The sequence below is a fragment of the Kangiella sp. genome (genome assembly GCF_014762745.1).
GTDB lineage: Bacteria > Pseudomonadota > Gammaproteobacteria > Enterobacterales > Kangiellaceae > Kangiella.
The window spans coordinates 1-42,160 of the sequence record NZ_JABURJ010000140.1 but is presented as its reverse complement, the minus strand read 5'-3'; the positions used below and the strand labels follow the sequence as shown (position 1 = coordinate 42,160).

Annotated in this window: 32 protein-coding genes and 2 pseudogenes; 11 read left to right on the top strand and 23 right to left on the bottom strand. The window is 45.0% G+C overall.

Going from position 1 to position 42,160, the window contains the following annotated elements; genetic code table 11:
- Positions 1-159 precede the first annotated feature (159 nt).
- On the bottom strand, positions 160-615 hold the full coding sequence (locus HUJ19_RS12445) for a hypothetical protein (RefSeq protein ID WP_290624567.1): 456 nt from the start codon (positions 613-615) through the stop codon (positions 160-162).
- A gap of 10 nt (positions 616-625) precedes the next feature.
- Positions 626-925, bottom strand: coding sequence for a type II toxin-antitoxin system HigB family toxin (locus HUJ19_RS12440; protein WP_290624565.1), 300 nt, complete (start codon positions 923-925; stop codon positions 626-628).
- A gap of 232 nt (positions 926-1,157) precedes the next feature.
- Between HUJ19_RS12440 and HUJ19_RS12435 the strand changes: the two genes are divergently transcribed.
- Both HUJ19_RS12435 and HUJ19_RS12430 read left to right on the top strand, forming a co-directional pair.
- Positions 1,158-2,576: a nodulation protein NfeD gene (locus HUJ19_RS12435; protein WP_290624563.1), complete on the top strand. Its 1,419-nt coding sequence runs from the start codon at positions 1,158-1,160 to the stop codon at positions 2,574-2,576.
- Between the two features lie 20 nt (positions 2,577-2,596).
- Complete coding sequence (locus HUJ19_RS12430; RefSeq protein WP_290624561.1) at positions 2,597-3,346, top strand: slipin family protein; 750 nt, start codon at positions 2,597-2,599, stop codon at positions 3,344-3,346.
- Positions 3,347-3,392: 46 nt separating this feature from the next.
- Here HUJ19_RS12430 and HUJ19_RS12425 read toward each other — a convergent pair whose 3' ends face one another.
- From HUJ19_RS12425 to tssC, 12 genes are all read right to left on the bottom strand, one after another.
- The gene (locus tag HUJ19_RS12425; protein ID WP_290624560.1) at positions 3,393-4,826 is read right to left on the bottom strand and encodes a DUF2235 domain-containing protein; all 1,434 of its coding nucleotides are present in this window, start codon (positions 4,824-4,826) and stop codon (positions 3,393-3,395) included.
- 2 nt (positions 4,827-4,828) lie between these two features.
- On the bottom strand, positions 4,829-5,932 hold the full coding sequence (locus tag HUJ19_RS12420) for a hypothetical protein (RefSeq protein WP_290624558.1): 1,104 nt from the start codon (positions 5,930-5,932) through the stop codon (positions 4,829-4,831).
- A gap of 14 nt (positions 5,933-5,946) precedes the next feature.
- Complete coding sequence (locus HUJ19_RS12415; protein ID WP_290624557.1) at positions 5,947-6,333, bottom strand: hypothetical protein; 387 nt, start codon at positions 6,331-6,333, stop codon at positions 5,947-5,949.
- 10 nt (positions 6,334-6,343) lie between these two features.
- Positions 6,344-6,625 carry a PAAR domain-containing protein gene (locus HUJ19_RS12410; RefSeq protein ID WP_290624555.1) on the bottom strand — a complete coding sequence of 94 codons (282 nt, stop codon included), beginning with the start codon at positions 6,623-6,625 and terminating at the stop codon, positions 6,344-6,346.
- Positions 6,622-7,134 (bottom strand): DUF4123 domain-containing protein, encoded by a 513-nt coding sequence (locus tag HUJ19_RS12405; RefSeq protein ID WP_290624554.1) that lies wholly within the window; start codon positions 7,132-7,134, stop codon positions 6,622-6,624. The genes HUJ19_RS12410 and HUJ19_RS12405 overlap by 4 nt, the downstream gene beginning before the upstream one ends.
- A 20-nt stretch (positions 7,135-7,154) precedes the next feature.
- Entirely contained in the window at positions 7,155-9,248 is a 2,094-nt protein-coding gene (locus tag HUJ19_RS12400; protein WP_290624553.1) for a type VI secretion system Vgr family protein, read from the bottom strand.
- 73 nt (positions 9,249-9,321) lie between these two features.
- The gene (locus tag HUJ19_RS12395) at positions 9,322-9,795 is read right to left on the bottom strand and encodes a type VI secretion system tube protein Hcp (RefSeq protein ID WP_290624551.1); all 474 of its coding nucleotides are present in this window, start codon (positions 9,793-9,795) and stop codon (positions 9,322-9,324) included.
- A gap of 151 nt (positions 9,796-9,946) precedes the next feature.
- Positions 9,947-12,601 (bottom strand): type VI secretion system ATPase TssH, encoded by a 2,655-nt coding sequence (gene tssH, locus HUJ19_RS12390; protein WP_290624550.1) that lies wholly within the window; start codon positions 12,599-12,601, stop codon positions 9,947-9,949.
- Positions 12,602-12,614: 13 nt separating this feature from the next.
- Complete coding sequence (locus HUJ19_RS12385; RefSeq protein ID WP_290624548.1) at positions 12,615-13,409, bottom strand: type VI secretion system baseplate subunit TssG; 795 nt, start codon at positions 13,407-13,409, stop codon at positions 12,615-12,617.
- A gap of 11 nt (positions 13,410-13,420) precedes the next feature.
- On the bottom strand, positions 13,421-15,193 hold the full coding sequence (gene tssF / locus HUJ19_RS12380) for a type VI secretion system baseplate subunit TssF (RefSeq protein ID WP_290624547.1): 1,773 nt from the start codon (positions 15,191-15,193) through the stop codon (positions 13,421-13,423).
- On the bottom strand, positions 15,186-15,614 hold the full coding sequence (gene tssE, locus HUJ19_RS12375; RefSeq protein WP_290624545.1) for a type VI secretion system baseplate subunit TssE: 429 nt from the start codon (positions 15,612-15,614) through the stop codon (positions 15,186-15,188). The genes tssF and tssE overlap by 8 nt, the downstream gene beginning before the upstream one ends.
- 3 nt (positions 15,615-15,617) lie before the next feature.
- Positions 15,618-16,937 (bottom strand): type VI secretion system contractile sheath large subunit, encoded by a 1,320-nt coding sequence (gene tssC, locus HUJ19_RS12370; RefSeq protein WP_290624543.1) that lies wholly within the window; start codon positions 16,935-16,937, stop codon positions 15,618-15,620.
- Positions 16,938-17,199: 262 nt separating this feature from the next.
- Here tssC and HUJ19_RS12365 point away from each other — a divergent pair, with 262 nt between their 5' ends.
- A complete protein-coding gene (locus HUJ19_RS12365) occupies positions 17,200-17,592 on the top strand; it encodes a DUF3224 domain-containing protein (protein ID WP_290624542.1) in 393 nt (130 codons plus the stop codon).
- 72 nt (positions 17,593-17,664) lie between these two features.
- On the opposite strand, the gene HUJ19_RS12360 is transcribed toward HUJ19_RS12365, so the two are convergent.
- Positions 17,665-18,030, bottom strand: coding sequence for a hypothetical protein (locus tag HUJ19_RS12360; protein ID WP_290624540.1), 366 nt, complete (start codon positions 18,028-18,030; stop codon positions 17,665-17,667).
- Positions 18,031-18,248: 218 nt separating this feature from the next.
- Here HUJ19_RS12360 and HUJ19_RS12355 point away from each other — a divergent pair, with 218 nt between their 5' ends.
- The 3 genes from HUJ19_RS12355 (at position 18,249) to HUJ19_RS12345 (ending at position 23,749) form a co-directional block, all read left to right on the top strand.
- Complete coding sequence (locus tag HUJ19_RS12355) at positions 18,249-21,107, top strand: hypothetical protein (protein WP_290624539.1); 2,859 nt, start codon at positions 18,249-18,251, stop codon at positions 21,105-21,107.
- Positions 21,108-21,308: 201 nt separating this feature from the next.
- Positions 21,309-22,628: a hypothetical protein gene (locus HUJ19_RS12350; RefSeq protein ID WP_290624538.1), complete on the top strand. Its 1,320-nt coding sequence runs from the start codon at positions 21,309-21,311 to the stop codon at positions 22,626-22,628.
- Positions 22,616-23,749: a hypothetical protein gene (locus HUJ19_RS12345; protein ID WP_290624536.1), complete on the top strand. Its 1,134-nt coding sequence runs from the start codon at positions 22,616-22,618 to the stop codon at positions 23,747-23,749. The genes HUJ19_RS12350 and HUJ19_RS12345 overlap by 13 nt, the downstream gene beginning before the upstream one ends.
- Before the next feature lie 225 nt (positions 23,750-23,974).
- On the opposite strand, the gene HUJ19_RS12340 is transcribed toward HUJ19_RS12345, so the two are convergent.
- Entirely contained in the window at positions 23,975-25,630 is a 1,656-nt protein-coding gene (locus tag HUJ19_RS12340; protein ID WP_290624534.1) for a serine hydrolase, read from the bottom strand.
- Positions 25,631-26,104: 474 nt separating this feature from the next.
- Here HUJ19_RS12340 and HUJ19_RS12335 point away from each other — a divergent pair, with 474 nt between their 5' ends.
- Genes HUJ19_RS12335 through HUJ19_RS12320 form a run of 4 tightly spaced genes read left to right on the top strand, consistent with a single transcriptional unit; the run spans position 26,105 to position 29,950 of the window.
- A complete protein-coding gene (locus tag HUJ19_RS12335; RefSeq protein WP_290624532.1) occupies positions 26,105-26,695 on the top strand; it encodes a TRAP transporter small permease subunit in 591 nt (196 codons plus the stop codon).
- The gene (locus HUJ19_RS12330; protein ID WP_290624530.1) at positions 26,688-28,076 is read left to right on the top strand and encodes a TRAP transporter large permease subunit; all 1,389 of its coding nucleotides are present in this window, start codon (positions 26,688-26,690) and stop codon (positions 28,074-28,076) included. Before HUJ19_RS12335 ends, HUJ19_RS12330 begins: the two co-directional genes overlap by 8 nt.
- A 15-nt stretch (positions 28,077-28,091) precedes the next feature.
- Entirely contained in the window at positions 28,092-28,895 is an 804-nt protein-coding gene (gene murI, locus HUJ19_RS12325; RefSeq protein WP_290624528.1) for a glutamate racemase, read from the top strand.
- Complete coding sequence (locus HUJ19_RS12320; RefSeq protein WP_290624526.1) at positions 28,895-29,950, top strand: RDD family protein; 1,056 nt, start codon at positions 28,895-28,897, stop codon at positions 29,948-29,950. The genes murI and HUJ19_RS12320 overlap by 1 nt, the downstream gene beginning before the upstream one ends.
- 45 nt (positions 29,951-29,995) lie before the next feature.
- On the opposite strand, the gene HUJ19_RS12315 is transcribed toward HUJ19_RS12320, so the two are convergent.
- On the bottom strand, positions 29,996-31,102 hold the full coding sequence (locus HUJ19_RS12315; RefSeq protein WP_290624524.1) for a TRAP transporter substrate-binding protein: 1,107 nt from the start codon (positions 31,100-31,102) through the stop codon (positions 29,996-29,998).
- A gap of 129 nt (positions 31,103-31,231) precedes the next feature.
- Here HUJ19_RS12315 and HUJ19_RS12310 point away from each other — a divergent pair, with 129 nt between their 5' ends.
- Entirely contained in the window at positions 31,232-31,963 is a 732-nt protein-coding gene (locus HUJ19_RS12310; RefSeq protein ID WP_290624522.1) for a 2OG-Fe(II) oxygenase, read from the top strand.
- Positions 31,964-32,207: 244 nt separating this feature from the next.
- Here HUJ19_RS12310 and HUJ19_RS12305 read toward each other — a convergent pair whose 3' ends face one another.
- The 6 genes and pseudogenes from HUJ19_RS12305 to uvrD form a co-directional block, all read right to left on the bottom strand.
- A complete protein-coding gene (locus HUJ19_RS12305; RefSeq protein ID WP_290624520.1) occupies positions 32,208-33,344 on the bottom strand; it encodes a S8 family serine peptidase in 1,137 nt (378 codons plus the stop codon).
- A gap of 326 nt (positions 33,345-33,670) precedes the next feature.
- Positions 33,671-34,804: a S8 family serine peptidase gene (locus HUJ19_RS12300; RefSeq protein WP_290624518.1), complete on the bottom strand. Its 1,134-nt coding sequence runs from the start codon at positions 34,802-34,804 to the stop codon at positions 33,671-33,673.
- A gap of 239 nt (positions 34,805-35,043) precedes the next feature.
- Positions 35,044-36,879 carry a S8 family serine peptidase gene (locus HUJ19_RS12295; RefSeq protein ID WP_290624516.1) on the bottom strand — a complete coding sequence of 612 codons (1,836 nt, stop codon included), beginning with the start codon at positions 36,877-36,879 and terminating at the stop codon, positions 35,044-35,046.
- Between the two features lie 401 nt (positions 36,880-37,280).
- Positions 37,281-37,766, bottom strand: a pseudogene (locus tag HUJ19_RS13090) (PKD domain-containing protein); the annotation flags it as partial.
- A gap of 54 nt (positions 37,767-37,820) precedes the next feature.
- Positions 37,821-39,617 (bottom strand): annotated as a pseudogene (locus HUJ19_RS12290) (S8 family serine peptidase); the annotation flags it as partial.
- Positions 39,618-39,934: 317 nt separating this feature from the next.
- Positions 39,935-42,115, bottom strand: coding sequence for a DNA helicase II (gene uvrD / locus HUJ19_RS12285; protein WP_367274026.1), 2,181 nt, complete (start codon positions 42,113-42,115; stop codon positions 39,935-39,937).
- Positions 42,116-42,160: the final 45 nt, after the last annotated feature.

Sequence of the window (42,160 nt, the reverse complement as noted above, 5' to 3'; positions counted from 1 at the left end):
CCCCGGGCCACCATTATTCAGAAAGCCTGACTAGAAATAGTCGGGCTTTTTTGTGTTCGTAATATATTACAAATTTTCTCTGTGATTTTTCTAACAAAAAATAACAGAGCCATACGGCTCTTTTATTCAATCAACTTTCTTTGTAAGTTAGCTTATTGCTTACACATCTTTTTGCTCACACACAAAAAACCAGGCTGGGTTTAAATTAAATCGTTCTGATAATGATTGAATGTGTGACTTAGTTAAGCTTCTACTTCCGGAAAGAATTCTGGAAACTAATGAACGGTCACCAATTTCAGGAAAGTCTGCACCAGTTAAGTTGTATTGCTGCATCAATAATCTCAGTACAGCCACTTCGGAACCAACACTCATTGCTTCTTGTTCAAACTGGACGATATCAGGATCTTTACTTTCATACCTTTCAATAGCGTGGGCAATAATCTCAATTAGACCATTTATAGAATCATCTTGCCCATCCTCGGCCTCTTCAAGCAGCTCTTCAATAAACGCTAAGCTTTCTTGATAATGCTCATCATCTTTTATATTGATATAGTCCCTGGCCACCTCTGAAAACTGCTGGTAGCTGGACTTAATAACTTCGGCTATCTGTGACATATCAATCACCTTACCTATACTTTTGGCAAAGTTTATCGTACTCGGCATGAGTTACGATGTGCTTTACATAAAACCTGTTATTGAGGAATTGGATGAAGGCTAACAACCTTAAATTGTTGCCGCCAATATCAATAACCCACCACTTATCCTTGTATTTAAAGTTATCCAATGAAGGAAATAACTGACGTAGCTGATCAGGCGTTTCGAACGTATTCGCTCTTAAAACTCTATACGCATCCATAATCGCGACCCTGTCATTCGGATACTTAACACAGGCCTCCATAAAGGGCCTTTTCGTTATAATGTGCATCAAATTACTTTGTTTCCATTTTGTCAACGATTATACTTCGCGTTTCCATTTTGTCAACCTTGAGCCTTTGCATTTTCTCCACTCTTTGCCCCTACTTTTCTTTTTCACAAAAACCTCACTCTTGACATAGCACCTTTGTATTCCGCATGCATTCGCGCTACATTATTCCTATGGCATGAAGCCATGAATTCCTGCTTCCCGATCTTGGGGGCTTTAGCTAGAAGGATTTGGTATGAAACAGGCTTTTTATATTGCGCTGTCTTTTCTACTTCTGTGCTTTTCTGCGCAGCAGCTTCATTCTGCTGAAACAAACTCGCCTAAACGCGCCATGCAACTGACGCTTGATGGTTCGGTCAACCCGGCAATAGCCCATTTTCTGGTGCAGAATATTGAGGAAGCAGCTGAGCAGGATTATCACTTGATAATTATCAAGGTGAACACCCCTGGCGGGCTGGATCTGGCTATGCGTGACATTATTCGCGCCATTTTGTCGTCGCCGGTTCCGGTTGCGACTTACGTTTATCCGCCTGGATCGCGCGCAGCCAGTGCTGGCACTTATATTCTGTATGCAAGCCATGTATCAGCAATGGCCCCGGCCACTAACCTTGGCGCGGCAACGCCTGTATCTATCGGCGGCATGCCCTCTCCCGATCAGCCAAACCAGCCAGAACAAGACAAAAAACCAACACAAGACGGGGAAAACTCAGAAAAGTCTAACGATCAACCCACTCAGTCCGCGCCATCTAATAAAACCGCCATGGAAAAGAAGGTCATCAATGATGCCGAAGCCTATCTAAGAAGTCTTGCCGATTACCATGGTCGCAATATTGACTGGGTTCGTAATGCTGTGCGTGAGGGAGAGAGTTTATCTTCGAATGAGGCGTTGGAAATTGGCGTAATTGACCTCATCGCAGAAAATCCGCAACAGCTTCTGGCTATGATAGATGGGAAATCGGTTCGTCTGCCTAGCGGACAAGTCAAAATAGATACTGAAGGCATGACCATAGAAGACGTTGAGATTGACTGGAAGACACAACTTCTCAGCATTATCAGCGATCCCAATATCGCCTACATTCTACTGATCGTTGGTATCTATGGACTGATCTTTGAAGGTTACAACCCCGGAACCTTTATTCCTGGCGTCATAGGCGCAATCTGCCTGCTGCTTGCTTTCTATGCGCTGCAAATCATGCCAGTAAACTATGTCGCGGCAGGCCTGCTAGTGTTAGGCATTGCCCTGCTGGTGGTCGAGGCATTTGCGCCCAGCTTTGGCATACTCGGCGTAGGTGGCATCATCGCCTTTATTCTGGGTTCCTTCCTGCTCTTTAACGAGCCGGAAACAGGTATGGCTATCGCCATGCCAATCCTCATCTTCGTCACAATCGTCAGTGTTATCTTGCTGAGCTTTGTGCTTAGCCTTGCCATTCGAGCAAGACATCGTCCCGTGGTCACAGGCACAGATGAAATGCTGTCAGAAATTGGCATAGTCGAGCATGACTTTGAGGGCAAAGGATGGATTAAGATTCATGGAGAAATCTGGAAAGCCCGTAGCTCACAACCCTTAAAAGCAGGACAGCGAGTCAAAGTAGTAGCCGTTAATGATTTAGATTTAGACGTCATCCCCATCACGGATGACAAACCCAAACTTTAAGCTCAATAGAAGGATTTATTATGAACATTTTCTATCCGATTATTCTTGCGCTGATCATACTGACAGTCGCCAGCATGTTTAAGATTCTTCGTGAATATGAACGCGGCGTAATCTTCATGCTGGGCCGCTTCTGGAAAGTCAAAGGCCCAGGCCTCATCATCCTGATCCCTTTCGTGCAACAAATCGTGCGTGTCGATTTACGGATTATTGTCATGGACGTTCCCACACAGGATGTGATTTCGCGTGATAACGTTTCAGTGAAAGTTAACGCAGTAGTTTACTTCCGTGTGATCGATCCGCAGAAAGCGATTATCAATGTCGAACACTATTTTGATGCCACCAGCCAGCTCGCGCAAACTACCTTACGCTCCGTCTTAGGCCAACATGAACTGGACGAAATGCTCGCCTCGCGCGAAAAGCTCAACGAAGACATTCAGGAAATCCTCGACAGCCAGACTGATGCCTGGGGCATTAAAGTTTCCAATGTGGAAATTAAACACGTTGATCTCGACGAAAGCATGATTCGAGCCATCGCCCAACAGGCCGAAGCAGAACGCCGCCGTCGCGCCAAAGTGATTCACGCACAAGGTGAGATGGAAGCCTCGCAAAAACTATTTGAAGCTGCTCAGGTTCTAGGGCAAAAAGAAGAAGCACTGCAACTTAGGTACTTACAAACCCTGACAGAGATTGCAGGCGAAAACAGCAACACCATCGTCTTCCCATTGCCGATTGATCTGATGAAAAAGTTCATGAGCAATAAAGACTCTTAGCCAATACTCAAACAGGCAAATAGCTTCTAACTATTTGCCTGCTTTTTCATACAGCAAGATTTTCCGTATTAATTTCAGCGCCATAAGCATCCTGTCTGTCATTAGCTTCTGGATCCACAGCCTTATGAGGCTCGTTGTCGAAAACTGTTCTAATGTGCCCTTCAGATGGCTCATTTGCCAGGTCACCAAAAAATGACTTTATTTTGAAGATAGGCGCCCTGTCTTCTGGGTCCACATCCGACTGATGAACATAGTTGGCGTATATATAAACCTCATCGACTTGTGGCGTGGCTTCACCCTTTAATAGTCCCTCTGCATAGTCTTTTAGGTCTTCCGGTATTTTATGTTCTGCATCATCAAGTAAAGGCTCAAAGGGTACCTCAGCTTCCACAGCTCGTTTGTGCATAAGACGTAAATATACATTTGCGAGCTGCTTTTTTACCTCTTTTTTTCCAACCAACCAGATTGCGTTACCTCGCCTTTCCTCTGTAACTGTGTACCCGACCCTTTCAGCTTCCTGGCGTATAGTTTCAATCTCATCATCACTATATAAATATTTCACTCTATACACATCTTGATTAACTCTTCCAACACGGTCAAAGGCACTTGCTCGTTGGCCATGTCTCAATTCTAGACGAGCTATACGGGCCAACTTATTTTCGAACTCCCCTTCATCTTCAGCATAGCCACCACCTATGTCCGAATGAACACCGATAAACTCTTGCTGTTTCAAACCACCGCCATCAAAGGGAGTCAGGCTACTTAATGGGAAGTTCTTACGAACTTCGTCTCTGGCCGTGAAATGCTCAACGTAATCAGCCGAAGCCGCATTTAGATGAAAGTTAAACGGTTGAATCACATTTTGATAGTATGGGACTTCAACCTCTCGACTTCTACGACGAACAGTTCGCACTCCCGCTTCAACTTCCCACTCAGCATTATTAATGTTGTCGCCAGCTCGGTCTTTCTTAAACCCTAGAGCACCAGCCCAACCATCAGCAAACGATGCGACTGTATCGTAGATACCCACAAACCCAACTTTTACATTCGGCCCAGCCGCTCGGTCATGGATCTCATTTACAAAATGTCGCGCTTGTGCCGCGCCACGACTAAAGCCAAAAACATCGACAATAAACTCTTTGGCACAAGGCCTTTCATCAAAGAACTCCGCCGTTTTCCTTATTGCTCTATGAACACGCTGAATTGCCCCATCGCCTAAAGCAAGACCGGATAACTCATAGTCAACTTCATCCACTCCATCAATTGTACCCACCCCATTTTCGTAGAAGTATCGATAATGATGTAATTTCTCTTTATCCTCGAACCTGTAGTAGCGCTCAGATAATTTTGCAATATTTGTCGCTTTTCCTCTAGGTGTATCATTTTCTTTATTATTGCCCGTACCATCGAAAAAAACACCTATCCTCATTACCCAAGGACACTGTTGTGGATACTCGTTTGGACTATTTCTACTACTCATTATTATTCCTTGTTCTGAGGAGCTCCCGGATACCAGTCATCAAATAGTTCCACTGGCCCCGTATAGGTTCCATTTTCCATCGCTTTTTTTGCCTGTTCTAAACAATCAAGCCGATAGTGCTCACCCTCAATAAAAGATTTATATTTTGTTACTACTTCATCTGTCTTTTTGCCAACCCCCTCACCAAGTATCATGATGTCATCTTGTGCTTTAACATACTCGCCCTTTGCTAATTTTACCCATACTGTATTGTTTGGTCTGATATCAATAATTATTGTAGAGTCTGGCCGGCTATCTAACTCAGGGTCATACCACGGAGGGAAAAAATAAAGATTATTCATTACTTTTTCGCCTGGTAATTCTACCCTAGCTTTATAATTACTTTTATCCGCCCATGAATACCACTTTATATCAATATATTCAGTTGGTGGCACAGAGTATAGCGACTCACTACCAGAACCCCAGTTATGATTTGCACTACAACCGAGAGAGCCTGTAACTGAGCCTCCTCCACTGCCATCTAAGTACACACTTTCTATTTGCACATCACTTTCAGAACTATTATTTGCTGATATGGTTATAAATGGCTTAACTTTTCCCCGTTTTTTCTTCTTATATGTTGGTTCTTTTAGGCTAATTTTTAATATTTTCTCGATATCTACACCGTTGGGTAACCTATCCTCAACCCCTTTCTTTACCAAGTATCTAAATCCATCTCTTAGTCTTACGAAATCGCTAAACCTATCATCACGCAAAAACTTGCGTATATTTTCTTCAACATCCTCATCATCCATAAATGCAGCGCCAAGCTTTTGAGTGAAGTTGATATAGCTATACAGCTTTTCACCGTAGCCATAGCCATATTTATCTGCTGAATACAGCGCATAATCTAACCAGATTAACTTTTCGTTATCAGTAAGATTTCGCCAGAAGTCCGGTTTTTTCTTATCAATATATTCTTTTATTTTTTCTATTCTTTTGTCTTCCGTCTCTGAGTTACTAATATATTTAAACTTATAGTCTTTTTGCGTCGGATTTGTCTCTTGTGTTGCGGCACATCCACACACCAACAGTAATGACAATAGTAGTAGACTGAATAATCTCATTATTTTCCTCTGGTTTAGGCTTGAGCTGGCTTTGGGTAAGTCACTTTGGGACAGTTTTTATCAATATATCGATTAGTGTCTCTGACTCTGACGTAGGGGGAGAAATTGCTGTCGCTGATAAACCTTATCAGGTTGTCATCAACTTCGGGATCTGCAATGAAGTCTTTTCCAATCTTACAGACAATATCCAGATAGCCTTCGATTAGAAACTCATTTCCGAAATGCAGTTTTTTAGCATCGACCACTACAGAGTCTATCCACTCAAGAACTTCCTGGTCAGTTAATTCTTTCCAGAAATCAGGATAATTGGATCGGATTCTTTCTTTCTGTGCTTCGAGAAATTTCCGATAATAATTATCTACGAATAGTTTTTTGATTTTTGATAGTTTCTTTTCTTCCATGGCTAGCCAACTATTCCACTTTGACCAATGATTCACCTTTGTCGATAAATCCACCTATGGCAGTTTTATCGCCTATCCTTGCTACAGGCTTACCATTGATTTTAACAACGCTGGAGCCTGTTACTATGGTATCTATGGTGTCATCGCAGGTTATCTTGTCTCCGACCACGGCCACTGGCTTTCCATTTACTTTGACTAAGGTTTGTGCAGCCTGTATTGGGCCATTTTTATGAATGCTATTTTTTGTTCCCTTGCAGGTGTGGGTATGTCCATTTAATGCTATCGATTTCATTCTTTACTTCCGATTATCCACTTAGCGTATTGTTCATTGTTATCTTTCATGACGATAACAGTATCGGGATAGATTTCTGTGACTATGCTATCAGTTGCTGACTCTTCACTCTCCATCAGCTGTCTTAACACCACAGGATCATAATGTCTGAAAAGACTCACCTTTCCTTTTTCATCTTTCTGATATATCCATTCTGAAAGTTTGTTTACCCATTCTTGGTGACATAGTTCACTGGCGATTACAAAGCCCACATCTTCATTGATTATGTCATCGATAATCCAGCTTGTATCTTCAGCTTCTAAGTCTAGCAAGTATGGCGCTACTGCTTTTAGCTCCTGTCTCCTGTCCTTCACAAACAGACTGCTATACTTATCTTTTCTGCCTTTGATATGCGCAAACAGGGTTTCATTCTTTGCTGCATCAATAATCGCGTAGTTTCTTATACCAAGACTTGCTTTCTCAAGCTGCTCCTTTAGCTCTGCTTTGCTTAATGACTGTTTGCTCAACATTGCAAATCCTTGCTTCGTGTCTAGCTATTATTCTCGCACTCTTCGCAGAATGGTAAGCCTTCATTTGCAGCACCTTTTAGTGCTTCAATCTGGCTTGCTGAACCTGATCCGAGATTGATAGCAGAACCTTTGATATTGATCTCTTTACCTTCAATGGTAATGCCACTGCTATCAATAATAATGCTTCCACCTGGCCCTGCAATTGCTAATGTATCAGAAGCCTGCAACAGATATTTGTTAGTTCTGGTAAAGATTTTTTCCACCGCTTCCAATGTATATTTGCCAGCTACTTTGTGCTCGTAGTGCCCTCCTACTTCTTGTGAGTGATTGGCATAGACATAGTCTTTCTGATGGTTGTTGACGGTATTGATGGAATCTTTTTCAATTTCTACAGTTCGGTTCTTGCCAATCTTGAGCACACTATCATTACCAATCTGAACGGCCTGGTTATTCCCAATCTCTATTTCTTCGTCATTACCAACTTTTTCTTTGCGGTCATTTTTGACTTCTACTGTTTCATCATTATCGATGGTTTTTCGACGGTTATTACCTACCCAATGGAACTCTTCATTTTCCACTTCAATACTTTGGTTACGCTCGGCATGAATCAGCAGGTGCTCTGCTCCCTTGCGATCTTCAAAACGAATTTCGTTGGCGGTATCTTTGGTACCATCTGGTGTGCTGCGCGATATCCAGCCACTTTGAGTCTTGTTATTCGGTAGCTGGTAGGGTGGCATATTTCTTGCGTTATAGACGCGGCCTGTAATGATGGGCTTATCTGGATCACCATCTTCAAATTCAACCAGTACTTCCTGACCAATGCGAGGGATATTGATCCCTCCAAAGCCTGCGCCAGCCCATTGGTGTGAGACTCTCACCCAGCATGAGCTGTTTTCATCTTTTTTACCTTCTCGGTCCCAGTGAAACTGGATTCTGACGCGTCCGTACTGGTCGGTATAAATCTCTTCGCCTTCAGGACCCGTTACGACTGCGCTTTGCAGACCTTTGACTGATGGTTTCTGATAATTCACATCAGGCCTAAATTGTACATCCGACGGAATCAGCTGTGCTTTATTTTTAATTTCCTGCTTAGATTCGCTCGAATTCTTATAACTGTCATCTTCAGCGTAGTATTCCAGTTCGGTAACCAGATAGCTGTTCCCAATTTCATTGATATTTTCATGTTTCGCTATTGAGTAGACATGACCAACTTTGAGATCACGAATATTGCTCTCGGCATAGACTTCCAATTGATGCTTTTGAATCGCTTCAAGTCTTTTTGCTGTTTCGGTTTGTCCATCACTTTTATTCTGATAGTCACCCGGGTAGCGATAGACTTCCATATTGTCAGCAGCTAGAGCTTCATTCTCAGAGCTCTCGTTTTCCACTCTTAACGAGCTGGCAGGGTGTTTGAAATCGTAGCTATTACTGCTGTATTTGGTGGGCAGCAACTGACTGCTGGTTTGCCATTCGCTGAAATGTTCCGATTCAAGAGTGCCGTAGCTCTGACTTAGCAGACCACTACCTTCACTTTCATATTGATTCTTATCGTCGAGCAAGATGAGCTGATGCTGATTGGCCTGCTGTTTGAAATGATAGAAAATTCCGGCTTCGGCCAGTAGTCGCTGCATAAAATCCAGATCGGTTTCCTGATACTGCACGCAGTATTCATGTACCGGATAACTCGCGGTCAACTTTGACTCAAACACCACCTGATGCTCAGCCAGCAGTTGCTCCACTATCTGTGGGATGGTTTTGCGTTGGTAGATTCTGATGTTTGTCCGCTGCGACAAAAGCCACAGTTGCGGCACCAGTTTTAATTCATATTGATACAGGGTGTCGGAGACTTTCCCTCGATGTCTTATCTCACACACAATACCATTAAAGGTACGCTCTCCGCCGTCATTCAACTCAAAGCTAAAATCGATAGCCTTACCCATCAGCTTATTTGGCTCTATAGCTGATAATTGCGAAAGACAGGTCAGGGTAAACTGATATGGCCTGGATAGTGCTTCATTGCCCACTACTTTGGTCAGCAACAGCGTATCGTTGCCAAGCTCAGTGTCAATGCGGATTAAACGGTTGGTTTGTGAGAATTTTTCGAAGAGACCCATCAACGATCCTTGTATACATTAAATGGTACTGAGAAAAAAATACGACACAGCCTGAACTGTGCCGTATCTGGTTTTACATCATAGAAGCTTTAGCAACATCATAACCATTGCTAATTGGACTACTAGCTTTATGGTCATCGTCATACGGTGTGTATTTCTGTTCAATCTTAGTAAAGCTCAATGTGATTTCTTCAACTGGACGCTCGCCATCAGAATTCACACGGTATCCACTAATCATGCAGTCACTCAATACATACTCCATGTAGCTCTCTAGAGTATCGCCCGTTTTAGTCAGGTGTAACTCAACTTTCTTACCTTTACCAACGCATGCCTCTTTAAACAGGTATGGCGTTGTGTTGTCCATGTATTTCGTTACACGCAACTCGCTAACGTCCGCTGAAGTAGCTTCACGATCCTTGCTGGTACCTACTCGAGCAGTAATACCACGCTGAACACCCCAATCGATTGATAGCACATCAATCCAATCTTCGTGTCCTTTTGCAGTAGCTTCACCCTTGATGTTGTCATAATTCATGAAAATCGACATGAATATTACTCCTTTTTTGTTTTGACTATATTCCGCTTAAAAAAGCATCATTTGCGACCTGATATATCAGATACATCCGAGATACTATCGTTTACTTCAAAATTTTCAACTCTTTTTTTACTGATCGCAGTTTTTTTTGAAATAGGTCATATTATTGTGCCGTCAATTCTGGCGATTGCTGCTGACTGGTCTCCTGCGCTGGCAAATATGCTTCCGTGCTTATCTCCAGTTCGCCATCTTTCAGCAGCACGGTAACATTCTGCAGCTCATCTTCCTGCAGCAGGCGGGTCAGGAAATAATCGGAAATTTGCGGCAGGATACTCTGCTGAATGATTTTCTGGATATTACGAGCGCCAGAGTCAGTTTCTGTGCAGCGTTCGACAATATTCTCAATCAGTTCGTCAGCAAAGGTGCAGACCACCTTATAGGAATCCCTAACCCGATCGCTTACTTTAGCCAACTGAATTTTCGTGATATCCCGCAGGATCTCCTGGTCCAGCGCCTTGTAGGCCAGCAAGGTGGCGCGCCCAAGGAAGGCAGGCTTGAAATAGGGCAACAAATCCTGATGCAAAACCTGAGTCAGTTCTTCATATTCCTGCTCTGGCGTAGTCTCGACAGCTTCTTCATCATCAGCCTCTAATCGCGCATAATCCATCATGGTTTCAGTTCCGGCATTAGTGGTCATCAGGATCACACTATTTTTGAAGTCGATATCTCGGCCTTCGCCGTCTTTCATCATGCCCTTATCAAATACCTGAAAGAACACCTCCTGTACGCCCGGATGTGCCTTTTCCATCTCATCCAGTAGTATCACTGAATAGGGATTGCGTCTTACTGCCTCGGTCAGGATGCCGCCTTCACCATAACCGATATAACCCGGAGGCGAACCCATCAAGAGTGATACCTTATGCTCTTCCTTAAACTCCGACATATTAATCGTTATCACGTTTCTCTCGCTACCATAAAGGGTCTCAGCCAAAGCCAATGCAGTCTCCGTTTTACCGACACCGCTTGGGCCAGCGAGCATGAAAACTCCACGTGGCTTGTTTGGATCCATCAGCTTGGCGGCTGACACGCGCATACTTTGCGCAATGGCTTTCAGGGCCAAATCCTGGCCACGCACACGCTCCGTCAGCTGCTCTTCCAGTTCCAGCACCTGATTGATATTCTGCTTTTTCATTTTGCCGACAGGAATGCCTGTCCAGTCTGAAACGATGGTCGCAATTACCGCCTCATTGACAGTTTCAAAGACCATTGGACTTCCTTGTTGCACAAAATCAAGCTCAGCCCTTAATTTTTCCAGTTGCCCTGGCTTCTTTTCTTCCTGCTCGTGATAGGCATGTATCTTTTTAACTATCGCCAGTTCCGCCTGCCACTTGTCGTTTAAACCTTGCAGCGTCTTTTGCTCCTGCTCAATCAATGCCTTGAGCTCTGCCACTCGCTCCTCATGAGTCCCCTCAATTTCACAGATGGCCAGTTCTTTTTGCCAGCTTTCTACGGATTTCTCACTTGCCTCGATCACTGCCGGTTTGGCATTCTGGCTCAGGTTGACTCGGGCACAGGCAGTATCTAGTAGGCTCACCGATTTATCTGGCAGCTGCCTTGAAGGGATGTAGCGTTGTGATAACAGGACACAACTGGTCAGGGCTTCATCAAGAATATGCACCTTATGATGTTTTGCCATTACTTCCGAAACGCCACGCATGATATCAATGGCAGTACTGACATCCGGCTCTTCAACCTTTACCACCTGGAAACGTCTCGATAGGGCGGCATCTTTCTCGAAGTATTTTTTATATTCGGCCCAGGTGGTGGCGGCAATCACTCTTAACTCACCTCTGGCCAATGCAGGTTTTAACAGATTGGCCGCGTCATTCTGGCCTTCTGCACCACCGGCTCCAATCATGGTATGAGCTTCATCAATGAACAAAATTACCGGCTTGATGGAAGACTTTACATCGGCAATTACCTGCTTCAGGCGGTTCTCAAACTCACCTTTTACGCCAGCCCCGGCCTGCAATAACCCCATGTCCAATACTCGGATCGATACGTTATGTAATACCTCAGGAACTTCTTTGCTGATAATTTTCTGTGCCAGACCTTCCACTACCGCTGTTTTACCGACACCCGCTTCACCGGTCAGGATTGGATTGTTCTGACGACGCCTGGTCAAAATATCGATCATCTGTCTGACTTCATTTTCGCGCCCTAGAACCGGATCCAGTTCACCCGCCTGCGCCTGCTGGGTCAGATCAATCGTATATTGCTCCAGCGCCTTTTGGCTGCCAGCTTTTTTTATCGCTGCATCTTGTGGCTGACTGCCGATATTTTCGCTGCTACCTGATACTATGGTGGCAAAGTCGGCTTCCAGCTCTGCACAATCAATCTTACTCAGTTCCTTGCTCATGCCAGACATCAAAAACGACAGGCTGTCATCGTTGCACAGCACTAAGAATAAGTGACCCGAACGAACACTGTTACTTTGCTGGTTAATCGAGGCAGAAACCCAGGCCTTCTGTATCATCTTCATCAGATACTCGGATAAAGCCGGTGCGTGTCCATTACCAGTTTTAAACTGCTGTTCTGCTTTTAAGATATCCTGTTCCAGCAGATCACTATTGACTGCAAAGTACTTCAAAATTTCATGCACATCATTGGTTTCGCTTTTTAACAGCTCAATTAACCAGTGCTGTATTTCCACATAATAATGGGTCTTGCTAAAACAGGTAGCCACTGCCTTTTCCAGCGAAGACTTACATTCATCATTTAACTTTTCGATTAAATTCCGTATTTCTTTGTTTGCCATTGTCGTTTCCTTTTTATAAAACTACTTGAGTTGTTTCATTCAAATTACCAAGCCAGCTATCAGCGCCCAGTTCTGAGCCACCGTTAGCAGAACTCAGTTGTGCAGCTTTGCCTAGATTAGGATTGATTACTGCTGCTACTTCATATTCAATTGCAGAGTCCAGATAGCTATTAATCATCTGTTTAATAGCCTTCGACTGTTGTTTCATCTCCAGCCATTTTTGCTGGCCCAGCTGATCTCTAACGTATAATCGGATTACAAGTTTCTGCTCATAGTTCCACTGCTTTTCGCCAAGCATCACATCCAGTCCCAGGCGGTTAAAACTACCCGCGTTGCCCAGTCGGCTTTTGTGCTCATCAGGTATGGCCAACCAACTGCCGACACATTGTTCAATTTCAACCTTATCGAGATAGCCAACCAGCCAATGCTCTATAACTGTTTTGAGCGCTGCCGCTGTATTAACGGTAGTTGGCATCAGCCCGCAATAATAGGTGGCCGCCCGGTCGTTATTGGCTGACACCATTCTTGTTTGGTACAGACTACTGGCAATATCCAGATCATTGGCTGTATGACTTAACGCAGGTGCTAACTGACAACGCTTTTTTCCCTTCGCAAGCAGTTGATTCAATCGCCTGGTCAGCATTAACAGAAAGGTATCCGCACCTGCTCCCTGATCCTTGATGCTTTGCAGTATGTCCTGACTGAATATCTCCGGCAGCGGGCTATAGGCATCGAGTAAATTTAATCCCAGATTTTGCTGGTCTGATACTGCCCGGTGAAGATCAAGCACATCGCTTTGTCTAATCATTGCCGCCTCATTTATATAAACTGAATCTGACCCATGCGCGCCGGGTATCGCAGTTTTTGTTGATGTTGGCCATTAGTTACTATCTCTAACTCGGTAAAACTATTAATCGCGGTCAGTTCTGTTAACAGGCGACTTATCACCAAACCAAACAGATAGAGACTAAAGTTGCCAAAGGGCTCGGTTGATATCTGTACCGTTACTTTTTGCCCACTAATAAAACCGGAATGCTTTTTATCAAAGGCACGCTTAACTATTCGCTCAGTTTTGCAATCTGTAATCGCTTCAATCATCAAATTGATTTGATTATCCTTGTAGATATTTGCCTGCTGTAGAATTTCCTGTAAGGCCGCGACGCCATTAGTTGTGATGTAGCCGATCCCAGTCTTCTTCAACAATGACCAACGAGCCTGACCATTGTGCTCCACACTTTTTCCCGCACGCACAGTTTCAACCAACTCAACCGATTTTAATTCTGAGCGCGCTTCATGAAACTGTATCACCAGTTTTTGAGCTCTATTGATAACTCGGCTGATGTCCTTATGGTTTTTTACCCAGACCATCGGACAAATGATGTGTTCATCCTGCTCTTCGTTACCCAAAATGCTGAGCACCGTTTTACTGTAACTACCCTGCTGTGCCGATTTATGAATGCGCTTTGCTGACCATCTTAATGAGCCTTCTAGCTCAATCCCTGGCTGATAGGCGGCGGCCAGTGTTTGTCGCTCGGATTTTCCCTGTAAATAATCCACTCTATCGACTTTATAAACCTCAAGGATTTCTCCTTTACTTCCGCGCACCTCAATCTCACGCGTCTCATTGCCTTTTAACTTATAAGGCTCTGCAGCCTGCTGGAACAGATTGAGCACCGGCAGACAGCCATAGGCAAAACTCTTATGGGTAATTGCTTGCTCAAGTTCTGGATTGTCGGTCAGCAGATAAAGGTTTATGACCAATCTCTCGGTTGCCTTTAATTCAAGTTCCAGCTGGTCCAATAACAAATGCTCAAAGCTCTGTTGCGAATTCAATACTTCGCGTGCCAGTTGCATGGAGTCCAGTTGCTGATAACTTTTGGGTAACAGATTCAAATCGATATCAAAACCGGCCTTTTTCATTACACCGCTATCCAGCACCTTGCTGCAGTCACCATAAACTAGCTCAAGGCAAACTAGATCTCTTGCCATTGCCTGATACAGCAGGCTATTGATTCTCGGCTCATCATTTAGCTTCAGACCAATTTGATTGATTGCTATCACTTCATCCTTGGCCACTACTTTTTGTACTGCAAGCTCAATAGTTAGCTTTGCTTTAATGTGGCTACTGGCTTTGTGTTCTGGTTTTTCAAAGGGCAATCGGCTATAGGTTGCATTTACAATATCTATTGGCGCCAACTCTGTGCTGGCAGCTGTGGCAAAGGTCCACTCTTCGCCCTTATCATCGACGACACTGATTAACTCGCCTTTCTCTATTCGAGTAGTCGTCGTCAAACTACCATCCAGAACACATTTTATAGCGCTGGTTGCTGGAAAGGGTGCCTCCACATCAGGGTATAAAGTACCCATAATCGACTCAGCCAGTTCATCAACACCATCATCCAGCTTCTTACTGATTTTTGCGTTCAAAAATGCTACTGATTCAATGAGTCGATTTACATTCGGGTCGTCAATGCCCTTCTCATTAATCCCAAGGTTGGGCGCCAGACCAGGATTGGCCCGGGCAAACTCCACCGCTTCCTGCTTGATCGATTCCAGCTCACGCTCAAAGTAGCTCAGCAATCTGTCACTCATGATAGAGCTCCTTTATTTCGCTAGCATTTTCCATCACATCAATATTGGTTCTAATATTTATCTGCTCCTTGGTTTTCAGTTCAGCTTTAATATCCAGCCGTAACACTCGGTCTTCTTTATTCTTATTTTCCAGGATTTCGATAATCATATTTTCTATGCGCGGTTCATATTCCCTGATCACCTGATGGATCTGATTCGCCAGCTCTTTTCTTTCCTCTTCGGTACCAACGCTGCCAAAGTTAAAGTCATTAATGCCGTAGTTTAGAATCGACCTTTTTGCGTTAGGAAACTGCTCACCAGTCAGCAGCAGACTCTTTCGGGTATTCAGCATTCTTTTCAGGTCTTCACAGATCGACTTCGCCAGCCAGTCCTGCTCGCTGGTGATCTCTTTTCCGGTTAATCTTTCCCACAAACTTTCCATGCTCTACTCGCTATTTTTAATTTCTGTGGTAAAGCTGATTTTGCTTTCGATACCATCCAGCTGATAGTGCGGCTCAATCATCATCTGACACTCAAAGCTGCCCGGGCTGTTATGCTTGGCTGAAACTTTAATCTGTGCTGCTCGTAACGGATACTTGGCCTTGAGCTCCATCGAGGTGCTTTGGCTGGCCGAGACATATTGTCGCAACCATCGCTCCAGATATTGCTCGCATTCTTCCTCACTCAGGAACTTACCAATCTTTTGACGGCTAATGACTTTGATGTAATGAGCAAATCTTGAAACACATAAAATATATTGCAGCATTCCCGCCAGCTTACTTGAGGTGTTTTCCTGCTCTTTCACTTCAAAGATCGAATAGTTACTCTGGAATAGAAGATAAGGGGTATGCTTAATAATTGTGATTGGAATAAAGCCGCTGGCTTCCAGGGCTCTGGCCTGCCGCTCCTGAATCCAGGCACTGACCGGCGGAACCTTTATCACCAGCTCCGGATTTTCTTCATAAGGCAGGCCATCAACCATGCCACCGCCTACCTGATCGCGCTTCATGCCCCTAATCGTCACGTACCAGCCATATTCCGCAAAAGCGCGCATGGTCACCGCAGCAAAAGCAAAACAGCCATTAGCCCACAGCCTTTCGCGCTCATGTTTGATGGTTTCTTCGAACAGCAGTTGATTGTTGTAGAGGCTTCTCTGGTAACGCTTCCTGATTAAAATCTCCGGAATGACGCAACCCAGATAGCGACTTTCCGCTTCGGTTCGCAGGCTGTTCCATTCGCGATATTCGCTCTGCCGGAACAGATCCTTTAATTTCAGATTGGGGTGCAGACCAGCAAAACTGTCAATGCCGAAGAACTCAGCCTTGGTATTACAGATAAATGGCGCGAATGAGACTGCGGCTATCTTGCCCATGAGTTTCAGCACTTCGATATCGCTGATGATGCCCGGCCTGCGTTGCAACTGAATCTTGTAGCTTCCGATCAACAGGGAAAATGGCTCTCCACCGGGCCTGTCGTATTCCCCCTCATAGACCTTTTTGTAGATTTCGCTCTGCTCATAGTCCAGCACCTTGCCCAAATCCTTGGCAAGGGCCTGAAAACTGACATCCAGCACCTTTATTTTGAGCTTACGCTTGTTGCTGTAGCGCGCCTTTTCATGACAGAGATAGCTTACCGCCCGCCAGTCTGCCTCGAGTTTCTGAAATCTCGGATGATGCAGTATGGTGTTAACCGCTGTATTGAGATACTCGTCGATCTCTACGACCAGTCGCGTAATCAGGTCTACAAACTGCTGTAAATCACGCACAGCAACAGGTGGTTGCTCTAGATGGGGACTAAGCAATCCTTGCTGGGAGGCTTGTAAATTAGACGCGTTCAGCTCCATGCACTCGACAACGCTCTGTTATGGGGTTTTACGAAGCGTGCAAGTCTACCAGCTTGCGAGCACCATCTAAACTAGAAAAATGTGAAATATATCTGAAAGGTACAATTTGATGCTTAATTTCAATGCTTGATGTGATAACTGGCTTGTACTACATTGTGGAGACTTAATAGAGACAGAGGTTACTATGCAAATCAACGGAAGCTTCACAGTAACGCTAAACCCTTTAGAACCAAATATTAACGGCACAGACGGCATGACCTTTCGCCGCATGTCGATAGAAAAAGTCTTCACCGGCCCATTGGACGCCACCAGTAATGGCGAAATGCTCAGTGTTATGACCCCAACCAAAGGATCCGCGGGTTATATAGCTATTGAGCAGGTGGTTGGCTCACTAGAAGGAAAACAGGGCAGCTTTGTCCTACAGCATTACGGTGTGATGGAATTAGGAGCCGAGAAACTAACTCTCGAAGTTATCCCCGATTCGGGCGTGGGGCAGTTAGTAGGACTGTCTGGGCAGATGAATATTTATATTGAAGATGGCAATCACTTTTACGAGTTCGAGTATCAGTTGCCTTAACCTTATCTGTTTCACTACTATGACTACCCTGGCAGTTTTATTTTTGTATTAGCTGCCAGTCAGCCATAAATATTACTTTCTATGCCAACAAATGAATTCCCTATTGCTAGTGCAGCCCATTGCTTTTATCAGTTCTTCATTATCAAAGCCTGGTAGTGCTTGGTATTTCGGAATAAGCGCATCTTCTCCAGTGGCACCCTGAGGATAACTACAAAAACAATCGGTTGCTCTTAATACCCACCAGACATCTGCTCCCCATGGCCCAGAGTCATTCGTATGAACTTCTATGCTTTCCATTTTATCCCACAGGATTGTTTGTATCGTACCATCGGGATAAGCAACTGTAATAGTTCCATCTTTATCGGTTACAGTCACCTCAGCTTCAAACAGGGCCGACTTTTTTCTCTGCTGATACCAGTTTTTAATTCTTTTAAACATACGAGTCTAATTCACTATTGATTGATGCACCTAAATAATTGCCTTATCTAGCATTTATCTTGCATAGCAAGCTGGCTTGAATATAAACATATTATCAACTACTTGTGAGTTACTATACATTATTAGAGCAAAGCAAAGCCTAATTTGTAAAATATATTGTAAATTCATCTCGCACCATCTTAATATGGGTGATCTCAATACTATGACAGGGAGTCAACATGAGCACGCCATCTTCATTGAACGAAGTCTTTAGGTTTTCGGTTAGAAGACCTCCAGTTTCAGAGTTAAATCAAACAGTTTTACATATTTCTTCTTCCACCGATTTCAGAGCCAGTCTTTCTGAGTCTTTACAAAAGAATAAGCAAGAATCTAGGATAGAGCTTGCTGCTGTTTCTCAAGATTATCTTAATCAACATAATTTCGCTGACATCATAGAGGCTCTTCAAGAATCGCAACTCTACCGAAATTTGTCACACCAATTGCTACAGACCGATAACCGGGACTTAAGATTATCAGAGGTCATAAACACTGTTTTCTCTGAGCCATTATCTGGCTCTAATCATTTTGAAGCCAATGAGCAGCTACTTTTGGATAGTGTTTTAGCCTATCGATATACCAGCAAGGATATACCAGACCAAGAATCAGTTTTAGCCTTAGCCAAAGCGCTCACAGCTACTGTGTCTAATACTTTAAGTCTAACTGTTAGAGAATTAATGATTAGTCCTTTAGTATTTGGTGAGGACATTAAGGAGGGGGTAGAGATTGTTGAAGGTGTTACTGATGAGCCTCCTGCTAATACCAACGATGAACGTTTAAAAAATATTGAACTTACAATTGGTAGACTAAAGAAACTGGATTCGCCTGATAAATATCAAAAGCCCGTTATTATTGATTTAAAACCCGAGGTTTCAGAAGTACCACTAATTCGTTCAAAAAACTTTTTTTCGTATTTCAACCCATTCTCAAAGACATCCGCTTTGTCTCGAGGCAAAATTAAGAGTGATATATTGAAACCAATTAAATTCACTCCTTATCTACTTCAAGAAGAAACAGTCAATGAACTACCTTTAACTTCACAGAATCTCATTAAGGCTGAAACTGGTTTAGATCTTGCAAAGCACTCTCTACCCGATATTGTAAACGCCCTCGAAGAAGTTTGGCGTTCACAGCTAATCATCACACCACCATTATTATTTTTCCCCCGTCCGGACATACCAGTCTCCAAAGGTAAAGTTGAACCTGCGGGGGTTGCTGATCTAATGATAGTTAGACAACAGCTTAAACAATATCAAAGTGGCGAAGTTGCACATATCGAGAATATTTTACGTGGAGAAGAGAAGACTAGAGAGCACCGTAAACTTGACACTATGGAGCATACAGAAAGCGAAACTATTGAAGTTGATTCCACAACGGAAAATGAACTCGAAACAACTGAAAGGTTTGAAATGCAGTCCGAAGCAAGTCGAACCATTAAAGAAGATCAAAGTGCTAAAGCAGCGCTCTCAGTTTCTGGTTCATATGGCCCTTCAGTTAGTTTTACTGCATCTGCGGAAGGTTCAATTTCATCAACGAAACAGAAAGCCACCAAAGCCTCTACCCGTTATGCCAAAGATGTTGTAGACCGCTCCCTTAGCCGCATAGTCGAGAAGAAGAAAACCACTAAAACGCTTCGGATCTTACGCGAGATAGAAGAAACAAATACCCATAAGCTTACGGCACCAGGAGATGGCGATCATATAAGTGGAGTTTATCAATGGGTTGATAAGGTTTATGAAGCTCAGATATTTAACTATGGTAAACGACAATTATTTGAATTTGTTATTCCGGAGCCAGCCGCTTTATTATGGTATTCAATGCGGTCTCCTAAAAGTGGTGAGCAATTACCACCTCCAATTCCACAGTTTGATGTCCAACCGAATGAAATAGATGAAAGTAACTATGCCTACTACGCTAGTTTGTATGGAGCATCTGATATAACCCCTCCTCCTAAGAGTTATGAATCTGTTTCCAAAGCATTTTCTGCACCAAAGAGTGCCGACCATGATGACCCCGTAATTAATCATAATGATGAAATATCCATTCCTGATGGTTTCGAAGCGCAGTCTTTCACAGCACGGGGAGCTGCTTCAACATTCACCCGACATGACCATCGTACTTTTACCGTAGTCGTTGGTAATTATATGGAACGCATCTCGACTGTTGTCGGTCTCATAGACCTAATTGAAAAACCCTTCCTGCCCGTGATGACTGATATGGGTGGCGATCGTGACTTAACTAACAAGGTCCCAGTTGCATTTTCAGCTGTTGGTTATGACTCTTACGCTTTAACCATCGTTATCAAGTGTAAACGTACCAACTATGCCATGCAGAAATGGGCACATGAGACCTATCAAAAAATTCGAAATGCTTATGAAATACGCGTTGCTGACTGGGAGAATAAGGTTGCCGGTATTTTGCAGGATGTAAGTGAAGGTATAGAAATAAAAGGTAGAAATCCTAAAATTAATCGTGAAATCGAGCGAGATGAACTAAAAAGACAGTCTATAGAGTTACTTACTGAGCAACGTTTCGAGCTTTTTGATGCAACTAGAGACGAGCCAATGCCGTATTTCGATTTTCATCAAGCTCGCAGAGAGGGTCAGTACATACAATTTTTTGAGAATGCATTCGAGTGGGAACAAATGATGTTCTCTCTTTATGGTTATTTCTGGGGCAGAAAGTCTAAGTGGTTAGAGCGATTGTTAGCGGATAATACTGATCCTCAACATCTTGACTTCCTAAAAGCCGGTGCTGCCAGAGTTGTGTTACCCGTTAGGCCTGGTTATGAAGCTGCGGTTTTACATTTTCTTGAAACAGGAACGACCTGGAATGGTCGAGGTGCACCGCCTGATGTTACCAGTCCAAACTATGTCTCCATTGTTCAAGAGTTTAAAGAGGCTTCTGGTAATTTCGAAGAAGAGATTGAAGTTGGCGAACCGTGGGATGTTATCGTTCCGACATCGCTCGTTAAATTACGCCCTGATGATTCACTCCCCAAATGGGAAAAGCAAGATAGCGGTGACTGGGTCGAGGTTTAATTTATGCCGAGTTTCAATGCGGAGTTATTAACTCCTCTATCGGCTAGACGGCCAACAATGAGATTAACATTTACCAGTGACCGACCATCAGAACGTCCACTTAGAATCTACTTAACTTTATCGAGGCGTGTTCGCGAAAGTCAGGTTCAGCGCTTTCCCATTTATTACAGATTCTTACCTCCTCCTCAAGCGGAGGTAAGAATGGGAAGCTATACAATGCTTATTCCCAACAGTCGTGAACCGTCTCGCTTAGTCCTTATTGTAGCCCCTGGCGTATCTGTTCGCTTAGGCACCTTTCGCCGCCTGTTCCAAGACAATAGTAGCCTTATTTTAGAGATATACCGTGTGCAAGGTCCTAGTCTAGTTCCGACTATTGGCCGCCGTTTTAACACCGAGTATTTCTTACTGCGCTATAGAATAGATACTAATCCCCCTGCAAGCTACCGTACTGGAATATTAACCTCAGCAGGGTTGCAAGAAGACTATTTCGACTCTCGTATTGCTTCACCCGAACAGTACCAAAACTATCTTAATGACTTCACTCGGTCTTTAACGCTTCCAGTTATTTCTGTCACTGACCCAATAGGTGATATTCACAATAGTTTATTGGAACTGGCAGATAGACAGACTCCTCGATCCGCAGCAAGTCGCGGTACCCGATATTTAGTTTTAGAATCACCTTCAGTATTTGAATTTTCAGAAAGAAACAATGGCCTTATCATCGAGCACCCATACAGCGGTCAACGGCTAATTATTGATTGTCCAGCTTTTCATTGGAACGGCACTCCACGCGCGGAGCGTCGCGATCACGAAGCCAGATTTTGCTGGGATATTGCTACTAACGAGCAAGGTATAACTCAAGTTCGAGTTATGAAAACACCATCTGTTAGAGTAACCTTGCAAGTCAATTTTGAGATGGTCGATACTAGTGAGTCCAGACAAGAATTCCGCCGCCGTGTAACGCTTCCAGTTTTTGACGTCAAAGACGCTAATTTTAATGTTGTCCCTTTACCTGGCAACAATCTTCCATGGCAAAGAGGAAGGCAACCCACTCAGTTCAATGTAAGCTTGCCGTCATCCGTTAGTTGGGTACAAGCTATTACTGATGTTGTCATTGGGTTTATTCCAGGAGTTGGTGATGCAGTTGATTTAGTCGAATTTGTTTATGCCTTAAGAAGTGACGAAGATAGATGGGGACATCCTGTTTCCTCATTTGATAAAACCCTAATGGGTGTGGGTGTTGTACTGTCACTTGTAGGGCCAAGTATTGCTAGCATTCGTCATTTAGGTGATCTAACTTCAACAGCTAGACGAACTGCTTCAATGCAACGACGCTTAAGAACTATGGAACAACCTTTCAATCGTATTTTGCGTCGCCTGCAGAATGCGCAGTTATCACAAGGTGACCGCAGATTTATCGAGCAAATGTCCGAACGATTACGCTCAGGAGCACGTTTGACACGTCAACAATTTGAACGTGCTCAGGCCATTTTACGGAGATTACCCGAATGTCCTGTTTAGACGTTGATGAAGTTTTATCACCCGATGGTAACTCCATTCTTCATGCAGGTCTTCAAACACTGTATGCTGCCTATCGAAAATCAAGTAGTACTCCGCGTCGTGCTATAGAGTGGCTAGCAATGGGTCATAGGGGGCGCCGACTCTCCGCTATTTTAAGTGTAATTGGACGTAATAATTGGCTCAGATTACGCCGCGGCTTGCGTTCATCTGCGCCTGTCATGATTGATCTACTGTCACTACCTAAACCATCTCGTTTTTTCCATAACGGTCAACCGACTCAGCGCTTCCGTCAACTTCAAGCAATGCTTACAAATGGTGATACAACTCGCAAGCTCCGAGACAGATTAGGTAACCTCTTCGATTCCGCCAGTGAAGCCCGACAAATTCTTAGAACCAGTCGAGAAGTCAGTCTGGGCTACATGAATATTCTTAAAGGTAATATCGCAGAAATATTATCTATACCGCGGCAACTTTATGTTCTATCAGTTTATAACAAACTCTATCCCGGCAGAGCTGTCCTTATTACAGACTTACGTGCTCAAATTGGTGGTTCAGGCGCACCGCGCTTGTTCACTGACAACATTATTGGCCTTATTACGGAAGATGGTAATTTGGCCGTTTTGCATGTGTTTGAAATCAAAAGTTCACTTAACGGTGGAGTAGATGGCGTCCATCAGGTACTTCGTTGGGACGATAGGATTCAAGATGGCGTAACCCTCCACTTACCCGCAGATGCTAAGCTATACCGTTTTGGCAGTGGTTCTGGAACAACTGCCCCAATGGAAATTACTGCAGAAAGACATATTCGCGATGTCGCAAGGTCCCACTCACGTTCATCTCGCGGTGCTTTTACTTTTGGAAGTCAATCAACCTCTAGCTCCAGAGCACTTCAGCTTAGAGAAGCAGATCGCACTGTGATGGCCTCACTAAACCGTGGAAGTTTAACCCAAGCTTCAATTTCAGATACCGGATTAAGCGTCAGCCAACTTGCTCCAACTGACTTTTCCTTAGCTGGTCTTGATTCAGTAAGCGCATTCGGACCAGACATAGCCAGAATGGAGTTTGATGTTACTCACGAAGAGATTGAATATTTGGCTGCAACAATCTTACTTGGGAATTGATCCTCTTTTTAGATAGAAAGCAATGTTGCTTAGTTCTTATAACGGAGATTAAATTGCAATCTCGTTATTGTTGTTTGTTTACAAGCATGGACTCCCGCCTTCCCGGGAGTGACAAGATAAAGGGCGGGCACATTGGCCCGCCCCAACCCAAATATGTGGCCCTTGGCATTAATGTGGACGAGCCGCTTCTCCAAATAAAAGCCACGGGGTGACAATGGAAGGATATTATTTCTTTGCCAGCACTGTATCTTTTCCATGCTGGGTGATGGTGAGCTGGTTTTTGTCAGCTTCGAAGTTGATGACGATTCCGGCTAGTTTAAAGCGGAAGCGAGTTTCGCTTTCGGCAGTTAGCGGGAATTCGGATTGGCCGGTGGCTTGTCCGTAGAGGTTGCCTTCTCTTGCTCGGATTTCGAGATCGAGCGGGAAGTCGTCAGCGCCGTACACTCCAACGTATTGCTCAAGCACGGCCTGCGGAACTTCAAAGCCTTTCTTTTTGGTCGCACCCTGTTTGTTGAAGGCGTAGCCTTGTCCACCCTGAATCAATAGGAACTGTTCGTTGTCGCGGTCATAGCGTAGCTCGATGCCTGCTTCTATGTATTCAAACTTGTCATCCGGATAGGCGGTCAATGGGAATGCGCCCTGCCCTGTTGCCTGGGCATAAAGCTGGCCGTTTTTAATGCTCAGTTCAATTTCCAGCGGAAAGGTGTCGCTACTGTAGTTGCCGACCAATGGTTGCAGCTGCTCTTTGCTTAGCTCTATTGACTCTGGGAAGGTCGGCTCTTCAATTTCTTGGCCGTGGTAGGCGTCGAGCATCGCTTCGTAGATTTCGCGCATGTCATAACGCAGGCCATTAGATAACAGGACAACACTCAGGTCTTTTTCAGGATAGTAGGCCAGGTGTGTTCTGAAGCCTTCGATGCCACCATTGTGCCAGTAACCTTTGAGTTTGTTGTCTTCGCTGCCATAACTGGTTTCGAAGATACCAAGACCATAGTTCATATCCATGGTGGTCATGGTTTGCAGGCTGTCTTTGCTGATGATCTTGCCGTCGAATAATAAATTAATGAATTGATTGAGATCGTCCGCGTTCGAGACCAGTGCTCCCGCAGCACCTGGTATATTCATGTTCCACTGCGCCATTTTGCCCCAGCGGCCTTTGTATTCGTAGGAATGCACCTCTCCATTACGCTCTTTGATGTCATCGCCATAGTAGGTGTCTTTCAAATTATAGGCCTTGCTGATCCGCTGCTCGACTATTTCTGCAAATGGTTTCTTCTCTATATCTTCAGCAATGAATCCTAATAGTAAGTAACCACTATTGCTGTACTCTGCTTTTTCGCCCGGCTCGAAGTCGGAGTCGAAGGATTCAATTTTAGCCAACAGGAAGTCTTTATCTTTTGCCAGATAAACATAATCAATAAAGCCCGGCTCGTTGGTGTAGTTGAATATGCCAGATTGGTGGTTAAGTAGATGTTTGATGGTGATCTTGTCGGCGTTCTTAACCTTCGGATAGAACTTTGAAAGCTTGGTGTCGAGCGTTAGTTTGCCTTCTTCAATCAGCTGAAAAATGATGGTTGAGGTATAGGTTTTGCTAATTGAGCCTATTTTATATTTCAGATCCTGATTTGAAGTTAATGACCAGCCATGCTTGCCTTTGTTGTCTGGCTGAATAGTGATCTGATAGAGCGGCTGTGTGTCATGATATACCGCAGCGGTTCCAATAAAGCGGCCATTGTCGGCCAAGGTTTGAAAATATTGGTTCAGTTGCTGGGTGCTTTGTGGACTCAATTGCTCCGCTGGCTTTTTATCCACCTCAGCCATTGCTAACGGGCTAGCTATGGCTGCCAGACTTAATAGAGCATAGTTAATTGCTGAATGCATTAGTATTTCCCCTGTTATGTTGTTATTTCATTGATCAGTTTTGTTACGCTTCATGGCTATAACGCTGACAATAGCATTTTATTCCAACAGTTTATGGCGAAGATATTGAATAAGTGTTAACAGCGAGCTGAAATTGTAAATTTTTACATTCCCGGCTATTGGATCTTTGGGCTGTTTTGGAGTATCTTTATCAGCTCGAGTTTTTGCTTATTTTTTATCCACAGCATGAATATTTCTGTGGATAACTTTGGTGAAAACTTTTTGGGGAAACTGAGAAATATATAATAATTCACCTATATAGGTTTTGGGGAATCTATCCTTCGTCAATTTTCTCAGTATTTTCAGGCTGTTACAAAGCCAATTAAAAGAACCTTATGAATATGCGGGTTTGTTAATATTTATTCAAACCTGTGGATAAGCCGTGCCTAAATTTTCATTTAGAGCTTAATAAACATAAATTTAAGAGTCAGGATTATGGTCAAACGCCCTATTCTTGCGCTAATACACATCCTCGAAAGTTTTACTGAATGGACCGGCAAGCTGATCAGCTGGCTGACCCTGTTTATGGTGCTGGTCGTGGTTGCTGTATTACTCCTTCGCAACGTCTTTGGTTTTAGCGCGATTCCGCTGCAAGAGTCCGTCACCTATATGCACGCTATCGTTTTTATGTTGGGTGCAGCCTATACCCTGAAGCATAGTGATCATGTCCGCGTTGATGTGTTTTATCATCGCTTTTCTCATCGCACCAAGGCGCTGGTCGATATGGCGGGCTTTTTGGTGCTGCTGTTACCGGTCTGCATTTTCCTGATTATTTATAGCCTGGACTACGTTATCTTCAACTGGAAGATCAAAGAAGGCTCAAGTCAACCAGGCGGCCTGCCCTACCTTTATATGCTCAAGACTCTATTGCTGGCGTTACCGATCACTCTGATCATCCAGGGTCTGGCTCAATTTTTGCATAATCTTGCTTATCTAGCTGGTTGGAAGCCTTTACCGCATGGTGCCGATGAAGACACCGAATCTGTCCCGCAAGTAACCAGTGATAAGGGGCTGCATCATGGCTGATTCTATTTTTACCTTAATGCCGTTGCTGCTGTTCCTGTCGGTTTGTCTGGTTTTGCTATGGGGTTATCCGGTGGCTCTATCTTTAGCAGGGGTCTCTTTAATCTTTGTGGCGATTGGCGCCAGTACCGGTATGCTGGATCCGATTCAGCTCAACTTTTTACCTGGCCGACTGTATAAGATTATGGAGCGCAGTACCCTTATTGCGGTGCCCTTGTTCATTTTTATGGGCCTGATGCTGGAACGCACCAAGATTGCTGAAGATCTGCTGGATTCTATGGCAACTTTATTTGGCAATTTACGCGGCGGCATGGGCTTTGCGGTAACTATTGTTGGTATGTTGCTGGCGGCCAGTACCGGCATTGTTGGTGCAACGGTTGTCACTATGGGTTTGCTGTCTTTGCCAGCGATGATTAAACGCGGCTACCAACCGGAACTGGCGACCGGGGTTATTTGCGCCTCGGGCACGCTTGGCCAGATTATTCCACCTTCTATTGTTCTGGTGTTACTGGGCGATGTGCTGGCTAACTCCATGACCGAAGCGAAGAGTCTAGGCTTGCAAACCGATCAGGTTGCTTCGATTGGCGATCTCTTTATGGGTGCGATTATTCCGGGCATGATTCTGGTGGTTGGCTATATGCTGTATGTGGCCTTTGTCGCCTGGCGCAGACCTAACGCAGCGCCGGCGATTGAGTTCGATGATACAGTCGATATGCGCAGCGTCATCTGGAAAGCTCTGATTAATCTGTCGCTACCTTTGATTCTGATTGTCGCGGTACTGGGTTCAATTTTATACGGTATCGCAACGCCAACCGAAGCTGCCGCAATCGGTGCTCTAGGTGCCATTGTGCTGGCAATGTTACGCCGCCAATTGACCTTTGCCCGCCTTGTGGACGTGATGCAGTCAACGGTCAAGACTACCAGTATGGTATTCCTGATTCTGATTGGCGCTTCCATCTTCTCGCTGGTATTTCGCATGTATGGTGGCGATGATCTGATTCAACAATTTTTCGCTGACCTGCCGGGCGGCCTCTTTACCGCATTGTTGATCATTATGCTGGTGATGTTCCTGCTTGGCTTTATTCTCGACTTTATTGAAATCACTTTTGTGGTGGTGCCAATCGTTGGGCCTGTGCTCTTGATGATGGGTGCCGATCCAATCTGGCTGGGTATTTTGATCGCCATCAATCTGCAAACCTCATTCCTGACACCACCCTTTGGGTTTGCTCTGTTTTATTTACGCGGTGTTGCCCCTAAAAGTATTCGTACCGCCCAGATCTATCGTGGCGCAATACCCTTTATTGCGATTCAGATCCTGGTCTTGATCATGATTGCGGCCTGGCCATCATTGGCAACCTGGCTGCCAAACTATGTCGGCAATTAGCAGAGGTGTATTGCAATGAGTAATGCACCGATCGGTGTTTTCGATTCAGGTGTTGGCGGCCTGACCATCTTACAAGCCATTCGCGAACACTTGCCTAACGAAAACCTGCTGTATGTGGCTGATTCCGCCTATGCACCTTATGGGCGACTACCGAAGGATGTACTGCACAAGCGTTGTAGCCACATCGCCAGATTCTTTGTCCAGCAAGGCGCCAAGGCAATGGTTATTGCCTGTAATACCGCAACAGCGGTTATGGCCGAATGGCTTCGCAAAGAATTTGATATTCCAATCGTCGCCATGGAGCCAGCCATCAAGCCCGCTGCGTTGGCCACACGGACAGGTAAAATCGGTGTCTTTGCCACCGAAAATACTCTTAAAAGTGATCGCTATAGAAAGCTGTTAGCAGAATATGCAAAAGACAAAAAAATATTCGAATCCAGTTGTAATGGTTTTGTTGAACTTGTGGAAAGCGGCGACCTAACCAGCGTTCAAGCTTTCCAGCTGGTCGAGAAATACCTGCAACCCATGATTGATGAGCACATCGATGTACTGGTCCTCGGTTGCACCCACTATCCATTTCTCGCTCCCCTGATGCGCAAGATTTCCTCACAACAGGTTGCAGGCAATCAAGATCTGCAAATTATCCATACCGCTGATGCGGTCTCGCTGCAGCTAACCCGTGTACTGGCTGAAAACGACTTACTTAATTTCAAAGATCAGGAATATGTTAAGTACTTTACCAGTGGAGACATCCAAACAGCAGAGCGTGTCATGTCAATATTGCTTCAGGAAGATATCAATATTCAGGAGATTATTTAATGCAAACCATCGACTACAGTAACTACACTTATCTTGAGCTACATCAGGCACTAGCTGCGGTTGATAGAGAACGCTTCCCGGAAAACTACCGGGCGATCATCAAAGAGCTTGAAGCTCGAAAGGCGTCAGGCGATGTCCCGATATCAACAGCAAAACCGACTCCCTATTTTGCCGGTTTTTGGCGACGCGTTTTTGCCCATATTGTTGATACTCTTTTATTAAGCACTGCCACATTGTTACTAGGCAGTCTTCTTTTCGATTCCATGGTTGCCATTGGATATTTCGGCTTATTGATTGGTTTCATCTTCTCAGCGCTCTATTTCACACTCGGCTATAGCCATATTCTTGGCGGTCAGACTCCAGGCAAAATGCTTGTCGATATCAAGGTTACCGATAGAAAGGGCCAACCACTTACTCTTGGCTGTGCATTTATCCGCTTTCTTGTCATTGATTTTTCGTTCTACACTTCATCGTCACTATTGGCATGGGCGACTTTTGAAGACGCATTGGTTTTTGCCTTAGGCCTAATCTGTAACCTGGTATTATTAACTTCAATTTACTTACTAATATTCAACCGACCCTCACGTCGAACACTCCATGATTACCTTGCAGGATCAATGGTCGTTCGAATGGATATAGAGCATCAGGCTCACAAACCCTTATGGAAAGGCCATTTTGCATTCCTAACCCCACTTATCTTTGTGGTTGCACTTCTTAATAGCTCTGAGTTTCTGAAGGAAAAAGCTAAACAGGAAATGCTTACCCCCATAAAAGAGAGCATTGAATCACGAACTGATTATAGCGTGGAACAATTGACTTACAGCGAGTCTTCTCACCCAGCATTCAAGGGCCAAACGTTCAAGACTTTGATCATTAATGTCCATACCAATAACCCAGATACTGATCTTGAGCAGGCGTCAGATGAAATCACATCATTGGTCAGAGAGCATCCCGATGCTAAGAGTTTTAATAACGTTTACCTAGTTGTCTTCACAGGTTTTAACTTAGGTATTGCACATTCCACACGACAGGAAACTACTTTTTTCCAGCTATAATAATAAAGGCGCCAATTGGCGCCTTCTCTATACCGATATTTAAGGTTATTCCCTTCCTCGATAATAGCTGACCTCTGAAACCTGGTGCCAGCTTTTAGCCTGGTCTCTGAAGGTTTTAAATGATTCGAGGATTCGTTTGTCCAGTTCGGTTTTAGCTCGCTCTTCAATCATCTCATCTGAAATCTTTTTAAGCTGATTCAGCACATCTTTTGGCAGTTCTTTGAGCTCGACCCCATGCTTGGTAACCAGTGTTTGTAGCGCCTTATTATTTTCTGAAGTGAAATGGGCCAACATGTCAGCGTTGGTCACCCGGCAGGCGTAACGAACTACATCCTGTAAATCCTGAGGCAGTGCTTCAAAAGCTTCTTTATTAATCAGTGCTTCTAAAGTCGAACCTGGCTCCTGCCACCCCGGATAGTAATAGTATTTAGCGGCTTTGAATAAGCCGAAGGCCAGATCATTATAGGGGCCGACCCACTCCGCCGCATCGATGGCTCCAGTCTCTAATGAGGTAAAGACTTCACTACCAGGCATCAATACTGGAATACCACCTGCGCGCTTCCAGACTTCCCCGCCTAGACCCGGAATGCGCATTTTAAGGCCTGTAATATCGTCCATCGAGTTGATTTCTTTGTTGAACCAGCCTGCCATCTGCACGCCCGTGTTACCTGCTGGCTCAGGAATTAAATTAAAGGGTGCATATAACTCGCGCCATAATTCAATACCACCGCCATGTAGCAACCAGCCATTCATTTCCTGCGCATTAAGCCCAAAGGGGACAGCAGCAAAAAATGGTGACATCGATAATTTTCCTGACCAGTAATAGGCGGCGCCATGACCCATTTGAGCAGCCCCTGTTGCCACTGCTTCGAAGACCTGTAGTGCAGGAACCAGTTCCCCTGCACCATAGACTTTGACTTCCATACGGCCACCGCTTAACTGACCGATAAGTTCAGCCAGATACTCGGCACCTTCACCTAAACCGGCAAAGTTTTTCGGCCAGGTAGTAACCATGGTCCATTTAATTTTTTCACCTTTCTTGACCACTTTCTGGCCATCTTCACATTCAACAGGCGCACCCCCACAGGCAGCCAAACCAGCAACCGCTGCGCCAGCACCTAACGCTCCAATAAACTTTCTTCTTTTCATCATTTATACCGTTTTATTTGTTTCGACATGATTACATAAAAGGACTGGCAACAATGTACCCAGTATAATAGGCTATGGCAACTTTGATTAATAAAAGACCAACATCAAATTTAATAATGGGGTTATATTGGTATGTCCAGTTTCATTAACATTTATAAACAAGCGTTAGATCCTGAGTTCTGTAAGCGTTGCATCGAAAAGTTCGAGAAAAGTAAACATAAACATCAAGGCCAGACCGGCGCCGGTGTCGATAAAATTAAAAAGAATAGCACAGACATCACCTGCACCAGTTTTCCGGATGAATGGCAGGAAGAAATGCTGCATTTGCAGAATGTTGTTCTGCGTGGCTTGATTCATTATGTTCGTCAGTACCCCTTCCTGTTGGCTGGTGCAATTTCACTGCAATATCAGAATAAAGAGGGCGAGATGGAGAATCTTAGCTATGTTGATGTTGAGAAGATGGATGATGCTTCTTTAGGTGAATTTATCAAGGCGGTTTACCGTCTTGGCCCTGTCAATTTGCAGAAATATGATAAAGGCCAGGGTGGCTATTTCCATTGGCACTCAGAGCATTACCCACATCCAACCGATCCGCATCAGGACAGCCTGCATCGCAGCCTGGTCTGGATGTTTTATTTAAACGATGTAGAAGAAGGCGGTGAAACTGAGTTTTTCTACCAGCAAATTAAAAGTAAACCCGAACAGGGCTCATTAGTTATCTTCCCTGCCGGTTTTACCCATACCCACCGTGGTCAAAAACCCATCTCTGACGACAAATATATTTTTACCAGCTGGGTGCTTTATCAGCGTGCTCAGGATATGTATGGTACTGCACCGCAGAATCAACAAAAGCCACAGCAGTAATCTGGCTCTATTTAACGAGGCTGACTGGCAGGCTGGGATGAACATAGTGAATCCCAGTTTTTTTTATTTCTAGTATGGATATATTGGACGGCCCCCGCTCAGCTCTCTTTTTAATTCCTAATTTAAGGTTGGCCACAGGCTTTATCTCAAGCTATAAGCCCTAATATTTCATGCAGAAAAAAGCGCTCCGAAGAGCGCTTAAATTAACTATCCATTAGTTATTATTTATTTTAGACAACAATCCTTACAGATGAATAATCGGATCTGGATTGCCGTCTGGATCATTACCGGCTGTGCCATCGGTCGATGGGTTACCGTTACTTAGCATGATCACAGCACAGGCTGCCGGCGATGCCATTGAGGTACCTGACATGGTCGTTGTACCGCCACCATTTCTTAGTGACAAAATACTAACGCCAGGTGCCGCATAGTCAACTGGTGGATTACCGTAGTTTGACCAGTAAGGCATATTGTCATTTGAGTCAGTGGCTGAGATGGTATACACACGGTTACCGCTGGCACGTGCTGGCGAGTAATTGCTGGCATGACTGCCGTCATTACCTGCCGCTACCACGAAATATGCACCTGAGCTTTGTGCTGCTGCTTCTACTGCATTATCAACGTCAGAACTTGCTGGGCCGCCTAAACTCATGTTCACACAGTCGCCTGAATTTGCATTGGCTGCCACATAGTCGATACCCGCGATAACGCCCGAGTATGAACCTGAACCACGCGAATCCAATACTTTAATTGGCACAACTGTTGCACCAGCTGCTACGCCCACTACATCCTGCGTATTATTAATGGCAGCGATAGTACCCGCTACGTGGGTGCCATGGCCATTGCCATCATCTACTGAAGCATCTTTACCCTTGGTGAATGCAGTAAAACCACGACTGGCATCAACATTCAAATCACCGTGATCCACATCAATACCGGTATCAATAACCCAAGCGGTGTAGCCTGCTCCACTGACCGGACCGCCAACGCGAGTCACGCTCCATGGGGTAGTCTGGCCACCGCCACCGCCGCCACCACCACCTGGCTTGCCTTTAAAGCTGACGCTCACCACACCATCTGGATTCATGCTTTTCACATTCATATCACCGCCAAAAGCTTTTTCCGCTGCATGGCATGGCGCATTAACGGTGAAGCCCTTGATTGAGTTTTTATAAACGTGACGTACAGATGCGTTAGCGCGTTGCGCTAAACCTTTGGCAAGGCCTTTTACCTGGGAAGCATCAATGTTGTCATGGAAGCTGACGATGCAACGGCTTTGGACATTAAGTTCGTCACTTGATGAGAAGGTTGGCTCGACTGCCATTGCTGAAGTTGAAAGTACCGCTAATCCAACGGCGCTTGCGACAAGAGATTTTTTCATATACCTACCCCTTAGGATTTGTGAATTGCTCTATTTATATTTTTGCGTACTGCTCATTTTATGTTCGAATGAACAGATTGCATTTTTATAGCAACCAAATTTTTTCCATGCAATCATTATTTTTAATATTGAGAACTGGACAAACCAATAATTTAATATAATGCGAAAAGTGTCGATATCCTTTACAAAAACCTCTGCTTATGTAGCGTTTTGTATCATTAGTTAGCTAAAGTTAAGTCCTAGTATTTTGCCTTTTCATCTTCATTCTCCATAAAAAAGGCGCTCGAAAAGAGCGCCTGTTTCTACCCCAAAGTATCCAAACTTATCTATAGATGGATGATTGGATCTGGATTGCCGTCTGGATCATTACCGGCTGTGCCATCGGTCGATGGGTTACCGTTACGCATCATGATCACAGCACAGGCAGCTGGTGATGCCATTGAGGTACCTGACATGGTTGTTGTACCACCGCCAGCACGAAGCGAAAGAATGCTCACGCCCGGTGCTGCATAATCTACTGGTGGGTTACCATAGTTTGACCAGTAAGGCATATTGTCACTTGAGTCAGTCGCCGAGATGGTGAACACACGAGTACCATTTGCTCTTGCTGGAGAGTGATTGCTTGCATGGTCTCCGTCATTACCCGCTGCTAATACGAAGTATGCACCTGAGCTTTGAGCCGCAGCTTTAACCGCATCGTCTAGCTCCTGACTTACAGGACCGCCCAAACTCATGTTGGCACAGTCGCCTGAATTTGCATTGGCAGCCACATAGTCAACACCGGCGATCACGCCCGAGTATGAACCTGAACCACGTGAATCCAATACTTTAACTGGAACCACAGTTGCGCCCGCAGCTACACCAACTACGTCTTGCGTATTATTAAGTGCAGCAATGGTGCCCGCTACGTGCGTACCGTGACCGTTGCCATCATCAACGCCAGCATCTTTACCAGAAGTAAACGCTGAGAAACCGCGATTTGCGTCAACATTCAGGTCGGTGTGGTCAACATCAATACCCGTATCGATTACCCATGCTGTGTAGCCTGAGCCGCTCACCGGCCCACCAACACGCGTGACGCTCCATGGCGTAGTCTGGCCACCGCCACCACCGCCGCCACCTGGCTTACCTTTAAAGCTGACGCTAACCACGCCATCAGGACTCATGCTTTTCACATTCATATCACCACCAAAGGCTTTTTCTGCTGCATGACAAGGCGCATTAACGGTGAAACCTTTGATGGAGTTTTGATAAACGTGACGAACAGAAGCATTGGCACGTTGTGCCAAGCCTTTGGCGAGGCCTTTTACCTGGGAAGCATCAATGTTGTCATGGAAGCTGACGATACAACGATTTTGAACATTTAACTCATCGTTTGATGAATAGGTTGGTTGAGTTGCTGAAGCTGAGAATGACACAACGGCCATACCAACAGCACTAGCGATTAGCGTTTTTTTCATATACCTACCCCTTAGTGTGTATATCATTTCTGTTTAATGGTTTTGCTTTCATATATTATTTTTTCTAATGAAAGCAAAGTACTTATATCAACATATATAGATACAATCAAACAAATTCTTATATTTTATGTAGAGGCCTTACCAATAAGTTTTTCTAATGCAAATATGCATTGTTAAAATTTCATTTGCGCATAAAAAAGCCCCGCCGAAGCGGGGCTAATTATTTCGCTACTATTCGATTATAAGTCGAATGAAGCTGCACAGGTTGTTGTGCCAGACTCACAAATTGTTACTGTGTAAGTCGCTCTCTTGTCAGCACCAGAATATGATACTGCACCATCATTCACTTGGGTATCTTGTAGTACCGTAGTACCGCCAGAGGTCAAAGTGATGTCAACATTAGAGCTTGAGAAACCACTCCAAACTAGATCCAGCTGACCGCCACCTTTAGAACGGCTACCACTTGCAGTTAAATCACCTGCAGGTGGATCCGTTGGGTCTGTAGGATCTGTTGTGTCGCCACCGGCACAGCCGTTTGCAGTGATGTAATCACTTGCAGCTTTGGCTTTAACGATACCGTAACCAAAGTAGTCATCACGGCCTGCCGCGCCCTGATCTTCCGCAGTTGCTTTTAATGCTTCACGGATCTCAGTACCAGTACAGGTTGGGTGATTTGACCATACAAGAGCTGCTACTCCGGCTACAGCTGGAGTCGCCATAGATGTACCACTCATGTAACCATAGTCGCTTGCACCTGAGCTGATGCTAGCATTAGCTGCACCAACGATTGCAGAGCGATCTTCATATGCCGTACCTACTGCAGGGATGTTGGTTGTAACACCAGTGATATCCATGTAGATAACACCTTCGCCAGCTACGTTATTGATCACGACCGCGCCGATACCACCTGAGTTGCCACAGTTGTTGATCTTGTCAGCAAAAGAAATGTTGCCACGGTCAATCACACAGATTTTACCGTTTGCGCCTGAGTCAGTGGCTTCAGCTGTACCCATGAAATAGGTTGCGCCTGATACTGAACCAGTATTGTCAGTTGCTGCTGTTGGAACACCAACGCCATCAACGGTTAAGCTAGCAATAGTCGCGCCACCGGCTGGGTAAGTTGACAATGTATCAACACCGCCAGCTGTTACTTCAACGCCATAACCATCATGAGTTTCAGTAGTTGCTTGTTTACCACGGCCAGAAGTTACTGTGTTTGATGGGAATTGAGAGAAGCTTGCGATGTTGTTGTTTGCGTCGTTAGCACCAACCATCATAACTGACTTATAGCCCGCTGGGTATGAACGTACATTGTTGCCGTCGTTACCAGCTGCAGCCAATACTAAACCACCACTGTTAGTGAAAGTATTGAATGCATTCTCTTCAACCGAGTTAGCACCACCGCCACCAAGTGACATGGTGATGATGTTGGCGCCTGCTTGCGTACATTTTTCCGCAGCGTAAGCCAAATCAGAAGAGTAGCCCCAACCCGCTTCATTGAATACCTTGATGATATGCATTGGTACGCCAGGAGCCATACCCACAACACCAATACCATTGTCCGCAGCACCGACTGTACCTGCTACGTGCGTACCGTGTGGGCCACCATCAGTGAACCAGTCGCCAGTACCTGAATCGCTGTCACCAGTGATTACTGACCAGTTGAAGTCGTTATTCTTACCGCCAGTTTCACCTTGGCCACCAGCAATACCAGAATCGATAACACAGACTTTTTGACCAGACTGAAGTACCAATTGATCTGCTTGAGATTGATAAACAGCATATGGAGTCAACTGCTGCGCGCTTGGATCGCCCGCATCGTCGTTATAGATAGCCATTGGGAAACGTTGAAAATCTTTTTCCATTGACTTGAAGCCTTTTTGGCCGCGAATAGCGCTTTTGCCATTCTCGTCCAGCTCAACGGCAAACCAGCCATTACCTTCTACTTTAACATCGTGACCTTTCTTAAGGCCTTGACCGTTGCTGTCATAAGAAACGATCATGCGCTCAGCGTGTGCTGCTGAACCTAGCGCTAATAATGTGGCCGCGCAAGCCATCTTCACTTTAAATGACATTAAACCTACCCCTCGTTGGTTAACTTATGTCTTGAATAAATCGGTAATTTTCTTTTGTGTTTGTCAGAATACTTCGATGATCTTCTCAATGAATATTTTCCGGGCACAAAAAAGCCCCATTTGCTATAGATGCAAATCTCAAAATTCCATCCATAGCAAATGAGGCGATAACGATTAAAGCAAAGTGATCAAAAAGTCGTCAAGCAATAGTTTTACTAATTGTATAAATTAGGTAATTTTATGCGAAATGTAACACTTTCTTACATCTATGTATCAGTTTGTATCGAAAAAGAGGAGGTTTTTTGTACAGCCAATGCAGATATGCATTAGGCTGCAAGGCATTCACGCAAAAAAAGCGGACCTAAGTCCGCTTCTTATTTCTTTACAATTAACTGCTTATTTTAGAAATTAACAGCCACTTCAGCTGAACAGGTTGATGTTCCGGCTTCACACACTTTATACGTGTAGTTGCCCCAACCTTTATTGTTCATTGCATCGGTGTAAGCACCATCGTTCACAGTTGTAGCAATAATGCTTCCGTTACGATAGATATCCACGCTAGCTGAAGATGCACCGCTCCAGGTTAGATCCACATGGTGACGACCTTTCACCTTATAGCCGTATCCATTCAGACTTAAGCTTGCGCTGCTATCCGAAACGCTGACAGTCTGGCTAACACTATCAGAGGCACCGTCGTTGTCAGTCACTGTTAATGTAACAGTGTAGTCACCAGCTGATGCATAAGTATGCGAAGGTGTTGCACCTGTTGCTGTGTTGCCATCACCGAAGTTCCAGCTGTAAGAAGCAATGCTACCATCACTGTCTGAACTTGCTGAACCATCGAAGCTACAGCCTAAATCAGTACAGTTGAAGCTGTAATCAGCGACTGGGGCCTGATTCACATCACCACCGCCTGTTACTGATACGTTTTCTGAGCTTTGGCCAGTTGCGCCTTCATTATCAGTTACCGTTAACGTAACAGTATAATCACCGGCTGATGCATAAGTATGCGAAGGGTTTGAACCCGTTGCAGTACTCCCGTCACCAAAGTTCCAGCTGTAAGAAGCAATGTTTCCATCACTGTCAGAACTTGCTGAACCATCGAAGCTACAACCTAGGTCAGTACAGCTATAAGTGAAGGATGACACTGGCGCCTGATTCACATCACCACCGGCACAACCATTCGCTAACAAGTAATCATAAGCATTTTTAGCTTTAACGATACCGTAACCGAAGTAAACGTCTTTACCTGCTGCACCCTGATCTTCTGCTGTTGCTTTTAAAGCTTCGCGGATTTCAGTACCGGTACAACTTGGGAAGTTTGACCATACAAGAGCTGCAACGCCGGCAACGCCAGGAGTCGCCATTGAAGTACCGCTCATGTAACCATAGTCAGATGGACCCACATTTACAGAAGCTGTAGTTGCTCCAACAATTGCATCACGATCTTCCAGTGCAGCACCAACCGCAGGGATGCTGGTCATGTTTGAAGTACCTAATGTACCGTAAAGCATGCCCGGTTCATTGTTGACAATGATCGCACCCAGACCACCTGAGTTTTCGCAGTTCATGACTTTGTCGTGGAAAGAAATGTTACCGCGGTCAATGATACACACTTTACCGTTAGCGCCTGAATCGGTTGCCTCGGCTGTGCCCATGAAGTAAGCATTACCGCTGGCAGAACCATTGTTTTCCATCGCAGAAGATGCAATTCCTTGACCATCCACTGATGCTGAAGCTAGTGAAGTCCCACCTGCTGGATAGGTTGATAAAGTATCAACACCACCGGCTGTCACTTCTACACAGTAACCATCGTCAGTTTCAGCATTGCCACCGAAACCTGAAGAACAGCTTGGGTATTGAGAGAAGTCCGCAATTTCGTTGTTGGCATCATTTGCGCCAATCATCATTACTGATTTGTAACCTGCTGGGAATGAACGAGTGGTATTACCGTCGTTACCTGCAGCAGCTAGAACCAGACCGCCGTTATCAGTGAAAGTGTTGAAAGCATTCTCTTCGGTGGAGTTTGAACCGCCCCCACCAAGTGACATAGTGATGATGTTAGCACCAGCCTGCGTACATTTTTCTGCAGCATACGCTAAGTCAGATGAGTAACCCCAACCTGAAGCGTTGAATACTTTGATGATATGCATTGGTACGCCAGGCGCCATACCAACTACACCGAAACCGTTGTCCGCTGCACCCACAGTGCCCGCTACGTGCGTACCGTGTGGGCCACCATCACGGAACCAGTCGCCGGTACCTGAGTCGTTGTCACCAGTTATTACTGACCAGTCGAAATCGTTGTTCTTGCCACCAGTTTCACCGTCGGCACCGGCAATACCTGAATCGATCACGCACACCTTCTGGCCTGACTGAAGTGACAACTGATTAGCTTGCGACTGGTAAATAGCGTATGGAGTCAACTGCTGTGCCGTTGGATCACCAGCGTCATCATTCCAGATCGCCATTGGATAACGCTTTAGATCCTGCTCGATCAATTCGACGTGTGGATTATTACGTAAGCCTTTGATGGCCGTTGCGGGCATTTCAACTGCAAATGCATTCTGGCTATTAAGTTCAACCTTAATGTCACCACCAGCTTTAGCGGCTACCGCTTTTACTGACGGGCCTTTACCTTCTTTGAACTTAACGATCACTCGTTCTTGAGCGGCCTGAGCTGATACTCCCATTGCAAGCAATGAAGCTGCACAGGCTAATTTGATTTTAAAGGACATTGATTACTACCCCTATCTAGATTTAATAACTTTACTAATCATTATTAAGATTAGTCACAACCCCATTTGCTATGGACCTTTCTATTTTGTTCTTATCCATAGCAAATGAGGCGACATTGATTTAACAGAGCGTAGGAAAAGCAGTCAAGGAATAATACAGCTAATGTGACTAATTAGCTAAATTTATCATGATTGTAAGCAAACCTATCAGGAATGTATCATTAAGTATCGACAAGAATGTAAAGAATCTCGACATTAATTGATAAGAGGTGTTCAATTTACTAAAACTATAGAATTAGTTTTTCTAATTATACTACCTAGCTGGCCGGCTCAAGCTTGGCATAAGCCAGCATCAGCTTTTTGAGACCTTCCTTCTCAAAATTAACCTGCACCGAAGCCTGCGGGCCTTCACCTTCATAGTTGATGATGATGCCTTTGCCAAACTTCGGATGCTTGACCAGTTGACCAAGATAAAAGCCTTCCGGCCCTTTCGGTCTGATTGGGGATTTGGCTGAACGGTTGAAAACCGGGCGCTGCACCTGAGTATTCAGTCGCACTTCGGTTAGCAGTTCGTCAGGGATTTCGCGGATAAAACGCGATTGTTGCGGATAGGTTTCGCGACCAAAAATTCGACGTTTTTCTGCGAAGGTCAGATAGAGCTGCTTCATGGCGCGAGTAATACCGACATAAGCCAGACGTCGCTCCTCTTCCAGACCACCTGGTTCATCCAGCGACATCTGGTGTGGGAATAGCTTTTCTTCCACACCGGCAATAAACACCAGTGGGAACTCAAGACCTTTAGCCGAATGCAGGGTCATCATCTGTACCGACTCCTGATATTCGTCGGCCTGGGTTTCGCCCGCTTCCAACGTAGCGTGCGCGATAAATGCCTGTAGAGGCGTCATATCGGGCGTTTCTTCCGGGATTGCTTCATCCGGATCGAACTCACGGGTCGCATTAACCAGTTCCTGCAAGTTCTCTTTGCGCGCCTGGCCTTTCTCGCCTTTTTCCTTACTGTACATTTCCAGCAGGCCAGAATGCTCAATCACAATATCGGTCTGTTCCCACAGGTCCAGCTCGGCGGTGCTTGAATCCAGCTCATTGATCAGGTGCAGAAAACCGGCCAGAGCATTTTTAGCACGTGGCGGTAACAGCTGCTCCACCACCATTTTACTGGCGGCCTGCCACAGCGAGGTTTCATCCTGACGGGCCTGCATACGGATCATATCGACCGACTTTTCGCCAAGGCCACGCGCTGGCTGATTGACCACCCGCTCGAAGGAAGTATCGTCATCGCGATTGGCCATTAAGCGCATATAGGCCAAAGTATCCTTAATCTCAGCACGCTCGAAGAAGCGCAAACCACCATAAATGCGATACGGAATATTTTTCTGTAGCATCGCATCTTCGAGAATCCGCGACTGAGCATTGCTGCGATACAGAATGGCAATATCGTCATAACTGTTGCCCTGCTGCACCCAGTCTTCAATTCGCGCGGCAATAAATCGCGCCTCTTCCTGCTCATTGAAAGCAGAGTACAGAATGATTGGTTCGCCTTCGTTACCCTCGGTCCACAGGCTTTTACCCATGCGATCCTGATTATTGGCAATCACCGCATTGGCAGCTTTGAGGATAGTGGAAGTGGAACGATAATTTTGCTCAAGGCGCGACACCTTGCAGTCCGGGAAATCTTTTTCGAACTGTTGGATGTTTTCGATGCGCGCGCCACGCCAGCCATAAATCGACTGATCGTCGTCTCCAACAATGGTAATCCGGTTGTTGTCATTACACAGCAGGCGAATCCAGGCGTACTGAATGGCGTTGGTATCCTGGAACTCGTCCACCAGAATATGCTGGAAGCGATCCTGATAGTGCTTTAATAAATGAGGATTATTGGCCCAAAGCTCATAGGCTCGAAGCAGCAGTTCATTAAAATCAACCAGGCCGCCTCGTTTACAGGCTTCCTCGTATGCGTAATAGACTTTGACCATGGTGCTGACAAAGAAATCGCCATGATGATGGATATCACCCGGGCGCAGGCCATCGTCTTTCTTGGCATTGATAAACCACTGTGCCTGTTTAGGTGGCCACTCGTTATCATCCAGATTGAGCTCTTTCATAACCCTTTTGATAACACGCAGCTGATCCTGCGCATCGAGAATCTGGAAACCTTCCGGCAGGCCAGCATCACGGTAATGAGCGCGCAACAGGCGATGGGCGATGCTATGGAAAGTTCCAATCCACATGCCACGCGCCGGCATCGCCAGCATATCCTCAACCCGGCCCAGCATTTCCTTGGCCGCCTTATTGGTAAAGGTCACCGCCAGAATCGAATGCGCCGAAATACGCTCTACCTCCACCAGCCAGGCAATGCGATGAACCAGTACGCGCGTTTTGCCCGATCCGGCGCCAGCCAGCACCAACAGTGCTTTATTGGGCGCAGTAACGGCTTCTTTCTGGGCGTCGTTGAGGGGTTGTATTATGCTAGTGGCATCCATTAGGGTATGCTTGCTTCTATTGAAAATAATCGGCCTATTGTAGGG

Bases quoted from the DNA above. Each gene is read 5' to 3' on its own strand.
- HUJ19_RS12410 (WP_290624555.1), bottom strand. From the start codon at position 6,625: ATGAAATCGATAGCATTAAATGGACATACCCACACCTGCAAGGGAACA.
- tssF (WP_290624547.1), bottom strand. From the start codon at position 15,193: ATGAGTGACAGATTGCTGAGCTACTTTGAGCGTGAGCTGGAATCGATC.
- HUJ19_RS12335 (WP_290624532.1), top strand. From the start codon at position 26,105: ATGGTCAAACGCCCTATTCTTGCGCTAATACACATCCTCGAAAGTTTT.
- HUJ19_RS12405 (WP_290624554.1), bottom strand. From the start codon at position 7,134: ATGTTGAGCAAACAGTCATTAAGCAAAGCAGAGCTAAAGGAGCAGCTT.
- HUJ19_RS12360 (WP_290624540.1), bottom strand. From the start codon at position 18,030: ATGTTTAAAAGAATTAAAAACTGGTATCAGCAGAGAAAAAAGTCGGCC.
- HUJ19_RS12425 (WP_290624560.1), bottom strand. From the start codon at position 4,826: ATGAGTAGTAGAAATAGTCCAAACGAGTATCCACAACAGTGTCCTTGG.
- HUJ19_RS12365 (WP_290624542.1), top strand. From the start codon at position 17,200: ATGCAAATCAACGGAAGCTTCACAGTAACGCTAAACCCTTTAGAACCA.
- HUJ19_RS12385 (WP_290624548.1), bottom strand. From the start codon at position 13,409: ATGATTAGACAAAGCGATGTGCTTGATCTTCACCGGGCAGTATCAGAC.
- HUJ19_RS12345 (WP_290624536.1), top strand. From the start codon at position 22,616: ATGTCCTGTTTAGACGTTGATGAAGTTTTATCACCCGATGGTAACTCC.
- HUJ19_RS12320 (WP_290624526.1), top strand. From the start codon at position 28,895: ATGCAAACCATCGACTACAGTAACTACACTTATCTTGAGCTACATCAG.
- tssH (WP_290624550.1), bottom strand. From the start codon at position 12,601: ATGGCAAACAAAGAAATACGGAATTTAATCGAAAAGTTAAATGATGAA.
- HUJ19_RS12420 (WP_290624558.1), bottom strand. From the start codon at position 5,932: ATGAGATTATTCAGTCTACTACTATTGTCATTACTGTTGGTGTGTGGA.
- HUJ19_RS12300 (WP_290624518.1), bottom strand. From the start codon at position 34,804: ATGAAAAAAACGCTAATCGCTAGTGCTGTTGGTATGGCCGTTGTGTCA.
- murI (WP_290624528.1), top strand. From the start codon at position 28,092: ATGAGTAATGCACCGATCGGTGTTTTCGATTCAGGTGTTGGCGGCCTG.
- HUJ19_RS12305 (WP_290624520.1), bottom strand. From the start codon at position 33,344: ATGAAAAAATCTCTTGTCGCAAGCGCCGTTGGATTAGCGGTACTTTCA.
- HUJ19_RS12445 (WP_290624567.1), bottom strand. From the start codon at position 615: ATGTCACAGATAGCCGAAGTTATTAAGTCCAGCTACCAGCAGTTTTCA.
- HUJ19_RS12395 (WP_290624551.1), bottom strand. From the start codon at position 9,795: ATGTCGATTTTCATGAATTATGACAACATCAAGGGTGAAGCTACTGCA.
- HUJ19_RS12295 (WP_290624516.1), bottom strand. From the start codon at position 36,879: ATGTCATTTAAAGTGAAGATGGCTTGCGCGGCCACATTATTAGCGCTA.
- HUJ19_RS12310 (WP_290624522.1), top strand. From the start codon at position 31,232: ATGTCCAGTTTCATTAACATTTATAAACAAGCGTTAGATCCTGAGTTC.
- HUJ19_RS12400 (WP_290624553.1), bottom strand. From the start codon at position 9,248: ATGGGTCTCTTCGAAAAATTCTCACAAACCAACCGTTTAATCCGCATT.
- HUJ19_RS12340 (WP_290624534.1), bottom strand. From the start codon at position 25,630: ATGCATTCAGCAATTAACTATGCTCTATTAAGTCTGGCAGCCATAGCT.
- HUJ19_RS12355 (WP_290624539.1), top strand. From the start codon at position 18,249: ATGAGCACGCCATCTTCATTGAACGAAGTCTTTAGGTTTTCGGTTAGA.
- HUJ19_RS12440 (WP_290624565.1), bottom strand. From the start codon at position 925: ATGCACATTATAACGAAAAGGCCCTTTATGGAGGCCTGTGTTAAGTAT.
- HUJ19_RS12415 (WP_290624557.1), bottom strand. From the start codon at position 6,333: ATGGAAGAAAAGAAACTATCAAAAATCAAAAAACTATTCGTAGATAAT.
- uvrD (WP_367274026.1), bottom strand. From the start codon at position 42,115: ATGGATGCCACTAGCATAATACAACCCCTCAACGACGCCCAGAAAGAA.
- HUJ19_RS12315 (WP_290624524.1), bottom strand. From the start codon at position 31,102: ATGATGAAAAGAAGAAAGTTTATTGGAGCGTTAGGTGCTGGCGCAGCG.
- HUJ19_RS12430 (WP_290624561.1), top strand. From the start codon at position 2,597: ATGAACATTTTCTATCCGATTATTCTTGCGCTGATCATACTGACAGTC.
- tssE (WP_290624545.1), bottom strand. From the start codon at position 15,614: ATGGAAAGTTTGTGGGAAAGATTAACCGGAAAAGAGATCACCAGCGAG.
- HUJ19_RS12330 (WP_290624530.1), top strand. From the start codon at position 26,688: ATGGCTGATTCTATTTTTACCTTAATGCCGTTGCTGCTGTTCCTGTCG.
- HUJ19_RS12435 (WP_290624563.1), top strand. From the start codon at position 1,158: ATGAAACAGGCTTTTTATATTGCGCTGTCTTTTCTACTTCTGTGCTTT.
- HUJ19_RS12350 (WP_290624538.1), top strand. From the start codon at position 21,309: ATGGGAAGCTATACAATGCTTATTCCCAACAGTCGTGAACCGTCTCGC.